43 protein-coding genes are annotated in these 45,768 nt (G+C 63.1%); 26 read left to right on the top strand and 17 right to left on the bottom strand.

The genetic code is table 11. The annotated features are described in order from the left end of the window. Positions 1 to 6: 6 nt before the first annotated feature. Complete coding sequence (locus HMPREF3227_RS01150) at positions 7 to 273, bottom strand: hypothetical protein (protein ID WP_066493329.1); 267 nt, start codon at positions 271 to 273, stop codon at positions 7 to 9. 218 nt (positions 274 to 491) lie between these two features. Further along, positions 492 to 1,151 (bottom strand): ACT domain-containing protein, encoded by a 660-nt coding sequence (locus tag HMPREF3227_RS01145; RefSeq protein WP_066493331.1) that lies wholly within the window; start codon positions 1,149 to 1,151, stop codon positions 492 to 494. 184 nt (positions 1,152 to 1,335) lie between these two features. On the opposite strand from HMPREF3227_RS01145, the gene gatC reads away from it, so the two are divergent. The 3 genes from gatC to HMPREF3227_RS01125 all read left to right on the top strand — a co-directional run bounded on the left by gatC (position 1,336) and on the right by HMPREF3227_RS01125 (position 4,687). Continuing rightward, positions 1,336 to 1,632 (top strand): Asp-tRNA(Asn)/Glu-tRNA(Gln) amidotransferase subunit GatC, encoded by a 297-nt coding sequence (gatC, locus tag HMPREF3227_RS01140; RefSeq protein WP_066493333.1) that lies wholly within the window; start codon positions 1,336 to 1,338, stop codon positions 1,630 to 1,632. Continuing rightward, positions 1,633 to 3,120: an Asp-tRNA(Asn)/Glu-tRNA(Gln) amidotransferase subunit GatA gene (gene gatA / locus HMPREF3227_RS01135; RefSeq protein WP_066493335.1), complete on the top strand. Its 1,488-nt coding sequence runs from the start codon at positions 1,633 to 1,635 to the stop codon at positions 3,118 to 3,120. Between the two features lie 463 nt (positions 3,121 to 3,583). Then, a complete protein-coding gene (locus HMPREF3227_RS01125; RefSeq protein ID WP_353935769.1) occupies positions 3,584 to 4,687 on the top strand; it encodes a siderophore-interacting protein in 1,104 nt (367 codons plus the stop codon). Between the two features lie 104 nt (positions 4,688 to 4,791). On the opposite strand, the gene HMPREF3227_RS01120 is transcribed toward HMPREF3227_RS01125, so the two are convergent. From HMPREF3227_RS01120 to HMPREF3227_RS01090, 7 genes are all read right to left on the bottom strand, one after another. Then, positions 4,792 to 5,505: a hypothetical protein gene (locus HMPREF3227_RS01120; protein ID WP_066493339.1), complete on the bottom strand. Its 714-nt coding sequence runs from the start codon at positions 5,503 to 5,505 to the stop codon at positions 4,792 to 4,794. A gap of 11 nt (positions 5,506 to 5,516) precedes the next feature. Beyond that, a complete protein-coding gene (locus HMPREF3227_RS01115; RefSeq protein WP_066493343.1) occupies positions 5,517 to 6,338 on the bottom strand; it encodes an ATP-binding cassette domain-containing protein in 822 nt (273 codons plus the stop codon). After that, positions 6,335 to 6,694 carry a GntR family transcriptional regulator gene (locus tag HMPREF3227_RS01110; protein WP_066493347.1) on the bottom strand — a complete coding sequence of 120 codons (360 nt, stop codon included), beginning with the start codon at positions 6,692 to 6,694 and terminating at the stop codon, positions 6,335 to 6,337. Before HMPREF3227_RS01110 ends, HMPREF3227_RS01115 begins: the two co-directional genes overlap by 4 nt. Before the next feature lie 118 nt (positions 6,695 to 6,812). Then, positions 6,813 to 7,829, bottom strand: a complete 1,017-nt coding sequence (locus HMPREF3227_RS01105) for an ABC transporter ATP-binding protein (RefSeq protein ID WP_066493349.1) — start codon at positions 7,827 to 7,829, stop codon at positions 6,813 to 6,815. Positions 7,830 to 7,836: 7 nt separating this feature from the next. Next, complete coding sequence (locus HMPREF3227_RS01100; RefSeq protein ID WP_066493350.1) at positions 7,837 to 9,438, bottom strand: ABC transporter permease; 1,602 nt, start codon at positions 9,436 to 9,438, stop codon at positions 7,837 to 7,839. Between the two features lies 1 nt (position 9,439). Then, entirely contained in the window at positions 9,440 to 10,477 is a 1,038-nt protein-coding gene (locus HMPREF3227_RS01095) for an ABC transporter substrate-binding protein (protein ID WP_066509567.1), read from the bottom strand. Positions 10,478 to 10,590: 113 nt separating this feature from the next. Next, positions 10,591 to 10,914: a hypothetical protein gene (locus HMPREF3227_RS01090; RefSeq protein WP_066493352.1), complete on the bottom strand. Its 324-nt coding sequence runs from the start codon at positions 10,912 to 10,914 to the stop codon at positions 10,591 to 10,593. Between the two features lie 59 nt (positions 10,915 to 10,973). Here HMPREF3227_RS01090 and HMPREF3227_RS01085 point away from each other — a divergent pair, with 59 nt between their 5' ends. The 3 genes from HMPREF3227_RS01085 to HMPREF3227_RS01075 all read left to right on the top strand — a co-directional run bounded on the left by HMPREF3227_RS01085 (position 10,974) and on the right by HMPREF3227_RS01075 (position 14,547). Beyond that, positions 10,974 to 12,374 carry an MFS transporter gene (locus HMPREF3227_RS01085; RefSeq protein ID WP_066509566.1) on the top strand — a complete coding sequence of 467 codons (1,401 nt, stop codon included), beginning with the start codon at positions 10,974 to 10,976 and terminating at the stop codon, positions 12,372 to 12,374. Between the two features lie 25 nt (positions 12,375 to 12,399). Further along, positions 12,400 to 13,431, top strand: coding sequence for a 6-phosphofructokinase (locus tag HMPREF3227_RS01080; RefSeq protein ID WP_066493356.1), 1,032 nt, complete (start codon positions 12,400 to 12,402; stop codon positions 13,429 to 13,431). A 123-nt stretch (positions 13,432 to 13,554) separates the two neighbouring features. Beyond that, positions 13,555 to 14,547: a bile acid:sodium symporter family protein gene (locus HMPREF3227_RS01075; protein WP_066493357.1), complete on the top strand. Its 993-nt coding sequence runs from the start codon at positions 13,555 to 13,557 to the stop codon at positions 14,545 to 14,547. A 3-nt stretch (positions 14,548 to 14,550) separates the two neighbouring features. On the opposite strand, the gene HMPREF3227_RS01070 is transcribed toward HMPREF3227_RS01075, so the two are convergent. The 3 genes from HMPREF3227_RS01070 to HMPREF3227_RS13940 are packed head-to-tail and all read right to left on the bottom strand — an operon-like array spanning position 14,551 to position 16,302. Beyond that, positions 14,551 to 15,345, bottom strand: a complete 795-nt coding sequence (locus HMPREF3227_RS01070; RefSeq protein ID WP_066493358.1) for a DUF4261 domain-containing protein — start codon at positions 15,343 to 15,345, stop codon at positions 14,551 to 14,553. Between the two features lie 17 nt (positions 15,346 to 15,362). Further along, positions 15,363 to 16,088, bottom strand: coding sequence for a hypothetical protein (locus tag HMPREF3227_RS01065; RefSeq protein ID WP_066493360.1), 726 nt, complete (start codon positions 16,086 to 16,088; stop codon positions 15,363 to 15,365). A gap of 10 nt (positions 16,089 to 16,098) precedes the next feature. Next, positions 16,099 to 16,302 carry a Wadjet anti-phage system protein JetD domain-containing protein gene (locus HMPREF3227_RS13940; protein WP_082723344.1) on the bottom strand — a complete coding sequence of 68 codons (204 nt, stop codon included), beginning with the start codon at positions 16,300 to 16,302 and terminating at the stop codon, positions 16,099 to 16,101. 182 nt (positions 16,303 to 16,484) lie between these two features. Here HMPREF3227_RS13940 and gatB point away from each other — a divergent pair, with 182 nt between their 5' ends. From gatB to HMPREF3227_RS01040, 4 genes are all read left to right on the top strand, one after another. Further along, positions 16,485 to 17,990 carry an Asp-tRNA(Asn)/Glu-tRNA(Gln) amidotransferase subunit GatB gene (gatB, locus tag HMPREF3227_RS01060; RefSeq protein WP_066493365.1) on the top strand — a complete coding sequence of 502 codons (1,506 nt, stop codon included), beginning with the start codon at positions 16,485 to 16,487 and terminating at the stop codon, positions 17,988 to 17,990. Positions 17,991 to 18,090: 100 nt separating this feature from the next. Beyond that, positions 18,091 to 19,143 carry an NAD(P)-dependent alcohol dehydrogenase gene (locus HMPREF3227_RS01055; RefSeq protein ID WP_066493370.1) on the top strand — a complete coding sequence of 351 codons (1,053 nt, stop codon included), beginning with the start codon at positions 18,091 to 18,093 and terminating at the stop codon, positions 19,141 to 19,143. Positions 19,144 to 19,772: 629 nt separating this feature from the next. Next, the gene (locus tag HMPREF3227_RS01045) at positions 19,773 to 21,170 is read left to right on the top strand and encodes a YkvI family membrane protein (RefSeq protein ID WP_066493374.1); all 1,398 of its coding nucleotides are present in this window, start codon (positions 19,773 to 19,775) and stop codon (positions 21,168 to 21,170) included. 75 nt (positions 21,171 to 21,245) lie between these two features. Beyond that, a complete protein-coding gene (locus HMPREF3227_RS01040; RefSeq protein ID WP_066493431.1) occupies positions 21,246 to 22,271 on the top strand; it encodes an aldo/keto reductase in 1,026 nt (341 codons plus the stop codon). A gap of 64 nt (positions 22,272 to 22,335) precedes the next feature. Here HMPREF3227_RS01040 and HMPREF3227_RS01035 read toward each other — a convergent pair whose 3' ends face one another. Next, positions 22,336 to 23,010, bottom strand: a complete 675-nt coding sequence (locus HMPREF3227_RS01035; protein WP_066493376.1) for a LysE/ArgO family amino acid transporter — start codon at positions 23,008 to 23,010, stop codon at positions 22,336 to 22,338. Positions 23,011 to 23,080: 70 nt separating this feature from the next. Here HMPREF3227_RS01035 and HMPREF3227_RS01030 point away from each other — a divergent pair, with 70 nt between their 5' ends. Next, on the top strand, positions 23,081 to 23,929 hold the full coding sequence (locus tag HMPREF3227_RS01030) for an ArgP/LysG family DNA-binding transcriptional regulator (RefSeq protein WP_066493433.1): 849 nt from the start codon (positions 23,081 to 23,083) through the stop codon (positions 23,927 to 23,929). A gap of 3 nt (positions 23,930 to 23,932) precedes the next feature. On the opposite strand, the gene HMPREF3227_RS01025 is transcribed toward HMPREF3227_RS01030, so the two are convergent. Beyond that, positions 23,933 to 25,039, bottom strand: a complete 1,107-nt coding sequence (locus HMPREF3227_RS01025) for a glutathione S-transferase family protein (RefSeq protein ID WP_066493378.1) — start codon at positions 25,037 to 25,039, stop codon at positions 23,933 to 23,935. Between the two features lie 161 nt (positions 25,040 to 25,200). Between HMPREF3227_RS01025 and HMPREF3227_RS01020 the strand changes: the two genes are divergently transcribed. From HMPREF3227_RS01020 to HMPREF3227_RS01010, 3 genes are all read left to right on the top strand, one after another. Beyond that, positions 25,201 to 26,115 (top strand): DoxX family protein, encoded by a 915-nt coding sequence (locus tag HMPREF3227_RS01020; RefSeq protein WP_066493383.1) that lies wholly within the window; start codon positions 25,201 to 25,203, stop codon positions 26,113 to 26,115. A 199-nt stretch (positions 26,116 to 26,314) separates the two neighbouring features. After that, positions 26,315 to 26,764, top strand: a complete 450-nt coding sequence (locus tag HMPREF3227_RS01015; protein WP_141759184.1) for a hypothetical protein — start codon at positions 26,315 to 26,317, stop codon at positions 26,762 to 26,764. After that, complete coding sequence (locus tag HMPREF3227_RS01010; RefSeq protein ID WP_066509565.1) at positions 26,764 to 27,075, top strand: transcriptional regulator; 312 nt, start codon at positions 26,764 to 26,766, stop codon at positions 27,073 to 27,075. Before HMPREF3227_RS01015 ends, HMPREF3227_RS01010 begins: the two co-directional genes overlap by 1 nt. On the opposite strand, the gene HMPREF3227_RS01005 is transcribed toward HMPREF3227_RS01010, so the two are convergent. The 3 genes from HMPREF3227_RS01005 to HMPREF3227_RS00995 form a co-directional block, all read right to left on the bottom strand. After that, the gene (locus tag HMPREF3227_RS01005; protein WP_066493391.1) at positions 27,039 to 28,286 is read right to left on the bottom strand and encodes a glycosyltransferase family 87 protein; all 1,248 of its coding nucleotides are present in this window, start codon (positions 28,284 to 28,286) and stop codon (positions 27,039 to 27,041) included. The two genes, HMPREF3227_RS01010 and HMPREF3227_RS01005, sit on opposite strands and share 37 nt — an antisense overlap. A gap of 76 nt (positions 28,287 to 28,362) precedes the next feature. Next, positions 28,363 to 30,216 (bottom strand): dihydroxy-acid dehydratase, encoded by a 1,854-nt coding sequence (gene ilvD, locus HMPREF3227_RS01000; RefSeq protein WP_066509562.1) that lies wholly within the window; start codon positions 30,214 to 30,216, stop codon positions 28,363 to 28,365. A 29-nt stretch (positions 30,217 to 30,245) separates the two neighbouring features. Further along, positions 30,246 to 30,728, bottom strand: a complete 483-nt coding sequence (locus HMPREF3227_RS00995) for a PH domain-containing protein (protein ID WP_066493399.1) — start codon at positions 30,726 to 30,728, stop codon at positions 30,246 to 30,248. A gap of 370 nt (positions 30,729 to 31,098) precedes the next feature. On the opposite strand from HMPREF3227_RS00995, the gene HMPREF3227_RS00990 reads away from it, so the two are divergent. From HMPREF3227_RS00990 to HMPREF3227_RS00935, 12 genes are all read left to right on the top strand, one after another. Beyond that, positions 31,099 to 32,961 (top strand): acetolactate synthase large subunit, encoded by a 1,863-nt coding sequence (locus HMPREF3227_RS00990; RefSeq protein ID WP_082750207.1) that lies wholly within the window; start codon positions 31,099 to 31,101, stop codon positions 32,959 to 32,961. A gap of 5 nt (positions 32,962 to 32,966) precedes the next feature. Further along, positions 32,967 to 33,482 (top strand): acetolactate synthase small subunit, encoded by a 516-nt coding sequence (ilvN, locus tag HMPREF3227_RS00985; RefSeq protein ID WP_066493401.1) that lies wholly within the window; start codon positions 32,967 to 32,969, stop codon positions 33,480 to 33,482. Positions 33,483 to 33,613: 131 nt separating this feature from the next. After that, positions 33,614 to 34,630 (top strand): ketol-acid reductoisomerase, encoded by a 1,017-nt coding sequence (gene ilvC / locus HMPREF3227_RS00980; protein WP_066493403.1) that lies wholly within the window; start codon positions 33,614 to 33,616, stop codon positions 34,628 to 34,630. Positions 34,631 to 34,768: 138 nt separating this feature from the next. Continuing rightward, on the top strand, positions 34,769 to 36,559 hold the full coding sequence (locus HMPREF3227_RS00975; protein WP_066493406.1) for a GmrSD restriction endonuclease domain-containing protein: 1,791 nt from the start codon (positions 34,769 to 34,771) through the stop codon (positions 36,557 to 36,559). Further along, a complete protein-coding gene (locus HMPREF3227_RS00970; RefSeq protein WP_066509561.1) occupies positions 36,543 to 37,424 on the top strand; it encodes a hypothetical protein in 882 nt (293 codons plus the stop codon). Before HMPREF3227_RS00975 ends, HMPREF3227_RS00970 begins: the two co-directional genes overlap by 17 nt. 64 nt (positions 37,425 to 37,488) lie before the next feature. Then, positions 37,489 to 39,075, top strand: coding sequence for a phosphoglycerate dehydrogenase (serA, locus tag HMPREF3227_RS00965; protein WP_066493412.1), 1,587 nt, complete (start codon positions 37,489 to 37,491; stop codon positions 39,073 to 39,075). A 101-nt stretch (positions 39,076 to 39,176) separates the two neighbouring features. After that, the gene (locus HMPREF3227_RS00960) at positions 39,177 to 40,190 is read left to right on the top strand and encodes a 3-isopropylmalate dehydrogenase (protein ID WP_066509552.1); all 1,014 of its coding nucleotides are present in this window, start codon (positions 39,177 to 39,179) and stop codon (positions 40,188 to 40,190) included. 37 nt (positions 40,191 to 40,227) lie between these two features. Beyond that, positions 40,228 to 41,652, top strand: coding sequence for a hypothetical protein (locus HMPREF3227_RS00955; protein WP_066509546.1), 1,425 nt, complete (start codon positions 40,228 to 40,230; stop codon positions 41,650 to 41,652). A gap of 11 nt (positions 41,653 to 41,663) precedes the next feature. Continuing rightward, complete coding sequence (locus HMPREF3227_RS00950; RefSeq protein WP_066509543.1) at positions 41,664 to 43,511, top strand: DUF294 nucleotidyltransferase-like domain-containing protein; 1,848 nt, start codon at positions 41,664 to 41,666, stop codon at positions 43,509 to 43,511. Positions 43,512 to 43,534: 23 nt separating this feature from the next. Beyond that, positions 43,535 to 44,167: an exonuclease domain-containing protein gene (locus tag HMPREF3227_RS00945; protein ID WP_066509539.1), complete on the top strand. Its 633-nt coding sequence runs from the start codon at positions 43,535 to 43,537 to the stop codon at positions 44,165 to 44,167. Between the two features lie 81 nt (positions 44,168 to 44,248). Then, entirely contained in the window at positions 44,249 to 45,046 is a 798-nt protein-coding gene (locus tag HMPREF3227_RS00940) for a fumarylacetoacetate hydrolase family protein (protein ID WP_197429489.1), read from the top strand. 26 nt (positions 45,047 to 45,072) lie between these two features. Further along, a complete protein-coding gene (locus HMPREF3227_RS00935; protein ID WP_066509533.1) occupies positions 45,073 to 45,657 on the top strand; it encodes a class I SAM-dependent methyltransferase in 585 nt (194 codons plus the stop codon). The last annotated feature ends 111 nt before the right edge of the window (positions 45,658 to 45,768 follow it).

Raw genomic sequence — 45,768 nt, 5'->3', positions numbered from 1 at the left:
TAGTTTTCATCGCCATATGTTCAAGCCAGGGGGGGGCAGTTCCCGGCGAGCTCGTGCTACGCCTCCCGGGTAGTGCTTCTCCAGCTCGCTTTCGACGTCGCGAAAGATGTGCTCGCACAGTTCGTCGAGTGGGGACTTGAGCGTGATGCCGTGGTGCGTGAGCTCGGAATAGGAGCGCATGTCCGGGCTGTAGACGCGCAGGCTTCCGCCCATGAACGAGGATTCGATAACGACGTTTCCGAAGATGAGGCTAGTGAGCTTCTTTTCCTCCATGCCGTCAGACTAGCGAAAACACGCGGGGAGTCGTCCGTTGCGGGTTGCTTCGCCCGTGCTCGGCGGTACAAGGGCGCGTGCGACGTCCATAGGAGTTCTTCCATTTCTACGGCGGGCCACATGAGGAAGAGCGTCAATGACGAAACGATCGAAGGCGATTGAACTTCGATCGTTTAAGGCATTATCCGATCGTAGCGGTGCGCGCCGCGATCGGATACTTATTTCACAAAAGCACCCAAAATCGTGCCCAAGTGCCCCAAGTGGTCGACCTCGGAGGCCAAGTAGTCGGGTCCGCCTACTCGGCCGATGACCATGACGAGGCCGGTGTTGCCGAGCGGAGTGGCGGCCAGCGCCGAATCGAGAAGGGCCCAGGACTCCGGGATCCAGTCTTCGCGTTCAGGGTGGAGGACGCGGGCGCTGTCCACAGCAATGGAGGAGGGGATGGTGCCATCGTCCTCGGGGGCGGCATCGGAAGCAGCAATGCGATGGATGGGCTCATTGTTGTCGATAACGATGGCCCACGTGGAGGTGAGCGATTGCGGCATGGCGGCGCAGACCTCCTGCATGGCGGCGGTCGTGTCATGCTTCGCGGCGACGCGGGCGAGCAGTGAGATCTGGCCGCGGCGGTCGACGGTGCCGCTGAAGGGGCGGATGGAGTCGATCTCGACGCCGTCGACCTCGTTGGCGGCGGTAAAGAGGACGTCTGCCATGGTGCCGGCGGGCAGCTCCACCACGATGTCATCGGTGACGGAACCCTCGGGGGATGTCTCAACAATATCCACCGACTGGATGTTCGCGCCGGCGATGCCAAATGCCTCGGCGAGCTGGCCGAGGCTGCCGGGTGTGTCGGGAAGGATGACTCGGATGAGGAAGGACATGGCAAACTTTCGATGGATTTGGGCGTTCCGCCCCATGGTACTCGTGTCGTGGATCACTCCACAAGGAATTGGTCCAACCCTATGGGTGAAGGGAGTGAGCGCCCCGTGCCGCCGCATGCTGGACAGTGCAGTAACATGGTTGCCTAGCTACACAGACGTATCTGAATTAAAGGATGGAGTTCGCGTGTCTGAGATTTCGCGTGAAGAGGTCGCGCACTTGGCCAAGCTTTCCCGCTTGGCTTTAAGCGACGAGGAGCTGGAGCAGTTCGCCAGCCAGATCGACAAGATTGTGGACTCGGTCTCGGCCGTGGGCAAGGTCGATGCTGAGGGCGTGGAACCTATGAGCCACCCGCACTCCGTGGACGCGCCCATGCGTGAGGACAAGGTTATTCGCTTGCTCAACGCCGAGCAGGCCCTGGACCAGGCGCCGGCTCGCGAAGACGATCGCTTCGTCGTTCCGCAGATTCTGGGAGGAGAGTAAATGTCGACTTTTATCGCACCTACTGAGGGGATTACCTCCCTTACCGCCGCTGAATTGGCGGAGAAGATTCACTCCCGCGAGCTGACCTCCCGCGAGGTCACTCAGGCCTTCCTCGATCGCATCGCGGAGACCAACGGCGAGCTCAACTCCTTCCTCCACGTCGGCGCTGAGGAAGCACTTGCTGCTGCCGATGCTGTCGATAAGGCCCTCGACGCTGGCGAGGCCCCGGCCTCTGCGCTGGCTGGCGTCCCGCTCGCGCTCAAGGACCTGCTCGTAACGACCGATGCCCCCACGACCGCGGCCTCCAAGATGCTGGAGGGCTGGATGTCCCCGTATGACGCGACGCTCGTGAAGAAGCTGCGCGCCGCTGGCATTCCGATCCTGGGCAAGACGAACCTCGACGAATTCGCCATGGGCTCCTCCAACGAGAACTCTGCCTACGGCCCGGCCCACAACCCGTACGACACGGACCGCACCCCGGGCGGCTCCGGCGGCGGCACCGCGGCGGCCCTGGCTTCCGGCCAGGCCCCGCTGGGCATCGGCACCGACACCGGCGGATCCATCCGCCAGCCGGCCGCGCTCACCAACACCGTGGGTGTGAAGCCGACCTACGGCACCGTCTCGCGCTACGGCCTCATTGCTGCGGCGTCCTCCCTGGACCAGGCCGGCCCGTGTGCCACGACCGTGCTTGATACTGCGCTGCTCCACGAGATCATCGCCGGCCACGACGCTTTCGACGCCACCTCCGTGGATAAGCCGGTTGCCCCGGTTGTCGCCGCCGCCAAGGAAGGCGCCAACGGCGACCTCACCGGCGTCAAGGTGGGCCTTATCAAGCAGTTCGAGCGCGACGGCTGGCAGGACGGCGTCATGGAGGCCTACCACGCCGCCGTGGAGCAGCTGCGTTCCCAGGGTGCTGAGATCGTCGAGGTTGACTGCCCGCACTTCGACGACGCTCTCGCTGCGTACTACCTCATCATGCCGTGTGAGGTCTCTTCGAACCTCGCTCGTTTCGATGGCATGCGTTACGGCCTGCGTGTTGGCGACGACGGCACGCACTCCTCCGAAGAGGTCATGTCCATGTCCCGTGCCGCCGGCTTCGGCCCCGAGGTCAAGCGCCGCATCATGCTGGGTACCTACGCCCTGTCCGTCGGCTACTACGACGCGTACTACCTCCAGGCGCAGCGCGTGCGTACGCTCATCGCCCAGGACTTCGCCAAGGCCTTCGAGGTCGCCGACGTCCTCGTGTCTCCGACCACCCCGACCACGGCCTTCAAGCTGGGCGAGAAGGTCGAAGATCCGATGGCGATGTACAACTTCGATCTGTGCACCCTGCCGCTCAACCTCGCCGGCGTGTGCGGCATGTCCGTGCCGTCCGGTCTGGCTTCGGACACCAACCTGCCGACCGGCCTGCAGATCATGGCGCCGGCGTTCCAGGATGACCGCCTGTACAAGGTGGGTGCCGCGTACGAGGCTGGCCGCAACAAGTAGGCCTTAACGCGCATCAAGCCCCAGTTCACGCTGTGAACTGGGGCTTTCGTCTATGTCCTACTGTGCCGTGTCGTGCTCACGCGCGTACGCATTGAGTGTTCCTTTTACTGGTGGCGTCACTGCGCCCAGTTCTACAAGTCCGGGCACGGCATGCACGTGCCTTTGTTAGGGTAGGGGCCACGTAGACCTTAAGGAGGAGATCGTGTTCCGCGCGGCCCAAATCGTATCCCTCGTGTCGTTTGTCGCTCTTGTGACGTTGTTTGTACTGGCGGCCAAGGGGCTCTTGCAGACGACATCGGCTAGCCCGGTTATCTTGGTGTCCATCGCCGCGGTGCTGGTGGTTTCCACAACGGTTATGGGAGTCTTGGGGCTTCGCGCGCGGAGGGACAACCACCCCCGCGATTAGAAATGCTCATTTGAGTTAGGGTAGCCTTTGCTTCTAGTTGAACCTAGAGGAGGCACCATGAGCGCTGAGCAGCAACCTGCATCCGCACCGATCAACCCGTCGCCTGAGTGGACTGAGGGATTCAAAGCCGGGTATGCCGCCGCCTACGCCGAAGGCTATCGTGAGGGCATGGCGGCGGGCCGCGCCGATCTCTATGCCGCCTCCTACGCGGACCGCAAGCGCGCGAAGCACGATGCTAAGGCGCGCCGCTACCAGGAGAAGGAAGAACGGCGCGCGCAGTTCCTTGCAGCGGGCTCTGTCCAGCAGGAGTCACGGCCCGAACCGCCAAAGAAGAAGGGTCGCACAGCCATCGAGGCGACGATTACGGGCAAGGAGCAGATCTCGCCCGACATGGTGCGCCTCTTTGCGACGGCGCCGGGCATCATTGGGCGTGAGCTCGATAAGACAGACCACTACATCAAGATCCTGTTTGTCCCGGAGGGTGCCGATTACTCCTGGCCCTTCGACCTGGGGCACATCAAGGACACGCAGCCCAAGCACCTGCGCCCCGTAACCCGCACGTACACGCTGCGCACCGTGGACACGACGACGGGCGAAATGTCCATCGACTTCGTACTCCACGGCGACACGGGCTTGGCTGGTCCGTGGGCGCGCGACGTCCAGGTGGGCGAGAGCTTCGCCTTTGCTGGCCCCGGCGGCGGCTGGGCGCCGACGGCCGACTACGACCACTTCGTGCTCGCCGGTGACGAGGCGGCTGCGCCCGCGGTTGCCGCGGCGCTGGAGAAGATTCCGGCGGGCTCGACGGCGGTCGCTTTTATTGAGGTCGAGGCACCGGGCCACGAAATTCCTATGCCGGAGAACCCCGAGTCCGAGGTCCGCTTCGTCTACCGCAACGGAGAGATGCCCGGCACCGCGCTTTCCGATGCCGTCCGTACCTACCAGGTCCCAGATGGCAACATCGGCTGGTTCGTCCACGGCGTGGCTGAGATGATCAAGTCGCTGCGCCGCTACCTCTTTGTTAACCGCGGCGTATCGAAGCGCGACGCGTCGATCTCCGGGTACTGGCGCCTGCGCATGACCGAAGACGAGTGGCAGGCCTCCAAGCGGGACTTTGTCGCCGAGCTGGAAGTCGAAGAGGAAGCCGCCACGCGCGAGCTCTAGCCCACGACGGCAATGTTCCGAAAGCAATAAGCCCTGGTCGCGAAAAATGAGGATTTTTCGTGACCAGGGCTTATTGCTATTGGCATAGTGCCTTTGTGAGGAGGCTAAGGATGAACGTGCCGCGGCAGGCGCCAGACAAGGAGCGCGCCGACAGTGACGGCAATCCCGCCGAAGACGAAAAGTCCCGGGAAGGGGGCCGAAACATACCCGACTGCAGCGTAAATCACCTTACTCGCGAGGAGTGCGAGCCAATAGACGAGGACAAGCAGAGCGAACAGTGCGAGGATTTGCGCTGGCAGGCCGCGAACGCGCAAGCTCGCGAACAAGAGACCAGTCCCGGCCCCCATGTACCCCGCGAGAAGATAGGTGACGATGAAGCCGAGGACGGTGAGGGCGATGAGGCGCCAATCAGGTTGGGCAGCGGCGTAATCGACGTGCCCGTCAGGTAAATAGACCTCTGGTGTGGAATCGAAATAGACCTCGAAGGAGCTGTCGACGGGAACGCCAATTCCTTGCGCGACGTAGTGCGCGGCCGCAGCGATGATGCCGAATACCACTGAGCCGCAAATGATGACACCGTGGGTTGCGCGTTGCCATATCTTCTGTGGCATGTCGAGGCTGCGCAGCGTGCGAAACTGCGTCGCGGTGAGAGTTGCGAATACGCCCCAAAGGAACGCTGACCAGATAATCCAGCCAGCCGGGTTGATAGTGACGGCGTGGTAGTCGCGGGGAATGAAGTAATCGCCAATGGCGAGAACAATGATGAGAATGCCGAAGACGAGGGGTAGCGGTCGCTGGGCGGCAAAAAGAGTGGGCATGATAGGGCTCCTTAGTGCTTGGCGGCGGTGACGATGGAGTCGATGAGCTGCGCGTCGTCGGGGTGTTCTACTGTTACGGTGGCGGGCAGATCGGCTGGGGCATGAGTGGCGCGAACGAGCGCGCGCGTCGTTGGGCCGAGCGTCTGGCGGTCGAGGACTTCGGCGTCTAGTTCCTTAATGGCCGCGTCAACGGCGCTGGTTTCTCCGGTGAGCGAAGGGAATAGCGCGCGTTGCTCATCGAGTTGGACGGGGCCGGTGGCGATGCCGGCCTGAAGGATGACGAGGGCATCGGCAAGCCCGGCGAGGTCCTCGGCGCGATGCGACGAGATGAGGAGCGTCCAGTCCGAGGTCTGCGCAGCATGGTCGATGAGTATCTCACGCAACGTGGAACGAGTCGGGGCGTCGAGGCCGTTGAAGGGCTCATCGAGCAGCGTGATGGGAGTGCGGGCCGCAAGTGCCGTAATCACGGCGAGGATCTGTCGCTGGCCGGTCGAGAGCTTAGAACACCGCGACTTCTCTGCCAGGTCGAAGCGCTCGAGCAGGTTTCGGGCGTAGTCGAGGTCGAGCGCGCCTCGTGCACGCCGGGCGATATCGAGATGGTCGGCCACGGTCCAGCCAGCGAGCGCAATATCGTGCCCGGTCCGAGCGAGGGCGGTCGTCGCGCAGTCGACCGTACCGTCGGACGCCGGTAGATGCCCCGCAATGACCCGCATGAGCGTGGTCTTTCCGGCGCCATTGGGGCCGATGACTCCGTAGAGTCCGGGGGCAAGCTTCAGCGAGTCGGCGCGTAGGAAGTCTTTGACGTGGACGTCGTCGAGCGAAATGGTGTTCACGGCTGGTCTCCTTCGGCACGGATGAGATCGATGAGTTCTGTCTGAGATAGGCCGAGCGCGCGAGCCTCGGCGAGAAGGGGTGCGATGAAGTCCTCGCGCAGTGCTGAACGGCGTTGTTTCTGGACGTGGTCGCGGGCCTCGGGCGTGACGAACATGCCGAGCCCGCGCCGCTTTTCCAGCAGTCCTTCATCGTGGAGCACCGTGAGCGCCTTGGCAGCTGTGGTCGGGTTGACCGAGTGGAACGCGGAGAGCTCGTTGGTGCTCGGGGCGCGATCGCCGGGGCCGAGCTGGCCCGAGATAATCATGTCCCGAATGCCGCCAGCGAGCTGTTGATACAAGGGGCGGGAGTCGCTCATGGAGCCTCCTTTCGTTGTGAGTGTTAGGGAAAGGTGTTTGGGTTAGGGGGTTTACCACCTATGTGGGTAACCTTAGAGAAAAGAAGACCCGCGGTCAAGAGGAACCGCGGGCGTGGGGCTAATACATAAGCGGCGTACTGATGCGAAGCCCCACCGTGTCGCCAACGTCGGGCCGCGTGGTGGTTGAGGCGCGGAAGGTCGTGTCGGCTCCGACCTGGGCAGTGACCGAGAAACGGTTGTATTCGAAGAGCGCCGAGGTCACGATGGCATCGACAGCACCGGGAGTGCCGGGAGCGGTGAGCTCGACGTGGGAAGGCAGGACACCGACGCACGAGATGTCTGCGGAATCGGGCGCGGGCCACGAAAGACCAAACGAAGGACAGATCACCTCGTGTGCGTCGCGGTGGGCGTCGAGGATTGTGGCATCCGCGATGAACGCGGCCACTTGGGGACTCGCGGGGCGGGCGAGAAGTTTCTGCGGTGTGGCAACTTGCTGGATGCGGCCCTTGTCGAGAACCACAATCCGGTCCGCGATGGCCAAGGCCTCGGCGCGATCGTGGGTGACGTGGACCGTGGTGAGACCTTCGCGACGGGTGAGCGAGACGAGTTCGCGGCGCAGAGAATCACGCAGCGGCTCGTCGAGGGCGGAGAGAGCCTCGTCCAAGAGCAGCACGGTGGGATCGGCGACGATGGCGCGGGCGAGTGCGACGCGCTGGCGTTGTCCGCCGGAAAGGCTGACTGGCTTGCGGCGGCCGAAGTCGCCGAGACCGACCAGTTCGAGTGCACGGTGGACGCGGGCGCTGCGGTCTGCATGGCCGACCTTGGCCATTTTCAGCGGGTAGGCCACGTTGTCAGCGACGGACATATGTGGCCATACGGCGTGTTGCTGGAAAACCATCCCCATACAACGACGCTCCGGCGGTGTGTTTGAGATGTCCTTTCCATCGATGGAAATGGTGCCGGAGGTCGGCTCGAGGAAGCCCGCGATGGAACGCAATAGCGTGGTCTTTCCAGAGCCCGACGGGCCGACGAGTGCGATGAACTCATTGGAGTCAACGTCGAGCGAGACGTCGTCGAGGCCTTTGGCGCCATCGCCGAAGTCGACGGTGAGATGGGAAAGCGTGATGGATGACATGAATGTCCTAGTTCTTCAGACGAGGCGGACGGATGGTGAGCGCGAGGCCGACCACGCCGATGAGTGCGAAGAGCAACGAGAGCGCAGACGCTTGGTTGTAATTGCCGGCCTGTTGGAGGTTGAATACCTGCACGCCCAGAGTGGTGGTACCAGGTGAGATGAGCAGAATGGACACTGTGAGCTCGCGTACCGCAGTGATGGCGACGAGGACGGCGCCGGAGATCGCGGCAGGAATCGCCATGGCGCCTGTGGTGGATAAAAGAGCCCTAACTGGTCCAGCACCGGAGATGCGAGCGGCCTCCTCGACGGCAACAGGCGTGTTCTGTAACGGCGCGCGCACCGCTTGTAGCACCAGAGCCGTGAACGCACAGACATAGGCAAGCAGGATGATCCATACGGTGTTGTAGAGCTCGGTGTAGCGCCCGACGATGAGCCAGGCGACGCCGATGATGAGGCCAGGCAGCGCCGTGGGAAGCAGCACGAGCAGCGTCATCGCGGTATTGCCGAACAACCGAGTGCGCGTGACAAGTAGACCAATGAGCCAGCCCAGCACGCCGCAGATGAGCGCGGCGCCGAGTGCGAGCAGAGCGGAGTTGGTGAATCCATCGATGACGCGGGGATTGGACAGCGCCTTGGAGAAGTTGCTGAGCGAGATGGTGTCGAGCGTAAACGGCACGCCTGGGGCCGGGAGCAGAGCTCGGTAGGCGAGTCCGAGGATGGGCCCGAGCGTAACTGCGAGTCCAACCACCCAGCCGACGAGAGTGACGGGCCAACGCGCCGCGCCCAGCCGGAAGCGGTGTGACGTGCCCGTGTCCTGCAGCTTGGACGCCGCCCACATAGCAACGAGGTAATCAGCGATGACCGCCCCCAGACCGAGGAAGAGCAAAACCACGCCGACGGTACAGACCACCTGGAGTGGATTGTCCACGGTTCCGGAGTCCATGAAGCGATAGATCATCGTGGCCAGGGTCTCGAAGCGGGCAGGCGAACCGAGGATGGAGGGGATGCCGAAGTCAGCGAGGTTGGCAACGGCAGTGAGCGTGAATGCTGAGAGCAACGCGGGACGTAGCAGTGGCAATGTGATGGTGCGTAGCACGGTCCACGTCGAAGCGCCTGCGACGCGCGCGGCCTGCTCAAGATCGGCGGGAATGGAACGCAGACCCGCGGAGACAATGACATAGACCGTGGGATAGGAATGAACCATGAGCAGGAAGGTCACGCCGTCCGCGCCATAGATATTCCACACATCATGGTCGAAGATCTTGTTGAAGCCCTGTGCCGGCCCGAAGAGCTGCATCCACGCAATCGCGCCAATAAACGGCGGAACAAGCAATGGGGAAAGCAAGAACAGGCGGAGAACACTGGAACCCGCCGCATCAGTACGGTCAAGAAGAATAGCGATGATGGTGCCTATAACCACGGCCCCGACAGCGGAAAGCACTGTTGAAAACAGTGAGTTCCAGGCGGCTTGACCAAGCCCTTGATCAAACAGCAGCGGGATCTGGTTGCCGCCCATCGCAAGGGATACGACAAACGCGAGAGGTGTGGCGAAAAGCCCGAGGACTATCAGCCACACCCCGCCCCGCAACAGCGATACGGAAGAGCGCACGTTACTTCACAGCATTCTGGAAGAGCTCAACCGCGGCATCCTTATCGCCGGTGATGGTCTTCAGATCCTGATCCATGAGCTTGATGTCCTTGAGCTCCGGGGTACCCTCCGGGGTGCCAACGTCTTGGCGCACCGGCAGGTAGGACTGCTCGACGGCGAGCTTCTGGCCCTCTTCGCTCAGCAGGAAGTTGATGTAGGTCTGGGCGGCTTCCTTGGCTTCAGAGTCTGCGAAAACGCCAGCGGGCTCCGTGATATAGGGAACGCCTTCGGTGGGGTAGACGGTTTCCACCGGAGAGCCGTCGGCAGCGAGGTTACGGATGAGGTAATCCACGACCACACCAGCCGGGCGCGCGCCGGAAGCGATTTCCTGGGAAGCCGGGCCGTTGGACTCGGCAATCATCGGAGCGTTCGCGCCCAGCTTGGTGATCCATTCCTCGCCCAGTGCCGGGTCGTTCTTCCATACCGAAGTATTGAAGGCTGCCGCGCCGGAGACGGCTGGGTTCGGCATGACGAGCTTGTCCTTGTACTTCGGATCTGTGAGATCTGCCCAGGACTTGGGTGCGTCTGCTTCGTCGATGACATCAGTGTTGTACGCGATAACCGTGGGGATAATGCGTGTGCCCACGTAGAGGTTCTTCGAATCCTTGGCTTGGTCAATAACTGGCTCAGCATCGACGTCGGTGAGTTCCGCGAGATCGCCGGCTTCGGCATACTTTTCGAACGTGGCGGCATCGGCAGCCCAGAAGACATCCGCGCCGATGTCGCCGGATTCCTTCTCCGTGGCGATGCGCGCGTTAAGGTCGCCCGTACCCGCGCGGTAGACTTCCACCTCGATGTCGGGATTGGCTTCCATGAACGCCGCGTTGATTTCGTCGACCTTTTCTTCCGGCTCTGATGTGTAGACAGTGATGGTTGTCTTCTCACCACTTGCTGCAGAGTTATCCGATACCCCTTTTTCGGACGCAGGTTCTGCGCAGGAAGCTAACAAGGTGACGGCTGAGAAGGCCGCACAGGCAGTCAGGAAGCGAGGCATAGACATGAAAATCCTCCACGGAGAGTGATAGTCGAGATTAATGACTCAAAGATCAAACCCCGTGAAGGTGAACAGTGGCTCGCGACCGTATGAATTATGGATGAATTCGTGTTACCTAGCTAGCGAATGTCGGACAGGGAGTACGCAGCGCCAGCGGCAGCACCGGTGACGGCGAGGACAGCTGGCCACGCACCGATCTTCTTAGCCAGCGGGTGTGAGGCGCCGAAGGCACCAAGATAGATGGCGGACAGCGCCGTGGTGGTGATTGGATCGGTCTTGGCGAGCCAGCTGCGGCCGGCCCAGAGACCAGCGGCGCCGAGGACAACGCCGCCGAGCGGGCGGATGCCGGTTTCGCGTGCGGTGAGCCAACCGCCGATGAGGCCGAAGGCGACGGTGGTGGCGGTGGAGACGGTCTGCGGTTTCTTAATGTCGATGGATCCCATGGCACACAGTGTAGGCGCGGCCGCGACCACTTGGGGCGGCTTCGCTAGACTCGCGGGCTATGACCGTGCCCACATTTGCCTCTCACTCTGAAGTCCCACCGGAACGCGACGCGTGGCGTGCGATGTTCGCGCTTTCGCTGGGATTCTTCGTCTCGCTGCTCGACCAGTCGATGATTGCGGTCGCCCTGCCGGGCATCCAGCACGGATTTGAGGCAACGGTGGGTCAGGTGATGTGGGTGAGTTCCATCTATCTACTCGCCGTCGTGACCCCGCTGCTCTTTACCGGGCGCTTGGGCGATATCTATGGACAAAAGAAGATGTTCCAGTTCGGTATTGCCCTGTTTGGCGTCGGTGCGCTGGCCTGCGCGTTGGCGCCTAATATCGGGTTTCTCATCGCGGCGCGAGGGCTGCAGGGACTCGGTGCTTCATTGCAGATGCCGCAGACGATGGCCGTTATCAACCGCATCTTTGCGCGCGAGCGCCGCGGGCATGCGCTTGGCGCGTGGGGGATCATCGGCTCCGTCGCGTCGCTCGCGGGCCCGCTGCTTGGTGGTTTCGTTGTGGGCGCTTTTGGCTGGCAGGCGGTGTTCTGGGTGCACGTCCCGTTTGTCATTGCGGCCATCGTGCTTTCGCAGCGCTGGGTCCCAGTGCTGGCGACCACGGCGCGCCGGGTGGACTACGCGTCCGTCGCGGTCTCGTTCGTGGCGCTTGCGGCACTCGTCTACGGCATCCAGGAAGGCCCGGGGACCGGCTGGGCTGGCTGGGTCTGGGGCCTGATGGCCGTGGGCATCGGCGGGCTTGTGGCATTCGTGTGGCTGCAGTCGACGGCGGGGAAGCGCGGTACCGAGGCGCTCGTGCCTCTGCCGCTGTTTAAGGACCGTAATTATTCGGCCGGGTCTTTGGCGATTGTGGCCATGGGATTCATGGCGGCGTCGATGATGCTGCCGGTGATGATGTGGCTTCAGGAGGTCAAGGGCTTGGGCGCTGGCATGGCGGGCATGATTGTCGCGCCGATGGCGATTATCTCGCTGGCCGTCTCGCCGATCGCGGGCGCACTGGCTGACAAGGTGGATCCGCGGCGTCTCGCCACGACCGGTTTCGTAGTGCTGATCGGAACGCTCATTGGGATTTGTGTGTTGATGCGCTCTGACGCTGGGGCATGGTGGCTGTGCGTGCCCATGGCGCTGTTGGGCGTCGGGCAGTCCTTTATCTGGGGCTCGAATGCCGCGACGACGATGCGCGATACTCCGGCGCCGCTCATGGGCGCGGCCTCGGGTGTCTACAACACCTCGCGGCAGGTGGGCTCCGTGATTGGCGTGTCAGCGGTGTCCGCGGTCGTGCAGTCGGTGGAGGGCTCTGGCGGCATGGCGAACTCGCTGTTCGTCATTGTCGCGGCGCTGGTTGTGGGACTTATCGCATCCTTGTTCTTCAGAGACACGTTGGCAGCTGCTGCACGATAGGCGCCAGCGCGGTAAGTTGGAATCTATGCGCCTTGCAGTACTTACCTCCGGTGGCGATTGCCCCGGTCTCAATGCCGTTATTCGCGCCGTCGTGCGCACCGCCTCCAACGAGTTCGGCGACACCGTCGTCGGCTACGAGGACGGTTGGGTTGGTCTCATGGAAGACCACCGCCGTGACCTCTATGATGATGCGGAAATCGACCGTATCCTCCTGCGCGGCGGTACCATCCTCGGTACCGGCCGCCTGCACCCGGATAAGTTTAAGGCGGGCATCGACCAGATAAAGGCCAACATGGCTGACGCTGAGGTAGACGCGCTCATTGCCATCGGCGGTGAAGGCACGCTCAAGGGCGCGAAGTTCCTTTCTGACAATGGCATCCCGGTCATCGGTGTTCCGAAGACCATTGACAACGACGTCAACGCCACCGACTACACCTTCGGTTTCGATACCGCGGTTTCCGTTGCGACGGACGCCATCGACCGTCTGCACACCACGGCAGAGTCCCACAATCGTATCCTCATCGTCGAGGTTATGGGCCGCCACGTGGGCTGGATTGCGCTGCATGCCGGCATGGCCGGTGGCGCGCACTACACCGTGATTCCTGAGGAGCCGTTCGATATCGCGGATATTACGAAGGCGATGGAACGCCGCTTCCAGATGGGTGAGAAGTACGGCATCATCTGTGTGGCCGAGGGCGCTCTGCCCAAGGAAGGCACGATGGAGTTCCAGGAAGGCGGCGTTGACCAGTTCGGCCACCAGACCTTCAACGGCATTGGCCAGGTCATTGCCAGCGAGATTCACAAGCGTACGGGTTATGACGTGCGTACCACGGTGCTTGGCCACATCCAGCGCGGTGGTACCCCGACTGCGTACGACCGCGTTTTGGCGACGCGCTATGGCGTTCACGCTGCGCGCGCCGCACACCGCGGCGAGTCTGGTATGTGTGTTGCGCTCCACGGTGAGAACATCGACCTCGTTCCGCTCGAAGACGCAGTGGGCAAGCTGAAGATCGTGCCGAATGGCCGCTATGCCACGGCGCGTGCGCTTTTCGGATAAACATTTCACAGCTTCGTCGAAGGCCGCTTGAGGATTTTCTCAGGCGGCCTTGTGCATGTCTGCTTGGTCATGTTCCAAAATGTGAGATTGATTTCTCAACCTATGGGCGCTAGTGTTCATTCCATGAGCACGCAGAGTGATTCCCGACAGGTCGCCGCGGCCACTCCGGCGACGCAGACGACGGCAGCGCAGGACCGTGCCGCGCTTATTGCCGCGCTCGGTTTCCCGGTGCTCGTGATTATTGGCGGCATCGTGGGCTACCTCGCGCCCGATACTGCGCATTCGTTCGCGTCGTGGGTCACGTCATTGCTGGGCGTCATCATGTTTGGCATGGGTCTTACGCTGCGTCCCGTCGACTTCGTAGTGGTGGCCAAGCGTCCGCTGCCGGTGCTCATCGGCGTCGTCGCACAGTTCGTCATCATGCCGCTGGTCGCTGTGGTCGTCGTCAAAGTTCTGAACCTGCCGGCGGGTATCGCGGCGGGCGTCATCCTCGTGGGCTGTGCGCCTGGCGGTACGAGCTCCAACGTCGTGTCCTACCTAGCCCGTGGCGATGTTGCGCTGTCGGTGACGATGACATCCATCTCGACGCTGCTCGCGCCGGTGTTGACGCCGCTGCTCACGCTGTGGCTGGCGGGGGAGTACATGCCGGTGAGCGCGGGCTCGATGGCCATGTCCATCGTCAAAGTCGTGCTGGTGCCGGTCGTCGGCGGTCTGCTCGTGCGCATGCTCGTCCCGAAGATCGTGGAGAAGATCCAGGCAGCGTTGCCGTGGATCTCCGTGGCGGCGATCGCAGCTATCGTGTGCATCGTGGTGGGCGGCGCGCACGACAATATCGCGACTGCGGGTGCGCTGGTTCTCGCGGCCGTCATCCTGCACAACGGCTTTGGTTACCTGCTGGGCTACCTCACGGGTAAGTTCACCGGCCAGCCGGTGGCGGCGCGCCGCACGATGGCCGTCGAGGTAGGCATGCAAAACTCCGGTCTGGCGACCTCGCTGGCGAGCGCCTACATGAATCCGCTGGCGGCGCTGCCGGGGGCGGTGTTCTCCGTGTGGCACAACCTGTCTGGCGCACTGTTGGCGGCAGGCTGCCGCTGGTCGGACGCGCGCAAGGCCTAGGCCCTAGGTCAGGTGGACCTCGACGGTAGGGATGTCGGAGGAGACGAAGTTCGTGGCCTCGGTGATGCTGATAGGCGGCTGGCCCTCGCCGAAGGAAAGTGTGTCGCCGGGCTTGAGTAGCGGGCCGCGGGCGGCGTAGTCGATGAGGTTGGCCATGCGGTAGTAGAGGTCCGTCGGGTCGCCGGTAAAGCCTTGAATCTGGATTTCCGGGTGGCCGAGGGCCGGCATGCCCACGGTGCCCGCGTTGATGGTGCGGCCCTCGCCGGGCGTGATCCATGCCGTGGCGAGATAGTGTGGGGCTTCGTCGCGCGCGACGGCCTCGGCATAGATATCGGGCTGGGCGATGACGCGGCCCAGATCGTTGCGTACGCCCACGACGCCGGGCAGCGTGCAGAGCGCCGCGGTGGCCTCGGCGAGGATGCGCAGCTGGGCGAAGACACCCTCGCGCGACTCGTTGTCTGTGCCAGGAAGCGCGGGCTCGACCTGGGCGATGCTTACGATGGAGCGTACCTTCGTCGGATCAAAGCTTCCCGTGAGAATGGGGTGCGCGATGGGAGCCGACTCGCCCACCATCGTGCCGGCAGTCTGCGCGAAGGCGATGGTGGCCACGTTGTTGATGGCCACGGAGAAGGCCCCGTCATCCTTGGGCGCCGGGGTGAAGGAACCGAGGCGCGGACCAAAGTAGTTGGAGAGCGCGGTGCGGATCTTCATCATGACGTCGGCCTCGCTGTCGAGGAGGACGAGCGTAAAGCGTTGACGGGCGAGGTGGGCGCGGTTGACGGCAAAGGGAGTAGGCACGGCGGATTCCTTCGAAGCTAGACGGCGGGCAGAGTAAGAGCAGGGACGTCCTTGCCCACGACCCACGTGGACTCGACGAGCGTGCGGGGCTGTTCGCCCTCGGCCAGAAGCACTGTGGCGCCGGCGGTTGGGGGATTGGGGGACAGGGCGGCATCGGCAAGCTGGGTGAGGCCTTGGAAGAGCTCCATGGGGCCGGTGCTGCCGGGCGCGACCTGGAGCTCCGGCAGGCCGTAGCGGTGCAGGCCCATGGTGTAAGCGCCGTAGCGACCGTCTTCCTCGTAGAGCCAGACCGGGGCGAGTGCGTAGGACAGTGGGCCCTCGTCAACGGCTGCTCGGAAGACGTCGGCGTCGACTGTGGCGGCCGCGCCCGTGTTGTGAATGGCGAGGGCGTCGGGAACGAGCGCGGCGGTGAGGCGCGCGTGGGTAAGGGCGAACTCGACGGGGCTGACCAGGAGGTTCTCTGTGGCGTAGGTGATGACGACGACCATGCCGGTGGCGTCTTTAAGGTGCGGGGCGCTGGCGCGTGCCAGCAACGGGTGGCCGGTCTGCGCGTCAGGGAGGACGGACTCCGTGCGCCGGATAAGGACGAGGTAGTCGTTCTCCACGAGGGCGAAGAGGCCGGTGCCTTCCTCGACCTCCGCGGGAAGCTCGAGAAGCTGGGCGTCGAGAGCGTTCAGCCTTTCACCGAGCTGGTCGAGGGTGGGCAGTGTGGGGTAGAGACCCAAAGCGAGGCGCGGTTCCATGGCGCCCAGATTATGCGAAGAGCGCCTGTAGTGCAGCCGTCGCGTGGTCAAAGGTAATTCTTTCCTGCTCAATGCGGAGACACCCGGTGGAGGAATGCTCGGTGAGCCAGTCGAGGCAGTGGTGCTCGGCGGGCGTGAGGTGGGTGAGGGCGGAGGTGGAGGGGCGGGGCTCCTCGACGGCGAGCGCTAGATGTCCTAGGCAGAGGAGTCGAATTTGAGACGAGTCAGGGTGTGCACATTCGCCGTCGCGGCAATGTTTCCTGTGCTTAGCGTCATGAAGATGAGACTATCGGAGGGAGCCGACATGAGGCAGCGGAATAAGCAGAGAAGTGGACCTGTGTTCGAAGTTCGATCCGCATGGCGCCTCGCGTCGGGCGACGTATTAAGATAGCCCCCATGACTGCTGCGATGTATGACCTGATGGACTACGACGAGGTCCTCGAAAAGTTTGAACCGGTGATGGGCATGGAGGTCCACGTCGAGCTCAACACGAATACGAAGATGTTCTCTACCTCCGCCACGAACTTCAACGCGGCCCCGAACTCCAACGTGGACCCGGTCTGTCTGGGTCTGCCGGGCGCGTTGCCGGTTGTCAACCACGATGGCGTCGAGGGAGCCATGAAGATTGGCCTGGCGCTCAACTGCAAGATTGCAGAGTCCTCCCGCTTCGCGCGCAAGAACTACTTTTACCCGGACCAGCCGAAAAACTACCAGATCTCCCAGTACGATGAGCCGATTGCGTACGACGGCTACCTCGACGTCGTTCTTGAGGACGGCACCGAGTGGCGCGTGGAAATCGAGCGCGCCCACATGGAGGAAGACACCTCCAAGCTCACCCACATCGGTGGCGCGGACGGCCGCATCTCCGGCGCAACCTCCTCGCTCGTGGACTGCAACCGTGCAGGCATCCCGCTTATTGAGATCGTGACCAAGCCGATCATCGGCGCGGGCGAACGTGCCCCCGAGGTCGCCAAGGCCTACGTCGGCGCCCTGCGCGAGCTCGTCGCGGCCCTCGGCGTCTCCGATGCCCGCATGGACCAGGGTTCCATGCGTGTCGACTCCAACCTCTCCCTGCGCCCTATCGGCCAGGAGGAGTTCGGTACTCGTACCGAGACCAAGAACATCAACTCGCTGCGCTCCGTCGAGCAGGCCGTGCGCTTCGAGATGCAGCGTCAGGCGCAGGTCCTCGAAGACGGCGGCACCATCGACCAGGAGACCCGCCACTACCAGGAGGTCGACGGCACGACCTCCAAGGGCCGTCCGAAGGAGACGGCGGAGGATTACCGCTACTTCAATGACCCGGATCTCCCGCCGGTGAAGGTCTCCCGCGAGTGGGTCGAGGAAGTCCGCAAGACCCTTCCGGAGATGCCGTGGATCCGCCGCGCCCGCATCCAGGAAGAGTGGGGCCTCAAGGACGAGGAGATGCGCGACCTCGTTAACGCCGGTGCACTTGACCTCATCATCGCCACCACCGAGTCTGGCGCGAAGCCGGACGAGGCCCGTTCCTGGTGGGTCTCTTACCTCTCCGGTAAGGCTAATGAGGCCGGCACGGAGCTCGCCGCCCTGGACATCACCCCGGCCCAGGTTGCCCGCGTCATCGCTCTTGTGAACGAGGGCAAGCTCACCAATAAGCTGGCCCGTCAGGCCGTCGACGGCGTCCTGGCCGGCGAGGGCGACGTCGACGAGGTTGTCGCAGCTCGCGGCCTTGAGGTCGTCCGCGACGACGGTGCCATCGAGGCCGCTGTCGACGAGGCACTTGCCGCCAACCCGGACATCGTCGAGAAGTACAAGGCTGGCAACAAGAAGGTCACCGGCGCCATCGTCGGTGCCGTCATGAAAGCCACGCGCGGCAAGGCTGACCCGGCTCAGGTCAACCAGCTCATCGCGAAGAAGCTGGCTTAAAGCGTAGAGCTTTCCCGTGCCACCGCTGCGGCGGTGGCATTTTTATTGGGAACACTTTCCATTATGCGAGGTCACAGGCTATTTCTGTACCCTCGATTGCATGACAATTTCTACCAAGGTCCTCCAAAAGACCTCTCCTGATGCCCCCTTTAAGGTCGCGACCATCGAGCGTCGCGACCCGCGCGCTGACGATGTCGTCATCGACATCAAGGCTGCGGGCATCTGCCACTCCGATATCCACACCATTCGCAACGAGTGGGGCGAGGCGCACTTCCCGCTTACCGTCGGCCACGAGATCGCCGGCGTCGTCGCGGCCGTCGGCGAGAACGTGACGAAGTTCAAGGTCGGCGACCGCGTCGGCGTGGGCTGCCTCGTCAACTCTTGCGGTGAGTGCGAGCAGTGTCGTAACGGACAGGAGCAGAACTGTCTCAACGGCAACGTGGGCACGTATAACTCGGAGGACGTCGACGGCACGATTACTCAGGGCGGCTACGCCCAGAAGGTCGTCGTCAATGAGAACTTCGTGTGCACCATCCCGGACTCCATCGACTTCGATCACGCCGCACCGCTGCTCTGCGCCGGTATTACGACCTACTCGCCGCTGGCCCGTTGGGACGTCAAGCCTGATCAGAAAGTCGCCATCGTGGGCCTGGGTGGCCTTGGCCACATGGGCGTGCAGATCGCCGCGGCCAAGGGCGCGGACGTCACCGTCATCTCGCGCTCGACTCGCAAGGAAAAGGAAGCCCTGGAGCTCGGTGCCAACCGCCTTCTGGCTTCGGGCGACGATCCGGACTTCTTCAAGAACCACCGTGGCGAGTTCGATCTCATCCTGTCGACCATCTCCGCGCCGTACTCGCTCGACCAGTACCTGGGCCTGCTCAAGCCGCGCGGCATCATGTCCGTCGTGGGCTTGCCGCCGGAGGAGATGGGCATCCACATGAACCGCCTCATCGGCGGCGGCAAGGTGCTCACCGGTAATAACATCGGCGGCATCGCCGAGACCCAGGAAATGCTCGACTTCTGCGGCGAGCACGGCATCGGCGCCGTTATCGAGAAGATCGGCGTGGACGACGTCGACGCCGCCTACGACCGCGTGGTGAAAGGTGACGTGAAGTTCCGCTTCGTCATCGACACCTCCACCTTCGACGCCTAAGAATTCCACGCTCATGCCCGGCTCCGGCCGGGCGTGTTGCGTTTTCACAGCTGCCCGGACGTACCGTGGAGTTGTCGCACCATGTGCTGAAGGATTTCAACAAAGCAGGGGAGTCCGTCCTCGCTGAGATGGCTCTCGCGAAGGAAAAGTCCGATGCCCCGCTCGATAAGGCCCTCGCGGCTTTCGATACCGACTTCGCGAGGAGCGTAAAGGCCGAACGCGCCGCTCGCGTCGAGGGCTTCCGCCAAAGCGTCCGCGACGCTTTCGGTCGCCTCTCAGCCCGCGTCGGCTTAGCTTTGGGTTTATGGCGCCTTGGACGTCGTGAGAAGGCCCGAAGCGCCATAAACCCAAAGCCAAGGAGGCAATGCGCGCCCGGCTGAAAGCTGGCTGTGGGTTCTTATTGTTTCGGCCCGTGCAGCGTGGCCTGAATTGATAGAACCCACAGCCGCGAGTCGCCTCATCCAAGCCAGAGAATCGTGGTCTACCCCACGCTAGTGCATAGATGCAGGAAATCTCACCATTCCACAACCGGCGCGGGGGAGTAGCCGGGGGTATTGTGGATGGCGATTGCCTTCCGCCGAGGGGTGCGGTGTGAGTGCATGGAAAACTGCTGTCAACTAAAGGAAAACGTGTCTTTTAACAAGACAATTGGTATCGCATTATCATTCGTCGGCTTGCTCGTCGGCGCTGGATTCGCCACGGGACAGGAGGTGGTCCAGTACTTCACGTCCTTTGGTGTGAGCGGCGTATGGGGCATCATCGTCGCAGGCCTCATCATGGCCTTGGCCGGCACGGTGTTCCTCCAGCTGGGTTCGTACTTCCATGCCTCGGCGCACTCGGACGTATTCCGCCACGTCACGCACCCGATTATCTCGCGGTTCCTTGACGTCTGCGTCATCTTCACGCTGTTCGCCGTCGGCTTGGTCATGCTCGCCGGCGCGGGCTCGAACCTGTCCCAGCAATTCGGCATTGACGCGTGGATAGGCTCGGCTATCATGGTCGTCCTCGTCCTTGTCGCGGGCATGCTCGACGTTGACAAGGTCTCGCAGGTTATCGGTGCGCTTACCCCGCTCATCATCATCGCGGTCCTCGGCGTAGGAATTCACGCCCTGCTGAATATGCCGGCCGATCCGGTCGAGTCGATGAATATCGCAGCCCAGACGGAAAGCCCCATTAACAACTGGCTGGTCTCCGCGCTCAATTACTGCGGTCTTGCGCTCATCCTCGCCGTGTCCATGTCTCTCGTCATTGGCGGCGACAACATCAGCCCGCGCGAGGCAGGCTGGGGCGGCCTTATCGGTGGCATCTCCTACGCCATCCTCATGGGCATCGCCGGATTCGTGCTGCTCATGCGTCCGGACGCCGCGGGCTCGGATATCCCGATGCTCACCCTCGTCAACGAGATCAACCCCACGCTGGGTCTGCTGATGGCCATCACCATTTACCTTATGATCTTCAACACGGCCATCGGCATGTTCTACGCGCTGGGCAAGCGCCTGACCTCCACGCGCCCGCACCTCTACCGTCCGGTCTTTATCGTAGGCACGCTGGTTGGCTTCGCCTTCTCCTTCGTCGGCTTCAAGGAGCTCATGGGTTCCGTCTACCCGGTCCTTGGCTACTTGGGCATCGTCATGGTCGCCGTCCTTGTCGCCGCGTGGCTCCGTGGTCTGTCCAAGATTCAGGACGAGTCCATTCGCCGCGACCGCATCCGTGCGTTGCTCGCGCTCAAGCTGCACCCGGATAAGGAATACGACGAGAAGTTCGACGAAGAAATCGGCCAGCATGTGGTCGACTCCAACATGGAGGACGAGGCCCTTTACGAAGAACTCGTCACCGAGGTGACGGAGAAGCTCGATGCCGATGAGGACGTTGATTTCTCCCTCGACGATTTCGACGAGGATGCCCACGATGTCACGGATTACACCGAACTCGACGGCGTTGAGGAAGGACGTTCCGACGAAGAAATCGCGGAGTTCCTCGAGGACACCGTCAAGAACATCGACGAAGAGCCGACTGCTTCCAAGTAATCGTTAGAGGCCGACCGTAGGGTTCCCAAGCATGGGCCCTGCGGTCGTTTCGCATATAAGGGCACAATGGGCAGCATGGATGACTACACGCTCGCCGCCGACCGCTATGACGACATGACCTACCGCCGGGTTGGCACCTCCGGCCTCAAACTCCCGGCCCTGTCTTTAGGCCTGTGGCAAAACTTCGGCCACGACACCACCCTCGACGCCCAAGCCGCCATCCTTCGCGCGGCCTTCGACCAAGGCATTACGCACTTCGACCTTGCGAATAACTACGGTCCCGGTCCCGGCGCCGCCGAAGAGAACTTCGGACGCCACTTCGCCAGGGACTTCCAGCGCCACCGTGACGAGATGATTATCTCTACCAAGGCGGGCTTTGAGATGAACCCCTCGCCCTACGGCACAGGCGGTTCGCGCAAGTACCTCGTGAGCTCCCTCGACGCCTCGCTGCGCCGCCTGGGCCTCGACTACGTGGACATCTTCTACCACCACTGCCCGGACCCCGAGACCCCACTCGAGGAGTCTCTCGGCGCCCTGCGCGACATCGTGGCGGCGGGCAAGGCCCTCTACGTTGGAATCTCCAACTACGACGCGGAGCTCACGGCCGAGGCCGCGGACTTCATGGAGGAGGAAGGCTGCCCGCTCCTTATCCACCAGCCGCGCTACAACATGCTCGACCGCTGGGTGGAGGAGGATGGCCTCCTCGAGGTCGCCGCGGACGCAGGCTTGGGCGTCATCTGCTATTCGCCACTGGCGCAGGGGCGTCTCACGGATCGCTACCTCGACGGCATCCCCGCGGACTCCCGTATCGCCCGCGCTCCCGGCAACGGTGCGCTTGAAGCAGACTGGCTTTCCGATGCCGCCTTAACCTCCCTGCGTGCACTCAACGACATTGCAGGTGAACGCGACCAAACGTTGGCACAAATGGCACTGGCCTGGATTCTGCGCGACCGCGGCGAACAGACCGTCACCTCGGTCGTCAACGGCGCCTCGAGTGTCGCCCAACTCGAGTCGAACCTGCACGCACTCGATAACCTCGACTTCAGCGACGCTGAGCTGGAGGCCATCGATTCAGCTCTCGTAACGAACGACGAGAAGTAAACAGTCCCCCTCTCATGCACAAGCTCGATCGTGCATGACGGGGCTGTTTTCTTTGTATCTGTGCTTAGTGCAGCAGCAGCTTAAGGGTGAGCCCCGTCATGACGCAGCCAATCGCGAAGTTGATGCCGCGCCACACGTTGGGGCGGGCGAGGACGTGGGCGAAGCGCTGGGATCCGAAGCCGACCAGGGGGAACCAGCAGAAGGACGCGCAGATGGAGCCGGCGGCGAAGACCCAGCGGCCTTGTTCGCCGTATTGGTTGGCGATACCGCCGAGCATGACGAGCGTGTCCACATAGGCTGCGGGGTTGAGCCACGTGAGCGCCATGGCGCCGAGGACCGGCTTGACCCAGGTCGCAGCCGGAGCGGTGCGCACCAGGGTCTGGACGGCGGAGGAAGAATTGGGGGAGGTGGAGGGGGCATCGGAAGGCTCGGTGTGCTCAATGACGAGGGTGTCGCCCTGAGGCTTGAAGGCGTCGCGAAAGCAGAGGTACGTGAAATAGGCGAGGTAGATAACGCCAGCGTACTTGAGGACTGTGAGGACCATGGGATGGCGGTCCACGAGGTAACCCACGCCGACGGTGCCGGCGAGGATGAGGATGACGTCGGAGAGTGCGCAGGCCAGCACAATCGCGCCGATATGGTTGCGTTTAATGCCCATCTTGATGATGTAGGCATTCTGGGGACCGATGGCGATGATAAGCGACAGACCGAGGGCGAAACCGGCGACGAGGATTGACATGCTTTGAAAAGTAGTACGGGGGTTATATGAAGTCCATTTACATCTTCTTCATTCGATTAAGATGAGCTTCATGAACCAGGTACAGGTGGATACGCTGCTTGCCATCGTGGAAGAAGGCAGCTTTGAAGTGGCGGCGGCGGTGCTGGGGATTTCACCCTCGGCGGTAAGCCAGCGCATCAAGGCGTTGGAGTCCGATACAGGACGCGTGCTGCTGCGACGCACGACGCCGGTCGAACCCACAGAGGCCGGCGAAATCCTCGTGCAGACCGCGCGACGGATCGCGTTGGTCCAGGCGGAGGCGCAGGCGCAGCTTGATGCGCGAGTGCGTTCTATTCCGTTATCGGTGGGAGTCAACGCAGACAGCCTGCATTCGTGGTTTCAACCGGTCATCGGGAAGGTGGCAGGGCTGGGCGGTGCGACGTTGCGGCTGCGCGTGGAAGACGAGACGGAAACGCTGGGCATGCTGCGCCGCGGCGACGTGCTGGGCGCCGTGACGAGTGAACATACTCCGGTCGCAGGCTGCGAGGCGTCGCGGCTGGGGACCATGCGCTACTACGCGATGGCCTCGCCGGGATTGCATAAGCGCGCGTGGGAAGAAATGCCGATGGTGCTATACAGCAAGCAGGACCCCGTGCTGAAATCGACGCTCCGCGGGTTGGGTCTGGAGCTGCGGGAGATGCGCGGACGGCGTAACTTCGTGCCTGCCATCGATGCCTACAACGAAGCCGTGCGGGTTGGCTTGGGCTGGGGCATGATCCCAGAAATCCAGGCCGAGGCGCTTCTAGAAAGCGGCGAGCTCGTCGTCCTCGACAACGTGCATCTCGACCTGGAATTGTGGTGGCAGCGCTGGCGCTTGGACTCGGAGATGCTCGATAAGCTCACCGAGTTTGTGCACGAGGCTGCGGCAGAACTGCGTTAGGCGTTACTTGCCTGCGACGGCGGGACCGAAGAGATCAATCTGGAACTGCTCCGGGTTCTTGATGTGCTCGCCGGCGGGAAGCGCGCCGGGCAACGTGGTGCCCTCAGCGAACGGGGCACCGCCGAGGCGGTCGCGGTCGTGCGGCTGCGCCAGCCACGACATGTCCGGACCAACGGGCACGATCTTGGTGGGGTTAATCTCCGTGTGCACCATGTAGTAATGCTGCTTGATCTCGGTGAAGTCGGTGGTGTCGCCGAAGCCCGGGATCTGGAACAGCTCCTGCAGGTAGCCGCGGATATTCGGCATTTCTGCCGTCTTCTCGCGTGAGCATTTGAAATGGCCGTAGTAGACCGGATCGAAGCGGATGAGGGTGGCAAAGAGACGGATATCCGTCTCCGTGATGTGGTCGCCCACCATGTAGCGCTGCGTGCCCAGGCGCTCCTCAACGAAGTCGAGCGCCTCCCAGAGTTGGTTGTAGGCTTTCTCATAGGCCTCTTGGGAACCCGCGAAACCAGCGCGGTATACGCCGTTATTGATGTTGTGGAAGATGTACTCGTTGAGCTTTTCCATCTCCTCGGCGTGCTGAGTGGGGTAGAGATCTGGCGCGCCCGCGCGCTGGAAGTCGGTCCACTCCGTGATGAAGTCACGGACGATCGTGTTGTACGAGTTCGTCACCACGCGCTTCGTGGATTCCTCCACGATGGCCGGCACTGTGATGCCGCGCGGGTAGTTGGGGAAGCGGTTGAAGTAGGCCTCCTGAAGGCGCTTCGTACCGAGTACCGGATCGACCTCGCCGGGATCCAGATCGAAGGTCCAGGAGCGCACGTCGTGTGTCGGGCTGGCTAGACCGAGCGAGAGCGTGTCCTCGAGCCCCATGAGTCGACGGGTGATGACGGCGCGGTGTGCCCACGGGCAGGCGCGTGCCGCGACGAGGCGGTAGTGGCCGGCTTCCATGGGCCAGAAGAACGTGCCGTCGTCCTGTGCGGTCGGCTCGGAGACGCTGGGGGAGATGCGGTCTTCGATGTAGGTGGTGTCGCGGACGAATTCGCCGTCCGGAGAGGCATTGCGCGCGTCGCCGGCCCAATCCGTTGCGGTGTCCTGAGTGGCCATTGCGGGTCCCTGCCTTAAAGTTGCGCCTAAAGTTGTGCATGTGTCAACAAAATATTTAACCTTAGAATAGTCCGAGCTTTCCCGTCGTGCAAAACAACGCCTCGGTAACAATCGGCGCGCCCCACGGCAAACTCCCAGGAACTGCTCTACATTCGGAAAGTATGACCGACAAAAACAGGCCCGATAACGCACGCGACTTCGACGACGTCGACGTCCCGACCTATAGCCCGAGCACCGGCTCCTCGCCTGCGAGCAAGTCTTTCGGCGACCGCGCCCAGCCCCAGCAGGTGGGAGGCTCGCCGGAGACCATTAGCTTTGACTCGGCCGCAAAGAAGCAGCCCCCGGCGGAGACCACGCAGTTCGCGCAGACTTCCGAGGATTACTCCAAGCCCGCTGAGGTGCGCAACGAGACGGTTGACATGGCCGCCCCTACCCAGCACTTCGACCCGAATACGAACGCCGCGCCCGTCGCCGTCGCTGAGGCGGAGGAGGGTCCGACCCCGGAGGAGCAAAAGGCTGCCGATGCCCGTGCCAAGCGTGAGCAGCGGAAGGCTGACCCCCGCCGCGGCACCCTCGACTTCGGCCTCCTCTTCGTCCGTATCGCGCTGGCCCTGTACCTCATCGTCGCCGGTGTTGGCACCTTCTTCGGCCTCGGTGAAGCCCAGGGGCTTTCCGAGCTGGAGACCTCGTTCGCTGGCTACGCCCTGCCGCAGGTCCTCGCCATCGCGGTGCCGACGCTCCAGCTCATCGCCGGCGTCTTCCTGCTGCTCGGCCTGGTCACCCCGCTGGCATCCATGCTGGGCCTGGTTGTCACCGGCTTTGCTGCCATTCATGAGCTTACGCAGTCGAGCGCTGGCCTCAACCTGTTCAACTGGCCGGACGCCATGTGGCTGTCCATCGTCCTCTTGCTGGTAGCCTTCGCCCTGCAGTTCACCGGCCCGGGCGTTATCTCCTTCGACTTTGGTCGCTCCTGGGCTCGCCGCCCGCTGGCCTCGTCCTGGATCTTCGTCGTCATTGGTATCGCTATCCTCGTCGTCGCCTGGTGGTTCGGCGCTGGGGTTAATCCGCTGAGCTAAAAGCTTGGCCGTGTCCCCTTCAAGGCCCGTCGCAGTTCGCTGCGGCGGGCTTTTGCTTTGTCTTGCTTAGCCACAACGTCCGAATAGGCGGCGAAAAATCGAAAATTCTCGACCTTATTCGGGGGTTTTGGCTAATCACCCTCTTGCTTTCCAGAGTGGAAAATGAAACAATTTCCACAGAGGAAAACAAGGAGGAATGATGAACGATGAAGTTCGTGAGGCCCTGGAATACCAGGCCGGAGTTCAGGAAAAGGCACATCGGACGACCGCCGCGCCGGTGTGGATGGCGGTGCTCTTTGGCCTTGTCTACGGCGTTTCCATTTTCGTTCTTGCACTGAACCGAGGAGGGTGGCAGAGCTTTCTCACGATGGGAGGGTTGTTCGTAGTTCTCTGCGTCCTGGCGTGGCAGATTGCCCGTCTGTCCAAGGTGCGCCCGGCTATGCGCCAGGATCCGTTTACGCAGCCGAAGGTGAGCAAGAGTTTCTACGCGGCCCTCAGCTTCATGTTGTGGCCGTTGTTCGTCGACCTCATCAATAACTTCTTTGATCCCATGCCGGTGTGGCCGTGCGTTCTCTTCGGGGCGTGCGCTACGGCGCATAGTGCCTGGATGCTCCGCAGCGGCGCGTTGATGAACCCCGGAGTGCAGTGATGGCGGCGCTTGATCCGGTCATTCACCCGCTCAATCGCTTCAAAATCTGCGCGGCGCTCAACGCGTTTGGGGCGGTTGAGGGGCAGGTCCGCAAGGAGATGAAGTTCGCGGCGCTGCGTGATGAGGTAGGGATCTCGGATGCGACGCTGTCCAAGCAGCTGGGCACGCTCGAGGACCATGGTTATGTCTCACGCTTTCGTGAGTATGGCTCCTCGCGCGGTAAGGACACCGTGTGGGTCATGCTCACCACGGCCGGAAAGTCGGCGTTCGAGGGTCACTTGGCGGCGCTGCGCGAGATGGTCGGGGACTGAGTGCGGGCGAAGCACAGAGCGAAGAGCGTGAAAGCGATAACGGCCAGCCACACGAAGTCATCGACGAGGAACTTCTGGAAGAAGGGCATGTCGTAGACGTCGATTTGGTCGCCGAACCACCACTTGGGCGGGACGGTGAGCAGCATGGCGGCCCAGGCGACGAGGACGGCCATGAGCCCGCCGGTAAGCCACGTACGGGTTTCGCAGACGCGGTAGAAGAGTACCGGGATGATGAGCGCGAGCCATACCCAGTGGTGGGACCAGGAGACGGGGGAGATGAGCAGCATGACGACGGCGGCGGTCATCCAGGCTTCGGTGTCCCAGCCGCGGTGGACGAGGCGGCGGATGAGCAGCGCACCGAGGACGACGGTGAGCAGCGCCGCGGCGAGCCACAGGAGGTTGATAAGCGTGCCGTGGGCCTCGGCGGCCTCTTTGGAGGTAAACAGACGCTGGATGACGGCCTTGAGCGAGGAGTTGGACTGGTAGTCCGTGCCCACGCCGAAGTCGCCGCCGGAGCCCATCTGCAGCAATTTGGTGGAGAAGAACTCGACGAAGACTTGCCAGCGCACCGCGGCGGCGATAAGCGTCGCGATGACGGCCGAGGCGGCTGCGGTGAGGATGGGCTTCCATTCCTTGCGGACCAGGAAGTAGAGCAGGATGGCCAGCGGCGTGATCTTGATAGCGGCGGCGACGCCGATGAGCCAGCCTTGGGGGAGGAAGCGCTTGCGGGGAACAAGATCGGCGACGACGAGCGTCATGACCACGATGTTGATTTGGGCGAAGCCATCGTTGAGGCGGACGGGCTCAAAGTTAAGGCCTAGGGCCCAGACGGGCAGGATGGCCCACCAGATGTCGCTGCGCTTCGTCACGGCGCGGAAGATACCGAAGAGGCAGGCGAGGATCGCGAGGTCCGAAATGACGATCATGATGTCGCCGGCCATCGAATCCGTGATGCCGGAGAAGATGGTGAGTGGCACCATGAACAGCGCGCCGAAGGGCGGGTAAATAAATGGCAGCTTGAGGTCGCCAGCCATCATGGGTTCCGCGTAGACGGACCGGCCGTCGAGGAAGGCCTTCACACCTTCGCGGTAGATGATCATGTCCACTGGGAAGTCCGTCACGAGGACGTGCTGAATGATGGTGGCGAGGCCACCCAGCGCGCCGAGGACGGCGAGGGTGAGGCGGAAGGCGGGATTCTCAAGCAGTTTCATCGCTAGATAACTCTAGGCCATCCGCGCGTGAAAACGGCGAAGCCCTCCTGTCGGGGCAACAGGAGGGTCGATATGCCTAGTTGACGAAGCCGTCGACAACGCGGACGGCGCCGCGGTCAGCGGAAGTCGCCATGTTGGCGTAGGCGCGCAGCGCCTTGGTCACTTGGCGGTCGCGGTTGACCGGAGTCCAGGGCTTCTCGCGGGACTCCTGGGCGTTGCGACGATCCGCGATGACGGTCTCATCGACCTCGAGAGTGAGTTTGCGCTCGTGGATGTCGATGGTGATGGTGTCGCCATTTTCGACCAGGCCGATGAGTCCGCCGTGGGCGGCCTCCGGGGAGATGTGGCCGATGGACAGGCCGGAGGTACCGCCGGAGAAACGGCCATCCGTGATAAGCGCACAAGCCTTGCCCAGGCCGGAGCCCTTGAGGAAGGAAGTCGGGTGGAGCATTTCCTGCATGCCCGGGCCGCCGGCCGGGCCCTCGTAGCGGATGACGATGACGTCGCCCGGCTGGACCTCGTGCTTCAAGATGATGGAGACGGCTTCTTCCTGGGACTCGACCACGCGGGCAGGTCCGGAGAACTTCCACAGTTCCTCGTCGACGCCGGCGGCTTTGACGATGGCGCCATTGGGGGCCAAGTTGCCGCGCAGGACAACGAGGCCGCCGTCGGAGGAGAAAGAGTGGTCCACGGAGTGGATGCAGCCGTTCTCCGCGTCGGTGTCGAGGTTCTCCCACTGGGAGGACTGGGAAAAGGGCTCGGTGGTGCGTACGCCGCCAGGGGCTGCATGGAAGAGCTCGGTGGCTTCATCGATGGCCTTGCCGCCACGGATGTCCCAGTCGTTGAGCCAGCCGTCGACCGTGTCGTAGGCGACGGTATGGACGGACTCGTCGATGAAGCCGCCGCGGCGCAGCTCGCCGAGGATGGCGGGGATGCCGCCGGCACGGTGGACGTCCTCGATGTGGTAGTTGCCGTTGGGGGCCACCTTGGAGATGCACGGCACCTTGTAGGACAGCTCGTTGATGTCCTCGAGGGTGAAGTCGACCTCGCCCTCCTGGGCGGCGGCAAGCGTGTGGAGGATGGTGTTGGTAGAACCGCCCATGGCCATGTCGAGCGCCATGGCGTTGGTGAAGGCTTCCTTCGTCGCGATATTGCGCGGCAGGACGGACTCGTCTTCCTCACCGTAGTAGCGCTGGCACAGATCCATGATGGTGGCGCCGGCCTTCTCAAAAAGCGAACGGCGAGCGGTGTGGGTGGCCAGCGTGGTGCCGTTGCCCGGCAGGGAGAGGCCGAGGGCCTCGGTGAGGCAGTTCATGGAGTTCGCGGTAAACATGCCGGAGCAGGAGCCACAGGTCGGGCAGGCGGCCGCCTCGATGGCGGTCAGCCCTTCGTCGGAGACCTGTTCGTTGGCGGTCGCGTTGATGGCGGTGATGAGGTCGGTGGGTGCATGTGCCACGCCGTCGACGACGACGGCCTTGCCGGCCTCCATCGGGCCGCCGGAGACGAAAATGGTGGGGATGTTGAGACGGAGTGCTGCGTTGAGCATGCCCGGGGTGATCTTGTCGCAATTGGAGATGCACACGAGGGCATCGGCAGTGTGCGCGTTGACCATGTACTCAATGGAGTCGGAGATGATCTCGCGCGACGGCAGCGAGTAGAGCATGCCCTGGTGGCCCATGGCGATGCCGTCATCAACGGCGATGGTGTTGAATTCCTTGGGCACGCCGCCCGCGGCGCGGACGGCCTCGGCCACGATGTCGCCGACGCTCTTGAGGTGGACGTGGCCCGGAACGAACTGGGTGTAGGAGTTGGCGATGGCGACGATCGGCTTGCCAAACTCGTGTTCCTTGGTCCCGGTGGCGCGCCACAGGGCGCGGGCGCCGGAGGCCTGGCGGCCGACGGTGGTTACTTTGGAGCGCAGGGGAAACATGGGGAGTCCTTGTTTATGGTCGGGTGGGTTTAAGCGTCGGGGTGCGTGCGCTTGTAGTCGGCGAATTCTTCCTTGGTGAGAAGAATCTGCTCGCCGTCGCGGTGGATGATGACGACCTTTTCCTCAGCGGCGTACTGGCCGGCGGTGAGAGCGTCGGGGATGCGGCCGCGGGAGGCATCGGAAAGTTTAGGCAGCGAGTTGAACGTGACGCCGGGCAGGCTGTGGTCCTTGCCGGCGGCATCGGAAGCGAATGTGCGGGAACCCTTGAAACCGATGCCGCGGAAGTTATCCCAGTCGAGGTGCACGTTGCCGCGGAAGGCGTAGCCAATATCAATGCCGTCTTCGGAGACTGTGGTGTGGGCTTTGAGAACCCACCAGATCCACAGGACAGGGAAGATCAACAGCCAACCGAGTTGGAGCGGTGCCCACGCGATGCCGATGATGGCGATCATCGCAATGAGCACAATGGCGAGGATATGGGTGCGATCCGGCCTGAAGGTGTGCGCATTCATGTCAGTAGACACTAGTGGACACGGCGGGGAGGTGTGTAACGGGGGCGACCGACCGAGTGTGAGAAATCCGGCTCACCTCGCGAGATATGGGTTTCAATGTATGGAATGGGGGTATCAAGTGGCGGGATAGCCTATCGAGTGTAAGATAGAAACCATGATCATTATTCGACTTCAGCTTGTAGTACCGGACGCGGCGCCTGCCGCAACGGCATAAGTTGTCGTTGATTAGAGCAAGCGCCCTCGCCAGTTGCACACACCGCAACTGAGACGGGGGCTTTGTTGTTGGAGGACCACCCTCATCCTTCACAGATCGCACGGCGCCATACCCGCGGCACCGTAAAAATAAACAAGCTTTGACCCCAAGGAGTAATTGACCGTGGCAGCATCACCGTCGCCGACCCCGGCTTCGCTCGCCAAGTCGACGTCCGGCGCCAAAAGGAGCACCGAGCGCATGACTGGCGCGCAGGCCATCGTCCGCACCCTCGAAGATCTGGGCACTGACCTTGTATTCGGCATTCCGGGCGGCGCCGTGTTGCCGCTGTACGATGCCCTCTATGCCTCGACGAAGCTGCGTCACGTGCTCGTCCGCCACGAGCAGGGCGCGGGTCACGCGGCGGAAGGCTATGCACAGGCCTCCGGTAAGGTGGGCGTGTGCATCGCGACCTCCGGCCCGGGCGCGACCAACCTCGTCACCCCGATTGCGGATGCGAACCTGGACTCGGTCCCCATCGTCGCCATTACCGGCCAGGTGGGCTCGAGCCTGCTGGGCACGGACGCTTTTCAGGAGGCGGATATCCGTGGCGTGACCATGCCGATTACGAAGCACAACTTCATTGTCACGGATCCGCAGGAGATCCCGGAGGCCATCGTCGCGGCCTTCCATCTTGCCGCCACGGGGCGTCCGGGTCCTGTCCTCGTCGACATTCCCAAGGACGTCCAGAACGGCTACCTCGATTATTCCTACCCGCCGCAGCTGGACTTGCCGGGCTACAGGCCGACCACGACGCCCCACCCGCGTCAGATTTCTTCGGCGGTCGAACTCATTGCGAAGTCCGAGCGTCCGGTGCTGTACGTGGGTGGCGGCGTCATTAAGGCCAACGCGCACCGCGAGCTCCTGGAGTTCGCGGAGTACACGGACATTCCGGTGGTGACGACGCTCATGGCGCTGGGTTCTTTCCCGGACTCGCACCCGCTGCACATGGGTATGCCAGGCATGCACGGTACGGTGCCGGCTGTGGCCGCCATGCAGCGTGCGGATCTCCTTATTACTATTGGCGCGCGCTTCGACGACCGCGTGACGGGCGACTTGAACACCTTTGCGCCGGGCGCCAAGGTTATTCAGGCGGATATCGATCCAGCCGAGGTGGGTAAGCTGCGCGAGGTTGACGTCCCGATTGTGGGTGACGCCCGCGAGGTGCTGCTGCAGATGACGAAGACGTACCAAGGCAAGGCGAAGCTCAACCCGCCGGACATCGAGGATTGGATTGCGTACCTGGAGGATATGAAGGAGCGCTTCCCGCGCGGCTGGAAGCCCACCGCGGACGGCAAGCTTAACCCGCAGTTCGTCCTGGAGAAGCTCTCGGAGACCGTCGGGCCGGAGGCTATCTACGTCGCTGGCGTGGGCCAGCACCAGATGTGGTCGGCGCAGTTCATCGACTTCGAGAATCCGCGCACGTGGATCAACTCGGGCGGTGCGGGCACGATGGGCTATTCGGTGCCAGCGGCACTTGGCGCCAAGGCCGCCATGCCGGAGAAGGAAGTCTGGGCTATTGACGGTGATGGTTGCTTCCAGATGACGAACCAAGAGCTGGCCACCGCCGCGGTGGAAGGCTTCCCGTTGAAGGTTGCCGTGATTAATAACGGCAACTTGGGCATGGTCCGCCAGTGGCAAACCCTCTTCTTCGACGAGCACTACTCGCATACCAAGCTGCGCGAGGCCGACCATTACCTGCCGGATTTTGTGAAGTTGGCGGAAGCATTGGGCTGCGAGGCGATTCGCGTGACTACTGAGGACGAGGTCGTGCCCGCTATTGAGCGCGCCCGCGCTATCAATGACCGCCCCGTTGTCATCGACTTCATTGTCGGCGAGGACGCACAGGTGTGGCCGATGATTGCGGGAGGAGCTTCGAACGAGGAGATTCAGTACGCGCTGGGTCTGCGACCGCTCTTTGATGACAACACGTCCGCGGCGGAAGAACCCGCCGAAATCCACGAGGCCCTGGAGGAGGCTTAAATACCATGGCAGCAACCGATATCACTCGCCACACCCTCTCCGTCCTCGTGCAGGACGTGGAAGGCATCATCTCCCGCGTCACCGGCATGTTTTCCCGTCGCGGCTACAACCTCATCTCGCTTGTGTCAGCGAAGACGGAGGTGGAGGGCATCAATCGCCTCACCATCGTCGTCGATGCGAATGACATCGTGACGGAGCAGGTGACCAAGCAGCTCAACAAGCTCATCCACGTCCTCAAGGTCGTGGAGCTCGATGAGGAGACCACTATTTCGCGCGCGATCATGCTCGTGAAGGTCTCGGCTAATAACGACAACCGCGCGCAGGTCGTCGGTGCGGTCGATATCTTCCGTGCTCGCGTTGTCGACGTCGCTCCCGAGTCTGTCGTCATCGAGGCGACGGGCACCCCGGGCAAGCTGCGTGCGCTGCTGGACGTGCTCGAGCCTTTTGGTATTCGCGAGCTTATTCAGTCTGGTCGCGTCGCATTGGGCCGCGGTCCGAAGTCGATGGCGCCCACCAAATAACCCCACACCCACAATTTCCCACCAATTGAGACAAATTGAAAAATTTGTCTCAGATAATGAACACTTTTCGTCTATAGTGTGCTAGAAATAAAGAAAGCACCCGCACGAACCAACAGTAAGGATTGACACTCATGGCAATTGAGACGTTCTACGACGCAGATGCAGATCTGTCCATCATCCAGGGCCGCAAGGTCGCCATCATCGGCTACGGCTCCCAGGGCCACGCCCACGCGCAGAACCTGCGCGACTCTGGCGTTGAGGTTGCTGTCGGTCTGCGTGAAGGCTCCAAGTCTCGCGCGAAGGCAGAAGAGGCCGGCTTCAAGGTCCTCACCAACGCGGAGGCCGCCAAGTGGGCCGACGTCATCATGCTGCTGGCTCCGGATACCTCCCAGGCGCAGATCTTCACCGAGGACATTGAGCCCAACCTGGAGGCGGGCAACGCCCTGTTCTTCGGTCACGGCCTCAACATTCACTTCGGCCTCATTAAGCCGGCCGCTGACATCACCGTCGGCATGGTTGCGCCGAAGGGTCCGGGCCACCTCGTCCGTCGCCAGTTTGTCGACGGCAAGGGCGTTCCTTGCCTCATCGCCACTGCGCAGGACCCGAAGGGTGAGGGTCACGACCTGTCCCTGTCCTACGCCGCTGCTATCGGTGGCACCCGCGCCGGCGTTATCCCCACCACCTTCAAGGCGGAGACCGAGACTGACCTCTTTGGCGAGCAAGTTGTCCTCTGCGGTGGCCTGGAGTACCTCATCATGGGCGGCTTCGAGACCCTCGTTGAGGCTGGTTACGAGCCGGAGATGGCCTACTTCGAGTGCCTGCACGAGATGAAGCTCATTGTCGACCTCATCTTCGAGGGTGGCCTGGCCAATATGAACTACTCCATCTCTGATACCGCTGAGTTCGGTGGTTACGTCTCCGGCCCGCGCATCATCGACGACTCTGTCAAGGCTCGCATGAAGGACGTCCTCAAGGACATCCAGGACGGCACCTTCGTCAAGCGCCTCGTCGCCAACGTTGAGGGCGGCAACAAGGAGCTCGAGGGCATGCGCGCCGAGGTCTCCAACCACCCGATTGAGGAGACTGGCTCCACGCTTCGCGACATGATGAGCTGGGTCAAAGTCGACGCTCACGAGCAGACCGCTTAAGCTCTTCGCACTCAAGCCCTCCTGCGGTCAACGCGGGAGGGCTTTTGCATGCCTGCTTTTGGCTCCGTTTGTGTGAGATATGCCCAGGGATCGCTTTTATACGGGCGGGCATTCCCTTTGCGGGGTACTCTCGGTCACATGGGTTTTACAACGCCAAGCTTTGATCTCACCGACCTGTTCGCCCGCATCGAGCGCGGCGATATTCAGTTGCCCGATTTTCAGCGTCACTACGCCTGGGATGAAGATCGCATCCGCTCGCTCATCGTCACCGTCCTGCGCGGTTACCCGGTGGGCGCGCTCATGGTGCTCGATACTCGTAACGAGCCCATGCGTTTCCGTCCGCGCCCGCTCACCGGTGCGCCGAATACCGGCGTGAACCCGGGCCTGTTGCTCCTCGATGGCCAGCAGCGCCTCACCACGCTGTACCACTGCTTCCGCGGCGAGGGCCGGGTCAATACCAAGGACTTCCGCAATAAGAAGATCACCCGCACCTTCTACGTCGATGTGCGCAAGGCCGTCGCCAACGAGCTCATGCCGGACGAGGCCGTGTTCGCGGTGAATCAGGATGGCATGATGCGCTCGCACTTCGGCCCGGACCTGGACCGCATCCCGGACCGCGCCACCGCGCTGGAGGCTGGCTGCATTCCGGTCGCCGATCTCCTCTTTGAGGACGGCACCAAGGCCCTCTTCGAGTTGGCTGCCTCCGGCGACGCGGAGCTTGCCGATGCCGCCGTGGCGTTCCACAACCGCATACTCCGCCCGCTTGCAGGCTACGACATCCCGATCATCCGCCTGTCCCGCGAGACCGAGCGTGCTGGCGTGGGCCAGGTCTTCGCCCAGGCGAATAGCTCCGGCCTGCAGATGGATGTCTTCGATCTGCTCACCGCGGTCTTCGCCAGCGAGGACGAGAACTTCCACTTGGCAGATGACTGGGCCGAGACCGAGAAGCTGCTGCGTCGCCACGGCGCGCTCGACGCCATCGGACGCACGGAGTTCCTCTCTGCCGTCTCTCTGCTCGCGACCTCGCTGCGCGGACATGCCTCCGGCACGCGCGAAGACATCCTGTCGCTGTCCCTGCCGGAGTACAAGGACGCGACGAAGACGCTGCGCGTGACCATGGCGGAGGTCGCCTCCTTCCTGTCCGAGCGCTGCATTTTGAGCCACGACCAGGTGCCGTTCTCCAAGCAGATCGTGCCGCTGTCTGTCATCCTTGCGCGCCTCGTCTCCGAGCCCGGAGCGTTGTCCACGCAAGAGGCGTGGGACAAGATCAACCGCTGGTTCTGGTCCGGCGTCTTTGGCGAGCTCTACGGTTCTTCCGCCGTGGCGCAGCGCTCCGGCCGCGACGTCGACGAGGTTGTCGCCTGGGTGTTGGGTACCACGGACGTAGAGCCGAAGACCGTGCGTGACACTGACTTCCGCGAATCCCGCCTGCTGTCTGCCGATTCCACGACGGGCATTTTCAAAGCGCTCGACGCGCTGCTCATGGCCCGCGGCGCCCGCGACTGGCGCACCGGCCGCGTCTTCGACAAGAACTCCTTTGCCGAGCTCAAGCCGGGTTTCTTCCCAGTCTTCCCGCTCGCCTGGTGCGAGAAGAACGGCGTCGATCCCGTCCTCGCGGCGTCCGTGCTCAACCGTACGCCCATGGGCAAGCGCACCGAGGTCGTCCTCGAGGGCCGCTCGCCGCAGCGCTACCTGCCGCGCCTGCAGTCCAAATCCATCCTCGATGACGCTGATTTCGACGCCGTCCTCGCCTCGCACGAGATCGACCCGACGACGCTCCACACCTCGGATTGGGAAGGCTTCTTCGCCGACCGCCGCGAGCGTTTCATTGGCATGGTTGAGTATGCCATCGGCAAGCCGGTCATCCGCGACGTTAACGAAAACGACCTGGGCGGCGGTGACGAGGGGCCGAATGCCTTCGTGCGGTAGATTTCTCGCCGCCTGTGCCTGCACGCTGCTCCTCGCGGGCTGCGCGCACGTAGCTGTGCCGACGAATATCACGGAATTGCCGGACTCGGAGATCAACCTCGAGCAGGCCCGCGCACAAAACGTCAACGGCTTCGTGTCGAAGGATTTTGAGGGACACATCAGCGTGCTCACGGACGCGACGGGCGTCGACGCCGTGCACACTTTCTTCCCAGACTCGGAATCGCTCATCATTGCAGAAGATTCCGATGCCGCCGCGCTGCGCGCCGCGTCCCTGTCCGTCGCTCAGCGCGTACCCATGGTGACGTATGCGGAAGACGCGCGCACGGATATCGTGGCGCTCATCAGCGAGCTGGGGGTCTCGCGCGTCGTCCTCATCGGCGACGTGCCGCTGGCCTCCAACACGGCCGGTTCCCTGACTGTTATCAAGGACAATGGGGTCACCCGCGCGATGGGGGAGTTCACCGCCTTCGAGTTCACGAGCCAGGTCATTGCGGACCCGCAGCGCATGGTCGCCGCGGTTGCGAACCTCGATAGTGCGAAGCATATCGAGCTCAAGGCAGCGTGGCAGCCGCTCACGCGCTACGAGGATATCAACCGCGTCGAGCCGCTGCCTGCGCAATCGCGCCGCGACGCCCAGATGGCGCCGATTGTTGTTGCGACGCCCACGACGCCCATTGCCGCGGTCGCGAATGCCGTGGCCTTTGGCGCGTCCGTGCGTGTCATGCCCTCGGGCGACCCGACCGCGTCGAAAGCGGCGTACGCGATGGTGGCGGGTCTAGAAAACGGCCCGCTCGTGGCGTTGGGCAGTGATTTCGGTGATGCTAGCCTATTGTCCGACCGAATTGGACAAGGCTGGCATGAATAGATTACAATTCGGCGTATCTTATACACCCCACTGACATTTCCCTCAAGGGAAAAGAAGGAAAGTAATGTCGAAGCCGGTAGTCCTCATCGCTGACAAGCTCGCTCAGTCCACCGTGACTGCACTGGGAGAGGAGGTGGAGGTCCGCTGGGTCGACGGTCCCAACCGTGCCGAGCTCCTCGCCGCCGTTCCGGAGGCTGACGCGCTGCTCGTCCGTTCCGCCACCACGGTCGATGAGGAAGTCCTCGCCGCCGCGACCAACCTCAAGATCGTCGGCCGTGCCGGTGTGGGTCTCGACAACGTGGACATCCCGGCCGCCACTGCGCGCGGCGTCATGGTTGTCAACGCTCCGACGTCGAACATCCACTCCGCCTGCGAGCATGCCATCGCGCTGCTGATGGCCACCGCCCGTCAGCTTCCTTCGGCTGACGCCTCACTCCGCGGTGCCGAGTGGAAGCGTTCCTCCTTCAAGGGCGTGGAAATCTACGGCAAGACCATCGGCATCGTCGGCTTCGGCCACATTGGCCAGCTCTTCGCGCAGCGCCTCGCCGCGTTCGAGACCACCATCATTGCGTACGACCCGTACGCGAACCCGGCCCGCGCCGCCGCCCTGGGCGTCGAGCTCGTCGAGCTCGAAGACCTTATGGCGCGCGCTGACTTCGTGACCATCCACCTGCCGAAGACCCCGGAGACCACGGGCATGTTCGACGCGGAGCTGCTGGCCAAGGCGAAGGAGGGCCAGATCCTTATCAACGCGGCCCGCGGAGGTCTCGTCGACGAGCAGGCCCTCGCAGACTCCATCAAGGCTGGCCACCACCGTGGCGCCGGCTTCGACGTCTATGCCACCGAGCCGTGCACCGACTCGCCGCTCTTCGCGCTGCCGCAGGTCACGGTCACCCCGCACCTCGGCGCCTCCACGGTTGAGGCACAGGACCGTGCCGGTACCGACGTCGCTGCCTCCGTTCTTAAGGCGCTCAACGGCGAGTTCGTCGCGGACGCCGTCAACGTCCAGGGCGGCCGCGTCGGCGAAGAGGTCGCCGGCTGGCTCGAGATTGCCCGCAAGCTCGGTCTCACCGCTGGTGCGCTGCTCGACAAGGCACCGGTGGCCATCGAGGTTGAGGCGTGTGGCGAGCTGTCCACCGAAGACGTCGAGGCCCTGGGCCTGTCCGCCGTCCGTGGCCTGTTCTCCCGTGTCGTTTCCGAGCCGGTCACCTTCGTCAATGCCATGCAGATCGCAGAGACCCGCGGCGTCGACGTTTCCGTGCGCACCAACGCCGAGTCCAAGGGTCACCGTTCCTCGCTGCGCGTGAAGGTCATCGCCGCCGACGGCGACTCCTCGCAGCTCACCGGTGCCCTTACCGGCATCGACGGCGTCGAGAAGTTTGTCCGTATCAACGGCCGCGGCGTCGACATGCGCGCCACCGGCCGCAACATCTTCTTCCGCTACGCGGACAAGCCGGGCGCACTGGGCACCGTCGGTACCGCGCTGGGTGCCGACGGCATCAACATCCAGGCCGCTGCCCTGACTCAGGGCAAGGTTGCGGAGTCCGCAGTCCTCATCCTCCGCGTCGATCGCGAGGTCCCGGAGGCTCTCGTTGAGTCCATCTCGGCGAAGCTCGAGGCTGAGGCCTTCCAGTTCGATCTCAGCGAGTAAACACCCCATTCTGAAAACGGGCGTCACCTTTCATGGTGGCGCCCGTTTCTGCGTGCTACACTGGCTACAAAATCCATCAGGTGAGAAAGGAATCCCGCAAAATGAAACTCGCGGTCATTGGCGGCGACGGCATCGGCCCAGAAGTCACGGCAGAAGCGCTGAAGGTTCTCTGCGCCGTGCGCGACGATATCGAGACGACCGAGTACGACCTCGGTGCGCGTCGCTACCTGCGCAACGGGGAACTGCTCACCGAGGATGATCTGGCCTCCCTGCGCGAGCATGACGCCATTCTGCTCGGCGCCATTGGCGCCCCGGGCTCTGTACCGCCGGGCATTCTCGAACGCGGCCTGCTGCTCAAGATGCGCTTCGCACTTGACCACCACGTCAACTTGCGTCCGTCCAAGCTGTATCCGACGTCGACCTCGCCGCTGGCGAATCCGGGCGACATCGATTTCGTTGTGGTGCGCGAGGGGACCGAAGGTCTGTATTGCGGTAACGGCGGCTCGTTGAGGGTAAATACCCCCCACGAGGTCGCTTCCGAGGTCTCCCAAAATACCCGCTTCGGCGTCGAGCGCGTCGTGCGTGATGCCTTTGCGCGCGCTCAGAAGCGCCGCAAGCACGTCACGCTCGTGCACAAGACGAATGTGCTCGTCAACGCCGGTTCGCTGTGGCAGCGCACCGTCGACGAGGTTGCGCAGGAATTCCCAGATGTGACGGTCGACTACAACCACATCGACGCCGCAACCATCTACATGGTGACGGACCCGTCCCGCTATGACGTCATCGTCACGGATAACCTGTTCGGCGACATCTTGACGGACCTCGCTGGCGCCGTGACCGGCGGCATCGGCCTGGCGGCCTCCGGCAGTATTGATGCCTCCGGCACCAACCCGTCCATGTTCGAGCCCGTCCACGGCTCGGCCCCGGATATTGCGGGCCAGGGCATTGCGGACCCGACTGCCGCCATCCTGTCGGGCGCCATGTTGCTGCGCCACCTGGGTGACGAGGCGGGTGCGCAGCGCATTGAGAAGGCGGTTGCCGAGGACGTATCCGCCCGCGGCGATGCCCCCATTCGTACGACTGAGGTGGGCGACCGAATCGCCGCCGTAGTCTAGACCAAATTTTGCGGGAGCGCCCTGTAGTATCAGCCCAATGACTACAGTGCGCTCCCTTCGTACGTTTTCCGCCGCCGTCCTCGCCGCGAGTGCCCTAGCTCTCGGCAGTTGCTCGAGCACGCCTGAGACGCAGACTTCCGAGGAAGTCGCAGCCCCCAGCACCCCCACAGTCGACCCCGACGCGTCATCGTTCTTTGACGCTGCGGAAGAAGCCGTCGTCACGGATAAGGACCAGGCGCTCACCGGCGCCCAGACTGCGGTCGAGAAGGGCATCCCGATGTTTTTCGATGGTCCAGATACCGCAGCGAAATTGGAAAAACTCGGCGTGACCAAGGTCTACACGGCCGGCAACGTGGGGACCTATGAGAATGCGGAGACGCTGGAGCAGGGGGCATTGGCAAGCGAGCATTTTGGGGACATGCAGACCGTTGCTGGCATGACGCCGCCGGAGCCCCGTGACCTCACCGCGCTCGTTACGGCGAAGACTGGATTGGCAGATATTGCCACGGCACGCGCCGCGGGCGCGACCGTGATGCCGCTTGCGGTGGGTGACCCGCGCGTGACGAAGGCGTCCATGGACGCCGTGTCCAAGGGCAACGTCGTGGCGCTGGGCCCGGGGTTTGGCACACAAGAAAGCTTTGATCGTAGAGTCGAGCTCGCCGCGAATGGCGAGCTGCCTGGCGGCGGCGGACTCGTATTCCCGGGCCGACGCATGGTGGCGCTCTACGGGCACCCGTCGGGCCCTGCGCTCGGCGTGATGGGCGAGCAGGACCCGGCCGGCTCGGTCGCGAAGGTCAAGGAGCTCGCGGCGCAATACCAGGAGTTCACGGATTACCCGGTTATCCCAGCCTTCGAGGTCATCGCGACGGTGGCCTCCGGCGGCCCGGGACCGGATGGCAACTACTCGAATGAGTCGGACCCGGCGGAGCTGGAGCCCTACGTCGACGCGATTGTGGACGCGGGCGGGTACGCCATCCTTGACCTGCAACCGGGCCGAGCGAGCCTGTTGGAACAGGCACAGCGCTACGAGGACCTGCTCTCGCGCCCCAACGTGGGACTTGCGCTTGACCCCGAGTGGAAGATTGGTCCGGATGAGCTGCCGATGGAAAACGTCGGCCACGTCGAAGCCGCAGAGGTCAACGAGGTCGCAGACTGGCTGGCGGGGTTAGTCTCTGAGAAGAAGCTGCCGCAGAAAGCGCTCGTGCTGCACCAGTTCCAGCAGCAGATGATTCGCGACCGCGAGACAATAAAAACCGACCACCCGGAGCTTGCCTTCGTCCTTCACGCGGATGGCCACGGTCCGACCGGCGTCAAGATGGAGACATGGAACGTCATGCGGGAAGGATTGAGTTCGGACTACTTCATGGCGTGGAAGAACTTCATTGATGAAGACGAGCCCATGCTTACCCCAGAGGGAACATTTTCTGTCGAACCGCGCCCCTGGTTCGTCAGTTACCAGTAATCTAGCTCACTATGAGCCATCCCACCGTCGAGCTTGAGGAGGTCACGGGCTTCCTCGCCCAACACGAACCCTTTTCGCGCCTACCCCATCTCGCCGCGTTGACGTCAGAGCTCAGCGTGCTCTACGCCCGCCGCGGCACGCAGCTGCTGAGGGCGGGCGAACGGGGCGATAACCTCTACATCATTCGCTCCGGCGCGGTGGATGTCATCAGCGAGGAAGGCCAGCTCGTGGACCGCCGCGGGGCGGGGGAGTCCTTTGCGTATTCGACGCTCGTCGAGGATCCAGTTTCATGCTATACCTTTGACGTGGTCGAGGACTGCCTGCTCCTTGTGCTGCCGCGCGCTGCTTTTCAGGCAGTCTCCGCGGAGAACCCGGACCTCGCGCGCTTTTACGACACGGAGGCCCGCCGCGCTTCCCACCTCGCGCACGAGCTGCAGGAGGACTCGACGGAGCTGCTGCGCACGCGCCTGTCTGAGATGACGCTGCGGCCGGTACAGTCTGTGTCTCCCGATGCCACCATCGTCGAGGCCGCCCGCGCGATGACGCAGGCGGAGACATCGTCGCTGCTCGTCCTCGACGACGGCCAGCTGCGCGGCATCGTCACGGACCGTGACTTGCGCACCCGGGTTCTTGCGGCGAACCTGGATCCCTCCGAGCCCGTGCGTCGCATTATGACGGAAAATCCACTGTCCGTGCGCCCCGACGCCATGGCCATGGAAGTCCACCTTCTCATGACGGAGCGCGGCTTCCACCACATGCCGGTGGTCGGCGACCGCGTCCTCGGCGTCGTCACGGATTCGGAGATCGCCCGGCTCCTGCATGCGGATCCCATTTTTGTTGCCGCGGATTTGTCCCGCCGCAGCAGCCTCGCCGAACTCCGCGGCGCCTTTACGGAGGCCGCCACGCTCGCCGTGCGCTATATCGATCGCGGCTCGAGCCCCCAGGAGGTCGCGAACATCATTACGATGGCCGCGGACGCCTTGGCCCGCCGTCTGTGCCAACTCGGGGAGCTCGAGCTTGGCCCGCCGCCCGTGCCATATGCCTTCGTTGCGGTTGGCTCCCAGGGCCGCCGAGAAATGGGTCTCGCCTCGGACCAGGACAACGCGCTTGTCCTCGACAACTCCTATGACGCGGAGGCTCACGGCGAGTACTTCGCGCGCCTGGCCGAGTTCGTCTGCCGTGGCCTCGACGCAGGCGGCCAGTCCCTGTGCCCGGGCGACATGATGGCGATGAATCCCCGCTGGCGCATGACGGTCGTTCAGTGGGAACAGACCTTTGCAACGTGGACCGCCGCCCCGGAGCCCGATGCCTTGCTCCACGCCCAGGTATTCTTCGACTTCCGCGCGGTCGCGGGCACCCTCGCGCTGGGCGAGCGCGTCCACGCCTCGGCCGTCGCGGCGGCGACCTCGCAGCGCCTTCACGCACACCTGGCGAGCCTTGCCGCCCGCCGCGAGCCGCCGCTCACGTTCTTCCGCGGCCTCGTGGTCGAGCGTGACGGCCAGCACGTCAACACCCTCGATATCAAGAAGGGCGGCACCGCCGGCATCGTCCAAATGGCGCGCCTCTTCGCCCTTGCCGCAGGTTCGACAGCCCTCGAGACCGATGATCGTCTTTCCTCGACTGCCGGGAAAAGCGTTTCTGCCGCCGGAGCCCACGAGCTTGCCGATGCCCACTCGGTCCTCCGCGCACTCACCCTCCGCCACCAATCGCTCCAGGTCAGGGCTGGGCAAACCCCGAACTATCGCATCGACCCTGCGCAGCTCAGCCGTCTCGAACGCGAACAGTTGCGCGATGCCTTTCGCATTATCAAGTCGATGCAGAACGCCTTGGCCACCAAGTATCCTGTACGCAATATCTAATTTTTGAGGGAGGAGGCTCGTCCATGCTGACTCGTTTCTTTACGCGTAGAAAGTTGGACCTCGACCCGCCCGAAAAATCCACGCCGCTCGCCAAGGTGGAGTTTCTTGCCGTCGATTTTGAAACCACCGGCTTCGACTCCAGTCGCGACCGCATTGTTTCCATGGGCTGGGTTCCCGTGCGTGGCCAGCTCATCGCGCTTGGTCTGTCTGGCTACCACGTCATCCGCGGCGTCGAGGTGGGGGAGTCCGCCACCATCCATGGCATCACCCACGACGAGTCCGCCCACGGCACTCCGCTTGCCGATGCCCTCGGTGCCCTCCTCGCCGCACTCCACGGCCGCGTCCTCCTCGCGCACTTCGCCAGCATCGAGGCAGACTTTCTCGACGCCGCCTGCCTCGAGCTGCGCGGTGAGCTACCCACGCTCACCATTGCGGATACCTTCGCGCTGGAGCGGCGCCGCATGGAGCGTACCGGCGCCGTGCCCCGCGGCGAAGACCTTCGGCTCGCCCGCGTGCGTGAGCGCTATGAGCTACCACGCTACGGCAGCCACAACGCGCTGTCCGATGCCCTTGCCTGCGGCGAACTCTTTCTCGCTCAGCAATCCCATATCAACGCCGCACGCCTCAGCGACGTCGTCACCGAGCGCAGAATTTAATGCATAGCTCTTTCCAGGCGACACAGCTGTTAATCCCACCTTTGCACGTTTGCTAACCCTGCCCTGAGTATGATTGCCTCCATGCGCTTAGGACGAATTGCACACCAAGAAGGACTTTGTTTCGCCCTCATCGAGGGCGAGCCCGGCTCGCTCGTCGCGAAGGAAATTTCCGGCACCCCGTTTACCCCGCCGGAGACCACCGGCCGCGAGTTTAAGGAAGGCGAGTTCCGCCTCCTCGCGCCGACGTTGCCCACCAAGGTCGTCGCGCTCGGCCGCAACTACGCCGACCACGTCGCCGAGGTCTTCGCCAAGTCAGCAGACGACCTGCCGCCGACCATTTTCGTCAAGCCGTCCACCGCCGTCATCGGCCCCGGCGCTCCCATCAAGATCCCGGAGTTCGCCACCAACGTCGAGTTCGAGGGCGAGCTCGCCGTCGTCATCTCCAAGGTCTCCAAGAACATCGATCCGGAGCACTGGCAGGACCACGTCCTTGGCTTCCTCATTTGCAACGACGTCTCCTCCCGCGACCTCCAGTTCAAGGATGGCCAGTGGGCACGTGCCAAGGGCATTGACACTTTCTGCCCGCTTGGTCCCTGGATCGAGACCGACATCAACAAGTTCGATCTCGATGACACCAAGATCAACGCCTACCTCACCCACGACGGCGTCCGCGAGCAGAAGCAGGACTCCAACACGAACCAGATGATCGTGAAGATGGGCGGGATCCTCGCCGAGATCTCCCAGTCCATGACCCTACTGCCCGGCGACGTTGTCACGACCGGTTCCCCGGCTGGCACCGCGCCCATGGTCCCGGGCGACTCCATCGAGATCGAGATTCCCGGCATCGGTTCGCTCACGAACCCCATCGAGCGCGCCTAGGCACTCCTGCCAGTAGCATCGATGCAATGACACAGCACCATCATCACCACGAGCACAAGGGTCCTGGATACCAGCCCACCGCCGAGGAAATGGAAGCCCGCTACCTCGAGTCCGAGCAACTGTGGTCCGGCAACCCCAACTCCACGCTTGTCGATTACGCGGGCACGCTCAAGCCCGGCACCGCCCTTGACATCGGCTGCGGCGAAGGCGCGGACCTTGCCTGGCTCGCCGCGCACGGCTGGGACGCCGAAGGCATCGACTTCGCGCCTACCGCCGTTGCCCGCACCCGCGCACACGGATTAACCGCTCGCGTCGCGGACTTCGCCGAGCTCGGCGGCACAACCTATGACTTGGTCTCGGTCCACTACGGAGGGATTCCCGCGACCGCGGAGGCAGTCTCGCTCCTCGAGTCGCTTGTCGCTCCTGGTGGTACGCTCCTCTTCGTCCACCACGAAATGGAATCCGATGAGGTGGCCATGCCAGAATGGCTCGCCGAACAACTCACGCAGCTCGAGGTCGTCGAATTATCCCGCCGCGAACGTCACGTCACGCACGGCGCCGGGGCCATGCACCACAGCGACGTTATCCTTGTCGCTCGTCGTCATTCCTAGTCGGCGAAGCTGGTCTCCTCCGGTTCAGGCAGCGGGATGAGGTTGCGCTCGGCGACGAGCTGTTCGGTGCGCTGGGCAATGGTCTGGCGCCACCGCTGGGCCATAATCCCC

Source organism: Corynebacterium sp. CMW7794 (genome assembly GCF_001563605.1).
In the GTDB taxonomy this organism is placed as follows: Bacteria; Actinomycetota; Actinomycetes; order Mycobacteriales; family Mycobacteriaceae; genus Corynebacterium; species Corynebacterium phoceense.
This window is presented reverse-complemented; position numbering and strand designations above follow the sequence as displayed.

What these genes read in the sequence shown, in the direction of transcription:
- HMPREF3227_RS00970 (WP_066509561.1), top strand. Translation starts at nt 36,543, where the DNA reads ATGCCTTCGTGCGGTAGATTTCTCGCCGCCTGTGCCTGCACGCTGCTC.
- HMPREF3227_RS00935 (WP_066509533.1), top strand. Translation starts at nt 45,073, where the DNA reads ATGACACAGCACCATCATCACCACGAGCACAAGGGTCCTGGATACCAG.
- HMPREF3227_RS01005 (WP_066493391.1), bottom strand. Translation starts at nt 28,286, where the DNA reads ATGAAACTGCTTGAGAATCCCGCCTTCCGCCTCACCCTCGCCGTCCTC.
- HMPREF3227_RS00950 (WP_066509543.1), top strand. Translation starts at nt 41,664, where the DNA reads ATGAGCCATCCCACCGTCGAGCTTGAGGAGGTCACGGGCTTCCTCGCC.
- HMPREF3227_RS00955 (WP_066509546.1), top strand. Translation starts at nt 40,228, where the DNA reads ATGACTACAGTGCGCTCCCTTCGTACGTTTTCCGCCGCCGTCCTCGCC.
- HMPREF3227_RS01040 (WP_066493431.1), top strand. Translation starts at nt 21,246, where the DNA reads ATGGATGACTACACGCTCGCCGCCGACCGCTATGACGACATGACCTAC.
- HMPREF3227_RS01020 (WP_066493383.1), top strand. Translation starts at nt 25,201, where the DNA reads ATGACCGACAAAAACAGGCCCGATAACGCACGCGACTTCGACGACGTC.
- HMPREF3227_RS01145 (WP_066493331.1), bottom strand. Translation starts at nt 1,151, where the DNA reads ATGTCCTTCCTCATCCGAGTCATCCTTCCCGACACACCCGGCAGCCTC.
- HMPREF3227_RS01010 (WP_066509565.1), top strand. Translation starts at nt 26,764, where the DNA reads ATGGCGGCGCTTGATCCGGTCATTCACCCGCTCAATCGCTTCAAAATC.
- ilvD (WP_066509562.1), bottom strand. Translation starts at nt 30,216, where the DNA reads ATGTTTCCCCTGCGCTCCAAAGTAACCACCGTCGGCCGCCAGGCCTCC.
- ilvN (WP_066493401.1), top strand. Translation starts at nt 32,967, where the DNA reads ATGGCAGCAACCGATATCACTCGCCACACCCTCTCCGTCCTCGTGCAG.
- HMPREF3227_RS01125 (WP_353935769.1), top strand. Translation starts at nt 3,584, where the DNA reads ATGAGCGCTGAGCAGCAACCTGCATCCGCACCGATCAACCCGTCGCCT.
- HMPREF3227_RS01090 (WP_066493352.1), bottom strand. Translation starts at nt 10,914, where the DNA reads ATGGGATCCATCGACATTAAGAAACCGCAGACCGTCTCCACCGCCACC.
- HMPREF3227_RS01065 (WP_066493360.1), bottom strand. Translation starts at nt 16,088, where the DNA reads ATGGAACCGCGCCTCGCTTTGGGTCTCTACCCCACACTGCCCACCCTC.
- HMPREF3227_RS00940 (WP_197429489.1), top strand. Translation starts at nt 44,249, where the DNA reads ATGCGCTTAGGACGAATTGCACACCAAGAAGGACTTTGTTTCGCCCTC.
- serA (WP_066493412.1), top strand. Translation starts at nt 37,489, where the DNA reads ATGTCGAAGCCGGTAGTCCTCATCGCTGACAAGCTCGCTCAGTCCACC.
- HMPREF3227_RS01030 (WP_066493433.1), top strand. Translation starts at nt 23,081, where the DNA reads ATGAACCAGGTACAGGTGGATACGCTGCTTGCCATCGTGGAAGAAGGC.
- HMPREF3227_RS00945 (WP_066509539.1), top strand. Translation starts at nt 43,535, where the DNA reads ATGCTGACTCGTTTCTTTACGCGTAGAAAGTTGGACCTCGACCCGCCC.
- HMPREF3227_RS01055 (WP_066493370.1), top strand. Translation starts at nt 18,091, where the DNA reads ATGACAATTTCTACCAAGGTCCTCCAAAAGACCTCTCCTGATGCCCCC.
- HMPREF3227_RS01095 (WP_066509567.1), bottom strand. Translation starts at nt 10,477, where the DNA reads ATGTCTATGCCTCGCTTCCTGACTGCCTGTGCGGCCTTCTCAGCCGTC.
- HMPREF3227_RS01075 (WP_066493357.1), top strand. Translation starts at nt 13,555, where the DNA reads ATGAGCACGCAGAGTGATTCCCGACAGGTCGCCGCGGCCACTCCGGCG.
- HMPREF3227_RS01015 (WP_141759184.1), top strand. Translation starts at nt 26,315, where the DNA reads ATGAACGATGAAGTTCGTGAGGCCCTGGAATACCAGGCCGGAGTTCAG.
- ilvC (WP_066493403.1), top strand. Translation starts at nt 33,614, where the DNA reads ATGGCAATTGAGACGTTCTACGACGCAGATGCAGATCTGTCCATCATC.
- HMPREF3227_RS00975 (WP_066493406.1), top strand. Translation starts at nt 34,769, where the DNA reads ATGGGTTTTACAACGCCAAGCTTTGATCTCACCGACCTGTTCGCCCGC.
- HMPREF3227_RS01080 (WP_066493356.1), top strand. Translation starts at nt 12,400, where the DNA reads ATGCGCCTTGCAGTACTTACCTCCGGTGGCGATTGCCCCGGTCTCAAT.
- gatA (WP_066493335.1), top strand. Translation starts at nt 1,633, where the DNA reads ATGTCGACTTTTATCGCACCTACTGAGGGGATTACCTCCCTTACCGCC.
- HMPREF3227_RS01110 (WP_066493347.1), bottom strand. Translation starts at nt 6,694, where the DNA reads ATGAGCGACTCCCGCCCCTTGTATCAACAGCTCGCTGGCGGCATTCGG.
- HMPREF3227_RS01035 (WP_066493376.1), bottom strand. Translation starts at nt 23,010, where the DNA reads ATGTCAATCCTCGTCGCCGGTTTCGCCCTCGGTCTGTCGCTTATCATC.
- HMPREF3227_RS01150 (WP_066493329.1), bottom strand. Translation starts at nt 273, where the DNA reads ATGGAGGAAAAGAAGCTCACTAGCCTCATCTTCGGAAACGTCGTTATC.
- HMPREF3227_RS00960 (WP_066509552.1), top strand. Translation starts at nt 39,177, where the DNA reads ATGAAACTCGCGGTCATTGGCGGCGACGGCATCGGCCCAGAAGTCACG.
- HMPREF3227_RS01120 (WP_066493339.1), bottom strand. Translation starts at nt 5,505, where the DNA reads ATGCCCACTCTTTTTGCCGCCCAGCGACCGCTACCCCTCGTCTTCGGC.
- HMPREF3227_RS00995 (WP_066493399.1), bottom strand. Translation starts at nt 30,728, where the DNA reads ATGAATGCGCACACCTTCAGGCCGGATCGCACCCATATCCTCGCCATT.
- HMPREF3227_RS01105 (WP_066493349.1), bottom strand. Translation starts at nt 7,829, where the DNA reads ATGTCATCCATCACGCTTTCCCATCTCACCGTCGACTTCGGCGATGGC.
- gatB (WP_066493365.1), top strand. Translation starts at nt 16,485, where the DNA reads ATGACTGCTGCGATGTATGACCTGATGGACTACGACGAGGTCCTCGAA.
- HMPREF3227_RS01085 (WP_066509566.1), top strand. Translation starts at nt 10,974, where the DNA reads ATGACCGTGCCCACATTTGCCTCTCACTCTGAAGTCCCACCGGAACGC.
- HMPREF3227_RS01025 (WP_066493378.1), bottom strand. Translation starts at nt 25,039, where the DNA reads ATGGCCACTCAGGACACCGCAACGGATTGGGCCGGCGACGCGCGCAAT.